The 57,671-nt window shown below is 43.5% G+C and carries 58 protein-coding genes, 1 other RNA gene and 6 pseudogenes (1 of these 65 running past the window's edge); 18 read left to right on the top strand and 47 right to left on the bottom strand.

Features of this window, described 5'->3' with window-relative positions; translation table 11 throughout:
- A protein-coding gene (locus EST42_RS09740; protein ID WP_134645235.1) for an MDR family MFS transporter crosses the window boundary here: on the bottom strand, positions 1–1,310 show its 5' portion. The gene continues 244 nt to the left of window position 1, outside the view; only the first 1,310 of its 1,554 coding nucleotides appear in the window; it begins with the start codon at positions 1,308–1,310; its stop codon lies beyond the left edge, outside the window.
- A 265-nt stretch (positions 1,311–1,575) separates the two neighbouring features.
- Between EST42_RS09740 and EST42_RS09735 the strand changes: the two genes are divergently transcribed.
- The gene (locus EST42_RS09735; protein ID WP_134643756.1) at positions 1,576–2,844 is read left to right on the top strand and encodes an ISL3 family transposase; all 1,269 of its coding nucleotides are present in this window, start codon (positions 1,576–1,578) and stop codon (positions 2,842–2,844) included.
- A 135-nt stretch (positions 2,845–2,979) separates the two neighbouring features.
- On the opposite strand, the gene EST42_RS09730 is transcribed toward EST42_RS09735, so the two are convergent.
- Positions 2,980–4,350 (bottom strand): FAD-dependent oxidoreductase, encoded by a 1,371-nt coding sequence (locus EST42_RS09730; protein ID WP_134645234.1) that lies wholly within the window; start codon positions 4,348–4,350, stop codon positions 2,980–2,982.
- 265 nt (positions 4,351–4,615) lie between these two features.
- Between EST42_RS09730 and EST42_RS09725 the strand changes: the two genes are divergently transcribed.
- Complete coding sequence (locus EST42_RS09725; RefSeq protein WP_134645233.1) at positions 4,616–4,930, top strand: CHY zinc finger protein; 315 nt, start codon at positions 4,616–4,618, stop codon at positions 4,928–4,930.
- Positions 4,931–5,627: 697 nt separating this feature from the next.
- Here EST42_RS09725 and EST42_RS10670 read toward each other — a convergent pair.
- The gene (locus EST42_RS10670; protein ID WP_167711239.1) at positions 5,628–6,065 is read right to left on the bottom strand and encodes a hypothetical protein; all 438 of its coding nucleotides are present in this window, start codon (positions 6,063–6,065) and stop codon (positions 5,628–5,630) included.
- A gap of 297 nt (positions 6,066–6,362) precedes the next feature.
- On the opposite strand from EST42_RS10670, the gene EST42_RS09720 reads away from it, so the two are divergent.
- The 3 genes from EST42_RS09720 to EST42_RS09710 all read left to right on the top strand — a co-directional run bounded on the left by EST42_RS09720 (position 6,363) and on the right by EST42_RS09710 (position 9,145).
- Positions 6,363–7,724: a gluconate:H+ symporter gene (locus EST42_RS09720; protein ID WP_134645232.1), complete on the top strand. Its 1,362-nt coding sequence runs from the start codon at positions 6,363–6,365 to the stop codon at positions 7,722–7,724.
- A 177-nt stretch (positions 7,725–7,901) separates the two neighbouring features.
- Positions 7,902–8,294, top strand: a complete 393-nt coding sequence (locus EST42_RS09715) for a helix-turn-helix domain-containing protein (protein ID WP_245150472.1) — start codon at positions 7,902–7,904, stop codon at positions 8,292–8,294.
- Complete coding sequence (locus EST42_RS09710; protein ID WP_134645231.1) at positions 8,249–9,145, top strand: IS3 family transposase; 897 nt, start codon at positions 8,249–8,251, stop codon at positions 9,143–9,145. Before EST42_RS09715 ends, EST42_RS09710 begins: the two co-directional genes overlap by 46 nt.
- Before the next feature lie 173 nt (positions 9,146–9,318).
- On the opposite strand, the gene EST42_RS09705 is transcribed toward EST42_RS09710, so the two are convergent.
- Positions 9,319–9,723, bottom strand: a complete 405-nt coding sequence (locus tag EST42_RS09705; protein WP_245150471.1) for an AEC family transporter — start codon at positions 9,721–9,723, stop codon at positions 9,319–9,321.
- 187 nt (positions 9,724–9,910) lie between these two features.
- Complete coding sequence (locus tag EST42_RS09700; protein WP_134645230.1) at positions 9,911–10,837, bottom strand: ADP-ribosylglycohydrolase family protein; 927 nt, start codon at positions 10,835–10,837, stop codon at positions 9,911–9,913.
- 112 nt (positions 10,838–10,949) lie between these two features.
- Here EST42_RS09700 and EST42_RS09695 point away from each other — a divergent pair, with 112 nt between their 5' ends.
- Complete coding sequence (locus EST42_RS09695; RefSeq protein ID WP_134645229.1) at positions 10,950–11,375, top strand: DUF2507 domain-containing protein; 426 nt, start codon at positions 10,950–10,952, stop codon at positions 11,373–11,375.
- Positions 11,376–11,417: 42 nt separating this feature from the next.
- Here the strand turns inward: EST42_RS09695 and trmB are convergent, their stop codons facing one another.
- From trmB to EST42_RS09680, 3 genes are read right to left on the bottom strand one after another with little or no spacing between them, the layout of a single operon-like run.
- Complete coding sequence (gene trmB, locus EST42_RS09690) at positions 11,418–12,080, bottom strand: tRNA (guanosine(46)-N7)-methyltransferase TrmB (protein WP_134645228.1); 663 nt, start codon at positions 12,078–12,080, stop codon at positions 11,418–11,420.
- Positions 12,064–13,173, bottom strand: a complete 1,110-nt coding sequence (locus EST42_RS09685) for an ABC transporter permease (RefSeq protein ID WP_134645227.1) — start codon at positions 13,171–13,173, stop codon at positions 12,064–12,066. Before EST42_RS09685 ends, trmB begins: the two co-directional genes overlap by 17 nt.
- Complete coding sequence (locus EST42_RS09680; protein WP_134645226.1) at positions 13,173–13,874, bottom strand: ABC transporter ATP-binding protein; 702 nt, start codon at positions 13,872–13,874, stop codon at positions 13,173–13,175. The genes EST42_RS09685 and EST42_RS09680 overlap by 1 nt, the downstream gene beginning before the upstream one ends.
- 122 nt (positions 13,875–13,996) lie before the next feature.
- On the opposite strand from EST42_RS09680, the gene EST42_RS09675 reads away from it, so the two are divergent.
- From EST42_RS09675 to EST42_RS09660, 4 genes are all read left to right on the top strand, one after another.
- A complete protein-coding gene (locus tag EST42_RS09675) occupies positions 13,997–14,419 on the top strand; it encodes an HIT family protein (RefSeq protein ID WP_134645225.1) in 423 nt (140 codons plus the stop codon).
- 3 nt (positions 14,420–14,422) lie between these two features.
- A complete protein-coding gene (locus EST42_RS09670) occupies positions 14,423–14,692 on the top strand; it encodes a hypothetical protein (RefSeq protein ID WP_134645224.1) in 270 nt (89 codons plus the stop codon).
- A gap of 396 nt (positions 14,693–15,088) precedes the next feature.
- Positions 15,089–15,256: a sugar phosphate isomerase family gene (locus EST42_RS11280; protein WP_245150470.1), complete on the top strand. Its 168-nt coding sequence runs from the start codon at positions 15,089–15,091 to the stop codon at positions 15,254–15,256.
- A 493-nt stretch (positions 15,257–15,749) separates the two neighbouring features.
- A complete protein-coding gene (locus EST42_RS09660) occupies positions 15,750–17,210 on the top strand; it encodes a peptide MFS transporter (RefSeq protein ID WP_134645223.1) in 1,461 nt (486 codons plus the stop codon).
- A 44-nt stretch (positions 17,211–17,254) separates the two neighbouring features.
- Here the strand turns inward: EST42_RS09660 and accA are convergent, their stop codons facing one another.
- The 16 genes from accA to EST42_RS09590 all read right to left on the bottom strand — a co-directional run bounded on the left by accA (position 17,255) and on the right by EST42_RS09590 (position 33,099).
- Positions 17,255–18,028, bottom strand: coding sequence for an acetyl-CoA carboxylase carboxyltransferase subunit alpha (gene accA / locus EST42_RS11460; protein ID WP_134645222.1), 774 nt, complete (start codon positions 18,026–18,028; stop codon positions 17,255–17,257).
- Positions 18,021–18,875, bottom strand: coding sequence for an acetyl-CoA carboxylase carboxyltransferase subunit beta (locus tag EST42_RS11455; RefSeq protein WP_134645221.1), 855 nt, complete (start codon positions 18,873–18,875; stop codon positions 18,021–18,023). Before EST42_RS11455 ends, accA begins: the two co-directional genes overlap by 8 nt.
- Positions 18,872–20,248, bottom strand: coding sequence for an acetyl-CoA carboxylase biotin carboxylase subunit (locus EST42_RS09645; protein ID WP_134645220.1), 1,377 nt, complete (start codon positions 20,246–20,248; stop codon positions 18,872–18,874). The genes EST42_RS11455 and EST42_RS09645 overlap by 4 nt, the downstream gene beginning before the upstream one ends.
- A gap of 64 nt (positions 20,249–20,312) precedes the next feature.
- The gene (locus EST42_RS09640; RefSeq protein WP_134645219.1) at positions 20,313–20,726 is read right to left on the bottom strand and encodes an acetyl-CoA carboxylase biotin carboxyl carrier protein; all 414 of its coding nucleotides are present in this window, start codon (positions 20,724–20,726) and stop codon (positions 20,313–20,315) included.
- 80 nt (positions 20,727–20,806) lie between these two features.
- Positions 20,807–22,819: an excinuclease ABC subunit UvrB gene (gene uvrB / locus EST42_RS09635; protein WP_134645218.1), complete on the bottom strand. Its 2,013-nt coding sequence runs from the start codon at positions 22,817–22,819 to the stop codon at positions 20,807–20,809.
- A 22-nt stretch (positions 22,820–22,841) separates the two neighbouring features.
- Positions 22,842–23,012, bottom strand: coding sequence for a hypothetical protein (locus EST42_RS11690; protein ID WP_167711237.1), 171 nt, complete (start codon positions 23,010–23,012; stop codon positions 22,842–22,844).
- Between the two features lie 14 nt (positions 23,013–23,026).
- The gene (locus EST42_RS09630; RefSeq protein ID WP_134645217.1) at positions 23,027–23,767 is read right to left on the bottom strand and encodes a hypothetical protein; all 741 of its coding nucleotides are present in this window, start codon (positions 23,765–23,767) and stop codon (positions 23,027–23,029) included.
- A gap of 9 nt (positions 23,768–23,776) precedes the next feature.
- The gene (locus tag EST42_RS10660; RefSeq protein ID WP_167711235.1) at positions 23,777–23,953 is read right to left on the bottom strand and encodes a hypothetical protein; all 177 of its coding nucleotides are present in this window, start codon (positions 23,951–23,953) and stop codon (positions 23,777–23,779) included.
- Between the two features lie 118 nt (positions 23,954–24,071).
- Entirely contained in the window at positions 24,072–24,707 is a 636-nt protein-coding gene (locus tag EST42_RS09625) for a YfbR-like 5'-deoxynucleotidase (protein ID WP_134645216.1), read from the bottom strand.
- Between the two features lie 104 nt (positions 24,708–24,811).
- On the bottom strand, positions 24,812–25,996 hold the full coding sequence (locus EST42_RS09620; RefSeq protein ID WP_134645215.1) for a CamS family sex pheromone protein: 1,185 nt from the start codon (positions 25,994–25,996) through the stop codon (positions 24,812–24,814).
- 53 nt (positions 25,997–26,049) lie between these two features.
- Positions 26,050–28,086 (bottom strand): NAD-dependent DNA ligase LigA, encoded by a 2,037-nt coding sequence (gene ligA, locus EST42_RS09615; protein WP_134645214.1) that lies wholly within the window; start codon positions 28,084–28,086, stop codon positions 26,050–26,052.
- A 23-nt stretch (positions 28,087–28,109) separates the two neighbouring features.
- Positions 28,110–30,401, bottom strand: coding sequence for a DNA helicase PcrA (gene pcrA, locus EST42_RS09610; protein WP_134645213.1), 2,292 nt, complete (start codon positions 30,399–30,401; stop codon positions 28,110–28,112).
- Positions 30,402–30,438: 37 nt separating this feature from the next.
- Positions 30,439–31,569, bottom strand: coding sequence for a THUMP domain-containing class I SAM-dependent RNA methyltransferase (locus tag EST42_RS09605; protein ID WP_134645212.1), 1,131 nt, complete (start codon positions 31,567–31,569; stop codon positions 30,439–30,441).
- A gap of 98 nt (positions 31,570–31,667) precedes the next feature.
- Positions 31,668–32,038, bottom strand: an RNA gene (rnpB, locus tag EST42_RS09600) — RNase P RNA component class B.
- A gap of 24 nt (positions 32,039–32,062) precedes the next feature.
- Positions 32,063–32,443, bottom strand: a complete 381-nt coding sequence (gene gpsB / locus EST42_RS09595; RefSeq protein ID WP_134645211.1) for a cell division regulator GpsB — start codon at positions 32,441–32,443, stop codon at positions 32,063–32,065.
- Between the two features lie 92 nt (positions 32,444–32,535).
- Complete coding sequence (locus EST42_RS09590; protein WP_134645210.1) at positions 32,536–33,099, bottom strand: SLOG family protein; 564 nt, start codon at positions 33,097–33,099, stop codon at positions 32,536–32,538.
- 100 nt (positions 33,100–33,199) lie between these two features.
- Here EST42_RS09590 and recU point away from each other — a divergent pair, with 100 nt between their 5' ends.
- Entirely contained in the window at positions 33,200–33,802 is a 603-nt protein-coding gene (recU, locus tag EST42_RS09585; RefSeq protein ID WP_134645209.1) for a Holliday junction resolvase RecU, read from the top strand.
- A gap of 18 nt (positions 33,803–33,820) precedes the next feature.
- Positions 33,821–36,166, top strand: coding sequence for a PBP1A family penicillin-binding protein (locus EST42_RS09580; protein ID WP_134645208.1), 2,346 nt, complete (start codon positions 33,821–33,823; stop codon positions 36,164–36,166).
- Positions 36,167–36,229: 63 nt separating this feature from the next.
- On the opposite strand, the gene EST42_RS11640 is transcribed toward EST42_RS09580, so the two are convergent.
- The 10 genes and pseudogenes from EST42_RS11640 to rlmD all read right to left on the bottom strand — a co-directional run bounded on the left by EST42_RS11640 (position 36,230) and on the right by rlmD (position 44,242).
- Positions 36,230–36,370, bottom strand: a complete 141-nt coding sequence (locus EST42_RS11640) for an IS3 family transposase (protein WP_134645247.1) — start codon at positions 36,368–36,370, stop codon at positions 36,230–36,232.
- Between the two features lie 6 nt (positions 36,371–36,376).
- Positions 36,377–36,961: pseudogene (locus EST42_RS09570) on the bottom strand (IS3 family transposase); the annotation flags it as partial.
- Positions 36,962–37,080: 119 nt separating this feature from the next.
- Positions 37,081–37,236, bottom strand: a complete 156-nt coding sequence (locus EST42_RS10655; protein WP_167711232.1) for a hypothetical protein — start codon at positions 37,234–37,236, stop codon at positions 37,081–37,083.
- Between the two features lie 176 nt (positions 37,237–37,412).
- Positions 37,413–37,904 (bottom strand): NUDIX domain-containing protein, encoded by a 492-nt coding sequence (locus tag EST42_RS09565; RefSeq protein ID WP_134645206.1) that lies wholly within the window; start codon positions 37,902–37,904, stop codon positions 37,413–37,415.
- A gap of 59 nt (positions 37,905–37,963) precedes the next feature.
- On the bottom strand, positions 37,964–38,584 hold the full coding sequence (locus tag EST42_RS09560; RefSeq protein WP_134645205.1) for a DedA family protein: 621 nt from the start codon (positions 38,582–38,584) through the stop codon (positions 37,964–37,966).
- Positions 38,577–39,710, bottom strand: coding sequence for a lipase family protein (locus EST42_RS09555; RefSeq protein WP_134645204.1), 1,134 nt, complete (start codon positions 39,708–39,710; stop codon positions 38,577–38,579). The genes EST42_RS09560 and EST42_RS09555 overlap by 8 nt, the downstream gene beginning before the upstream one ends.
- 151 nt (positions 39,711–39,861) lie before the next feature.
- Positions 39,862–40,254, bottom strand: a complete 393-nt coding sequence (locus tag EST42_RS09550; protein WP_134645203.1) for a BMP family ABC transporter substrate-binding protein — start codon at positions 40,252–40,254, stop codon at positions 39,862–39,864.
- Positions 40,255–40,286: 32 nt separating this feature from the next.
- Positions 40,287–40,568 carry an EamA family transporter gene (locus EST42_RS09545; RefSeq protein WP_245150469.1) on the bottom strand — a complete coding sequence of 94 codons (282 nt, stop codon included), beginning with the start codon at positions 40,566–40,568 and terminating at the stop codon, positions 40,287–40,289.
- Positions 40,569–40,676: 108 nt separating this feature from the next.
- A complete protein-coding gene (locus EST42_RS09540; RefSeq protein ID WP_134645202.1) occupies positions 40,677–42,386 on the bottom strand; it encodes a glycosyltransferase family protein in 1,710 nt (569 codons plus the stop codon).
- A 365-nt stretch (positions 42,387–42,751) separates the two neighbouring features.
- Entirely contained in the window at positions 42,752–44,242 is a 1,491-nt protein-coding gene (rlmD, locus tag EST42_RS09535; protein ID WP_134645201.1) for a 23S rRNA (uracil(1939)-C(5))-methyltransferase RlmD, read from the bottom strand.
- Between the two features lie 214 nt (positions 44,243–44,456).
- Here rlmD and EST42_RS11270 point away from each other — a divergent pair.
- Both EST42_RS11270 and EST42_RS11265 read left to right on the top strand, forming a co-directional pair.
- Positions 44,457–44,666, top strand: a pseudogene (locus EST42_RS11270) (NADPH-dependent FMN reductase); the annotation flags it as partial.
- 21 nt (positions 44,667–44,687) lie between these two features.
- A complete protein-coding gene (locus EST42_RS11265; RefSeq protein WP_245150468.1) occupies positions 44,688–44,933 on the top strand; it encodes a hypothetical protein in 246 nt (81 codons plus the stop codon).
- Between the two features lie 236 nt (positions 44,934–45,169).
- Here EST42_RS11265 and EST42_RS11260 read toward each other — a convergent pair whose 3' ends face one another.
- The 6 genes and pseudogenes from EST42_RS11260 to EST42_RS11450 form a co-directional block, all read right to left on the bottom strand.
- Positions 45,170–45,280, bottom strand: coding sequence for an SDR family NAD(P)-dependent oxidoreductase (locus EST42_RS11260; protein WP_245150467.1), 111 nt, complete (start codon positions 45,278–45,280; stop codon positions 45,170–45,172).
- On the bottom strand, positions 45,273–45,662 hold the full coding sequence (locus EST42_RS09520; RefSeq protein WP_134645200.1) for a MerR family transcriptional regulator: 390 nt from the start codon (positions 45,660–45,662) through the stop codon (positions 45,273–45,275). The genes EST42_RS11260 and EST42_RS09520 overlap by 8 nt, the downstream gene beginning before the upstream one ends.
- 476 nt (positions 45,663–46,138) lie before the next feature.
- Positions 46,139–46,303, bottom strand: coding sequence for a hypothetical protein (locus EST42_RS10650; protein WP_167711230.1), 165 nt, complete (start codon positions 46,301–46,303; stop codon positions 46,139–46,141).
- Positions 46,293–47,185: pseudogene (locus EST42_RS09515) on the bottom strand (ABC transporter ATP-binding protein). The gene EST42_RS10650 and the pseudogene EST42_RS09515 overlap by 11 nt, the downstream one beginning before the upstream one ends.
- A gap of 308 nt (positions 47,186–47,493) precedes the next feature.
- A complete protein-coding gene (locus tag EST42_RS09510; protein WP_245150466.1) occupies positions 47,494–48,342 on the bottom strand; it encodes an APC family permease in 849 nt (282 codons plus the stop codon).
- Positions 48,329–48,451 (bottom strand): hypothetical protein, encoded by a 123-nt coding sequence (locus tag EST42_RS11450; protein WP_280633887.1) that lies wholly within the window; start codon positions 48,449–48,451, stop codon positions 48,329–48,331. The genes EST42_RS09510 and EST42_RS11450 overlap by 14 nt, the downstream gene beginning before the upstream one ends.
- Positions 48,452–48,663: 212 nt before the next feature.
- Here EST42_RS11450 and EST42_RS09505 point away from each other — a divergent pair, with 212 nt between their 5' ends.
- Positions 48,664–49,047: a hypothetical protein gene (locus EST42_RS09505; RefSeq protein ID WP_134645199.1), complete on the top strand. Its 384-nt coding sequence runs from the start codon at positions 48,664–48,666 to the stop codon at positions 49,045–49,047.
- A gap of 65 nt (positions 49,048–49,112) precedes the next feature.
- A complete protein-coding gene (locus EST42_RS09500; protein WP_134645198.1) occupies positions 49,113–49,883 on the top strand; it encodes a biosynthetic peptidoglycan transglycosylase in 771 nt (256 codons plus the stop codon).
- Positions 49,884–49,987: 104 nt separating this feature from the next.
- Here the strand turns inward: EST42_RS09500 and EST42_RS11685 are convergent, their stop codons facing one another.
- The 7 genes and pseudogenes from EST42_RS11685 to EST42_RS09465 all read right to left on the bottom strand — a co-directional run bounded on the left by EST42_RS11685 (position 49,988) and on the right by EST42_RS09465 (position 55,185).
- Positions 49,988–50,191, bottom strand: coding sequence for a hypothetical protein (locus EST42_RS11685; RefSeq protein WP_134645197.1), 204 nt, complete (start codon positions 50,189–50,191; stop codon positions 49,988–49,990).
- 15 nt (positions 50,192–50,206) lie between these two features.
- Positions 50,207–50,533, bottom strand: a complete 327-nt coding sequence (locus EST42_RS11680; protein WP_134645196.1) for a bifunctional ornithine acetyltransferase/N-acetylglutamate synthase — start codon at positions 50,531–50,533, stop codon at positions 50,207–50,209.
- Between the two features lie 42 nt (positions 50,534–50,575).
- A pseudogene (locus EST42_RS11630) lies at positions 50,576–50,789 on the bottom strand (Asd/ArgC dimerization domain-containing protein).
- A 106-nt stretch (positions 50,790–50,895) separates the two neighbouring features.
- Complete coding sequence (locus EST42_RS09480; RefSeq protein ID WP_134645195.1) at positions 50,896–51,156, bottom strand: hypothetical protein; 261 nt, start codon at positions 51,154–51,156, stop codon at positions 50,896–50,898.
- 3 nt (positions 51,157–51,159) lie between these two features.
- Positions 51,160–52,527 (bottom strand): annotated as a pseudogene (gene argH / locus EST42_RS09475) (argininosuccinate lyase).
- Positions 52,520–53,744 (bottom strand): annotated as a pseudogene (locus EST42_RS09470) (argininosuccinate synthase). The pseudogenes argH and EST42_RS09470 overlap by 8 nt, the downstream one beginning before the upstream one ends.
- A 361-nt stretch (positions 53,745–54,105) precedes the next feature.
- Positions 54,106–55,185 (bottom strand): BMP family lipoprotein, encoded by a 1,080-nt coding sequence (locus EST42_RS09465; RefSeq protein WP_134645194.1) that lies wholly within the window; start codon positions 55,183–55,185, stop codon positions 54,106–54,108.
- Positions 55,186–55,546: 361 nt separating this feature from the next.
- Here EST42_RS09465 and guaA point away from each other — a divergent pair, with 361 nt between their 5' ends.
- Both guaA and EST42_RS09455 read left to right on the top strand, forming a co-directional pair.
- Complete coding sequence (guaA, locus tag EST42_RS09460) at positions 55,547–57,100, top strand: glutamine-hydrolyzing GMP synthase (protein ID WP_134645193.1); 1,554 nt, start codon at positions 55,547–55,549, stop codon at positions 57,098–57,100.
- Positions 57,101–57,390: 290 nt separating this feature from the next.
- On the top strand, positions 57,391–57,671 hold a 281-nt coding region (locus tag EST42_RS09455), incomplete at its 3' end, for a transposase (RefSeq protein ID WP_209019493.1).

Genomic DNA, 57,671 nt, shown 5'->3' with positions numbered 1-57,671 from the left:
GATGACAACAAGGCCACAACAACAGCTGATGCAACTTGGCGAGCCGTGTTGTTAGCGGCCGTTGCGTGTGGTGCCTCAGCTGGTGGCAATACTGACATGGCCATCGCCGTCAATGGCATCATGGCCATGGCGATACCAAACATACGAACCGCGTATAAAGCGGTAATGAAGTGTGCTGGTGTTGACGCCGTCAAGAATAAGAATGGCACTGTTCCAATGGCCAAGATTGAGAAGCCAGTCAAGGCTAAACGCTTAGCACCGATCTTATCGTAGGCTGAACCAGCGATTGGCGCCATGATACCCATCATCAAAGCCCCAGGCAACAACGTCAATCCTGATTCCAATGGTGACATGGTGTGAACGTTTTGCAAGTATGTTGGCAACATCATTTCGACACCCATCATCGCCATCATTGCCATCATAACTGCCACAGTCGTCAACGCGAATTGGTGGTTCTTAAAGACCTTCACGTCAACAAATGGTTCATCCAACTTCAATTGGCGTACGACGAACAAAACGATGAACAACAAACCAACAATCATTGGCAAAATAACGTTCTTGAAGTCGCCCCAACCATCAGTCGCCACATTCGTAAATGACCATAAGAAGATTCCGAACCCAAGGGTTGAAATAATCAACGATGGGACATCCAACTTCATCTTACGGTTAGGGATAACATTCTTAATAAAGAATGGTGATGCGATAATCACCAATGCCAAAACAAACATTGGTAAGTAGAAGATCGTCCGCCATGAGTCAGAAATCGTCAGACCCAAGAAGTGGTGATTCTTTTCCAAAATCCATCCAGACAACGTTGGTCCAATGGCAGGTGCCAAACCAATGACAATACCATTAATTCCCATGGCCGCCCCACGCTCTTCGGCTGGGAAAATGTTCACCATTACCACTTGCATCAACGGCATAGTCACACCCACCGCGATGGCTACCAGGATACGTCCCAGCAAGAACATCCACCACATATCGTGGTGTGCCGGCGTAAAGGCCGTTGTAGCCATTCCGGCAAACAACATCAAGTACGCAAAAATGTACAAGACCTTAGATGGAATACGCGTTGATAGGTACGCAGAAACTGGCATCATAATACCGTTAGCTAACAAGAACCATGTTGTTGCTTGTTGGGCCGTGGCTAACGTGATATCAAAATCGCGCATCAAAGTTGGGATTGCGGTTCCCAACGAGGTTTGCATTAACACACCAGCGAAAGTACCGATTAAGAGCACCGCCACCATGGCAGAACGACTAAATGGGGTTCCGTTGATGTCCATAGCAACACTTTTATTTTTTGCCATGTCATCCTCCAATTATTCTATTTATTTATAAGTGTATCAATTTGACAAGAACTAATTGTAAAGCTACTTAACAAACTTTGCAAGTGTTTTTGTCAACTTTTTTGACAAAGATTACCGATTATTTCGGTTCTATTCTTTTTGGCGTTGGTGGTTAATCGCCAACGCTTTTTTGCATTTATCAATCATTCTCAGAACAACAATAAAAACACCAATAGCTCGGTGTATCCTAAAGTCGTCTAAGACCAAAATACAAGGAGAGCTATTGATGTCTTTAAATGATTCTATCCTACGTAGCGTCGGATTAACAGACCCAAATTTCGAATTTTTAATGGATGATAACGGTGAATTCAACCACATCTCATATCGTGGAAAAGATAATCATAAAACTATCGTTTATGAAGCTGCACTACACGGTGATATGGATCGATGCACGTTGTGTGGCCAAGAGAGTATATTAACCAAAAATGGTTTCAGCAAACCCACCGAAGTAAAGCTACCCGCAACTAACGGTTTCGACAACCGCCTACGCCTGCGTAAGCAGCGCTATTACTGCCATGAGTGCAACGCTTCCGTAGTTGTGTCATCACCCGATTTAGAAGAAGCCCGAAACATCTCTAAACCCCTACGCCTTCAAGTTATTCGACTGGCTATGGAGGATATTTCAGAGAAAGTTATCGGTTTTATTTTGCGTCTTTCACACTCAACAGTTCACCGTGTTATCAACGACGAACTCCAGGATTATCGTTATGACTACAGTCATTTACCAGCAGTTCTAAGCTTCGATGAAATTCGAATTAGCAGATCATACGCTTTCGTGTATGCATCACCTGACAACTTTATGGAGATATTGCCAAGTCGTGATTTAAACACAATCCGAAGTTATTTCTATGGCTTCTCTTTGAAGCAACGCCAGGCAGTCACGCACGTCGTCATGGACATGAACGCTAGCTACGCTACCCTCGTGCCGGAACTATTTCCTAATGCCCAAATTGTCATTGATCGATTCCATATCGTTCAACTAATGACCCGTGCCATCAACACTATTCGCACAGGCATTCAGCATCTACTTGATAAGCACTCTCGTGAATACAAAATAATGAAAAACGGCTGGCGCCTTTTCCTCAAAAAATACAGCAACTTAGAAACTACCCATCGTAAATATATGCGAGGCTTGAACGAATATATCACGGAAGAAGAAGCTCTCACGCTAGTGTTCAAATCATTTCCGGTTCTCGAGGCGGCTTATTTAGTGTACCAAGAAGCTTTAGAAGCAATGGACAAGCGTAGCCCCGAGCTAATTCATGCATTGATCAGCACTTACAAACCGGTGGGTTCCGCCATGGACGTGACCATCGGTACTTTTAAGCGCAATTTAAAAGGCATCCTCGAAAGTCTTCGTTGCCCATGGTCAAACGGTAAAATCGAAGGCATCAACCGTCGCCTTAAGCAAATAGCTCGTACCGCATACGGTTATCAAAACCTCGGTAATTACATGCGACGCATCCGTATCCAAATGAAGTATGGAAAATTCTAAAAAAAGTGGTGACAACATTTCTGTCATCACCACTTTTTGCGACTCTTCAAATCGCGTTAATTTTCAATTTTATTGTCGACCAACGCTATTTGGCATAGAGCCCTTTTAACACGACTTTATTAGAATAAGCTACTTTTATTTGGTGAATTCACCATAGTGGCAAGCTTTTTGCGCGGCCAAATTTAATACTGACCACTGCCGGTCGAATCCTGGCTGGAAGAAAAAGTCGGCTTCTGCTAAATCATCCACGGTCATTTTTTGTGCAATGGCTAGGGCCAACGTATTACCAAAGCCGGTAACATCGTAATCACGTGCCATAATAGCGCCACCTAAAATGATTCGTGAATCAGGATTAAACGCTAAACGGACAATAATGTCCCCGTTCCCCTCGCTGGTGGGTACGAAGGCGGGCTGACGTGTATCGGTGTAGGTAATGGCTGAAATTTTAATTTTTGACCGATCAGCCGTGACACTGTTTAGGCCGGCTGAGGCGAATGTATAATCAAAAACTTTTAAAGCCGAGGCGCCAACAACCCCTTTGAAATCAACATCATGTTTGTTGCCCATAATTCGTTGGGCGACATATTGGGCTTCACGTCGTGCTGTGGAAGCTAAGGCTACCGGCTGTTGTTGTCCAGTTGGAATATAGTAAGGCTTCACAGCGTCACCAATGGCATAGACATCTGGTAAATTGGTTTCGAAATTACGGGTTGTCTCAATCCAGCCTCGTTTATCGAGCGCTAACGTATCTGCAAAGGGCGCTGTGTTTGCGGTTACCCCAATACCTTCAATGACTAAGTCGGTTGCATAGGTTCCCTGGTCAGTTACGACTGCTGTCACGCCCTCATTTTCCGATCCCTCGAATGCGGTGATGGCCTCACCAACTTTTACGTTGACGCCATGGGCAATTAATTCTTGCGTGATAATATCCGTCATGTCGGCGTCAAGGTAAGCGGCTAACACACGAGGTAACATGTCTAGGACGGTCACGTTTTTGCCAGCTCTCACCAGCGCTTCAACGGCCTCAATACCAATGTACCCAGCCCCAATAACGGTGACGTCTTTGATTGTTGCATCGTTGAGGTATTGTTTAATACGCTTGGCCCAATCGTAACCACGCATCGGAATAATGTTGGCTAAATTCGAACCTGGAATCGTTAAGTGCGAGGGGGTTACACCCACACTTAAGACTGCTTTGTCATAAGTGAATAAGTCCTGGTTATTAATTGTGAGTGTGTGGTTCGTCGCGTCAATACCTGTGACCCTCGCGTTATTACGTACATGACCGCCATATTTTTCTAGATCTGATGGCTTGAAATTTCGGACAAGCTCAGCATTTTGGACTGCCCCGGTTAGATAGAGTTCCATCCCACAAGACATAAATGAAATAAAGTCACCAGCCTCGAAGACCGTGACATCGTATGCATCGGACTGTGTTAACAATTCTAGTGCGACTTCGTGACCACCGTGTGATGCACCGATGACTGCAATTTTTTGTTTTGCCATGATAATCCCCCATTAATCGTATGTTGTTTTGTGCATATATTAACTATCCGATTTCATTTAATTCACACGTATCCCCCCCTTGAAAGCTACTAGGGTTTACAAAATATGATATACCTGTCGAAAGATGCTTGTCAAAGAATCCTTAAAAAACGACTTAGTTTGTTAAATCACACACTTGCTGTCCTCAAAAAAGGCTATATTTGTTTTATATCTGTGCATAAAAAGCAGGGTTGTATTGTTTGGTCAGCTATGTGACCATGATAATATGGAAAAAACAACAATATGGGGTAATGTTTTAGATACCGCAGGCCGGTGTGCTCATTGGCATAGTGAGCGTGATGTTATCGCCAATCGCTGTGCAACGTGTGGCAAATTCTATGCCTGTTATGAATGTCATCAAGCATATGAAAGCCACCCATTCGGCCGTTACGCAGCACAAACCCAACAAAAGATTTTGTTATGCGGTGTCTGTGGGTTACACATGACCTACGCACATTATGAAACAATTGATCAATGTGAAAGTTGTGGGGCTCTCTTTAATCCCGGGTGCTCCCTGCATAAGCACTTATACGTGCAATAGAAAAGAGGCTGGGACGGAAGTTCTCTGTCTCAGCTTCAAAAGCCGCCAATCTCCCAATTTAAAATCGGAGGATTGGCGGCTTTTAAACGTGTTCCGAAAGTCTGAACTCTTAATATAACGCCATTTAACCCGCTCTATTTTATGATTACCAACGTTACCGGTAAGTTAGGGACTTCAAAGAATCTCCTGCGTCATTGGTGACATTAATAACCAATTTCGAATGTTTTGCCCCGCTAGCTTGCATTGATTGAACAATTTTTCTACCAAAAGCATCAATTTTGTCACCATTTGTACGCAGGCCAAGATTAAGTATTGTCTGTGACCGTTTGTCCGTCTTAATGGTATAGGTGACTGTATCGCCGGTGACTTGTGCTGAAGTATCAGTTACCAAACCGCTGGCGCTTTGTTTAAGATTAAAAGATTCATTATTTAATCTTAGGGCGTTGTTGGGTCGATTTCAACATTTTTCAAATCAACACCGTGGTGTGTGTCCTACTAACAATAGGTAATAACGTGGTGGCCTTGTTTCCCACCAGGTGACATTCAATTTGAATACCCGCAAAAATCAACAATCCAATCACGGCCAGTACACCAATTAAGATTAACCAAAATTTTTTTCATTATAAATTCCCCTTTTCTTGTGGCATGATTAGCTGCTCTACGAATCGCCCGCTGTTAATCATGTCTGTCATCATTTTTACGACCTTGGAGATATGGTTGTCCACTTCAGATTGTTGCAATAATTGTAACGAACGCGCATCAATTTGGTCGAAATCATGGTTGTATTCGGCCATAACTGACCTAACGTATTTAAGTTCACAGTAGCGTGTGCAACAGGTGTGATATCCCAGTCGTAAGGTACCAGTGCATACTGATTAATTAAGAAACGATTCAATTGTTGAAAATCTTGATAATACAGCGACAACAATTGTTTTCGGGCTTTAACGGGACCTGCCGCAATAGGGTGGCTGAAGATTTCCTGTAGCCAAAGTTCATCGGCAACCAAATGCGTATAGTACCCCAGCATGAAATTGTCAGTTAGACCGCTAAGGTATTCCGTTAAAAATTGCCCGAGATCAATTCGTTGTGTGCCGCGATTGCTTGGTACAAGAAAATGTGTGTCACCTTTAGTCAAATCCTACGTTTTATCAGAGTCAGGTGCCTCGTCACTAAGGAAGAAAGTATCATCTAAAAAGAATGAATGGTCATTAACTTTTGCGCGATTGCTGCGTGAATTAGCTGTGATCCCATCTTAATCCCCCAAAATTAAACATCTGTAGTTATTATACCTTCTTTAGACATGACTGTTTTGTCATCAATTTAAACTCAATAAGGAAAGCGTTTACATTTAATTAAACTAACTTTATAATAGTGGTACGGCATAGCAGTCTCATTGAGATATTTATTTGGGGATATATGGAGAATTAAGATTATGAGCTCATTACTCGTATTATTGGTAGGCATTCTACTCTTATTGTTTTTAATTATTAAGGTTAAGATGAACACGTTTATCGCGTTGATCTTAACGGCTGTTGCTGTTGGGCTTGGTCTCGGCATGAATTTTGCGCAGATTCCAGTTTCGATTCAAAATGGAATTGGTAGCTCATTAGGCGAACTTGCAATTGTGTTTGGATTTGGCGCAATGCTTGGACGCTTGGTTGCAGATGCTGGTGGTGCTTACCGCATTTCACACACATTGATCAATTTGTTTGGTCGCAAGCGTGTACAGATTGCGGTAATGATTGCCGCCTTCATTATCGGGATCGCCCTATTTTTCGAAGTAGGTATGGTTTTGTTGATCCCAATCGTATTCGCCATTGCGCTTGAGTTGGGTGTACCGTTGTTGTACCTAGGTATTCCGATGGCAGCTGCCTTGTCAGTTACCCACGGGTTTTTACCCCCTCACCCGGCGCCGACTGCTATTGCGGGGGCTTTAGGTGCAAATCCGGGTAAAGTATTGGTGCTAGGGTTAGTTGTTGCCATTCCGGCCGCAATCATTGCCGGACCAGTTTTCGCTAAATTGGCGAAAACTTATGCACCAGAAGCTTTCACAGTGAAGCGCGAATTGACGGCATTTGGCGAAGTGAAGCAGTTTGATCTAAAGCAAACACCTTCATTTGGATTATCATTATTAACATCATTGTTCCCAGTTATTTTGATGGGAATTACGACCATCTACTCAATAATTGTGAATGATGGGCAACCATTTAACGCTGCAAAAGTTAAAGGATTAGATGCGTTTGTGACAATGATTGGTAATCCGGTTGGTGCGATGATCATTTCCCTGCTATTTGCATTGTGGTCAATGGGATGGCATCAACATAAGACGGTTAAAGAAATGGCGGCTACGATTGAAGAGTCAGTAAAGTCAATTGCCATGCTGTTGTTGATTATCGGTGGTGGTGCCGCTTTCAAGCAAATCTTGATTGATGGTGGTATTTCGGATCAAGTAGCGACCCTCTTCGCCCACGTTAACATCTCGCCATTGATTCTAGCATGGGTGATTACGGTTATTCTACGTGTGGCTCTTGGTTCAGCTACGGTTGCTGCCCTTACTGCAGCCGGCTTGGTACAACCATTGATGCATCAAGCTGGTGTTGATCCTGCCCTTATGGTCTTGGTTATTGGTGCCGGTTCTCTTGCAGCGTCACACGTTAACGATGCCGGCTTCTGGATGTTTAAAGAATACTTTGACCTCGACGTCAAGCAAACACTGAAAATTTGGACGGTTCTAGAATCGTTGATTGCAGTAGTTGGTTTGGTTATTGTCTTGATTTTGAATATGTTTATCTAACAGAAAACGCCCCAATTTTGAGGCGTACCCCGAAAGTTAAAGTAACTTTCGGGGTTTTTCTTTATGACTAAGATATCAAAACAAACAAAACTTGAGGCAATCCTGGAATATATTTCAGGGAACAAAAGTAAATAAGAAGTTGCTAAACGTTATGGCATACACTATACGAGTTTTAAGATGCTGTTAGCGGCGTATAAAACACACGGAGCTGACGTGTTATTTAATCCTCCAAAACCAACTGGAACATTTCGAGTTGAATTAGCTTCGTGGGCAATCAGAAATAACGCTTCAAATACTGAAGTTGCAGCTAAATTTGGCTATGTAGGCACCGCTCAAATAGTAAAGGGGAAAGAGATATATTCCAAACTTGGGCCAAATGGGTTATTGTCTATACAAAAAGGACGAAAACCTAAAATGCCTAATATGAAGCCTAAGTCAGATAAACCATTGACGGATCAAGAAAATCGACTCGCTCAACTCGAAGACGAAGTTCTTCGATTGAAGATTGAAAATAAAGCGTTAAAATTATTAGCCTCGATTCAGCGACGAACCGACAACTCTCAGCAGTAGCTTGCCGACTTGAGGCGCAATTTAAACTAGTAGATATTCTAAAGGTTCTTCCGATTGCAGAAAGTACAGTGCACTACTGGAAACGAAAGTTTAAAAAGGAAGACCCCGATGAGCCACTTCGCGTGGCTATCAGGATGATTTGGGAAGCGGATAATCACTATGGTGTGCGTCGGATTTATTTAGAGTTGCGAAAGCAACCCGAGTTCGCAAAGGTAAATCACAAGAAGGTCCAACGACTCATGCATGAGATGGGGTTAAAAGGCGTTGGGTATAACAAACAATCGCGTAAGTATGATTCATCTAAGGGTCCTGAAGGGAAACGAGTGAAGAACAAGATTCACCGTCGTTTCAAGACTGATCGACCATTACAAAAACTATCTAGTGACGTCACGGAGTTTAAAGTTCCGGTCACTGGAGAAAAAGTATATTTAGTACCAATCCTAGATATGTACAATAACGAGATTCTTACACATTCAATTAGCACCCGTCCGAATCTCGAATTTACCTTACAACCGCTTAATCAGCTCGTAGACCGAATGCCAAAACTTACTTATCGAACAACCATTTACCCTGATCAAGGTTGGAAATATCGGCACAGATCATGGCGTAAGACACTAAAGCAAAACCGCATCGTCCAAAGCATGTCGCGTCGCGCGACCGCTCTAGACAATACGGTTATGGAAAGTTTCTTTAATAAATTGAAGGTCGAAATTGGCCCATTGCACCATTATTCATCGGCAAAAGAGTTGATTGATGCAAATAACAATTGGATACTGTATTACAACAACACACGAATTCAGGCAAAATTAAACGGCCACTCACATGTAGAATACCGACAAATGGCCGCTTAATCAGCTAAAATATTTCACTTTAACTTTTTGGGTCCGCCTCATCTCGTGTTTGAGACAGGGCGTTTCTTTTGTTTAACTAACTAAAATCATTAAAATTGGAATAACAACTAACATCAATAAGGTTGGCAATTGAATTCGTGCCAGGACTAAAATCATGGCAATGATTAGAGCGATCATTGGCGGAGTAAAATCCCCTTCAGGGTTTTGTGGAGACTGAATTGGCGATCGGTTGCCGTGTCTCGTTCAATCATATATATGCCTAATGTCCAAAATACGATGGTATTGGCTATATAGTAGACCAAAACGTATGGCAAACTGGCTTTACCAAATAGTGCCATGTTAACTGGTAATCCCACAGTGGCGTTATTTGAATTGAATAATAATGATCGGAATAATCCCTTATGGTGTTGGTTTACCTTGATTAATTTTGCGATTAAAAATAACAGCCCAAATAACACTAACATGCTTGCAATCGGCAAGACTAACTTCGGCCCGACTGATAGTAGTGTTTGTGGTGTATAGTCTTCCGGAATACTAACAATCAAATAAGCGGGTATGGCAATTTTAGTGACAAACACAGATAAAAACTTACGTAAGCGCTCATCATCATCGTTGAAAACACGTATTTTTTAAGACGTATCCGGTGCCTACTAAACCAAGAATCATTAAAACGCTGGATATACTGCGTCACATTATTGACATTATAAATTGTTCCTTTCTAAATAAGAAAAACCAGAGTCCTGAATCAGGCTCTGGTTTAATCACCTATTCAACTGGGTGCGTATCTGGGCAAGCAAAGCGACCACTTTGCTCTGCTTTCTCAAGCACTCGCGTAATAATCGTTACTCCATGTGTGTTGAGCCACGTTGTGGGCAATTGCGTTTTCTGATACATCAAACCGGCAACTGCACCAACTAACGGCATAACCCGGGTCGGTTCACCCGGTAAGTCGGCAGCGAGTGTTAATGCATCTTCATAGTTTTGACTGTTTAATAACACCCATATTGTCGCAGCCAACGTGTCGACGACATAACCTGATGCGTGCAAAGATTCGATGGGCATATTTTCAAAATCAGGTGTATTTAATGCTTCAAAAGCGACCAACTCATCAGCGAAGACCGCGTGTTTTGCGTAATATTCATATGAATTACTAATTGCGAAGTCAAAGGCTGCTGGTAAACTCATACCACTCAATAGACCGTTTAGTAACATGGCGTATAGGCCAATCGCAATTAACGAACGTGGATGGTTGTGTGTCAAACCACCCACTTGGTGCAGCGTTAACATAGCGGGGTCATCTTTAATGAAATCTTCCCCGTACGTTGCTTGTAGGTATAACACGACTGGTGTAATTCGAAGTAAAGCACCGTTCGCGTTATCACTTTCATCTCGCCCACCCGACGTAAATGGATCTTGGGTTTGACGGAAATTTTCAATGGCCATGCGGGTGACATCGCCAGCATGCTGGGGTGCACCATCCGCGGTATAAGCGCCAGTTGTATACCAGTATGTAAACTGGGTCATGATGTCGGTCAAAATGTAGCCGTTAGATAAGCTATCGATAGTTGCAAACGTTAGCGATGAATCGCTACTCCATTGTGAACTGTCGCCCATGATGATTTTTTGTGCAAAAAGGTCACCATTGATTAATCCCAACGTGCTATTTATTAACGGATTATCAGGTAAAGTCATGCCACAATCCATCCTTTCAAGGATTTTATTGTAACACTAATGTAAATTATTGGCAAATATGGTTAGAATCCACTATAATTAGTTTATGAAACTGTAATAAAAGGAGTGCGTTATGTCGGAATCAGGACAAACGACGGAAATGAATTTATTCGCATTAACGCTATTGCGTGACCGATTGCTACCAGAATTGTTGCAAGATGATGAATCAGAAATTATTTATTGGGCTGGTAAGGCCCTTGCCCGTGATGTTGACTTAACAGGTGTTATGTCACTCGAAACATTTTTCATGGATGCCGGATTTGGGTTCTTAACATTGACGTCAAAGAAACCAACGGAACAAGTCTGGCGGTTAGATGGTCCTGTGGTCAGTGCCCGTTTTGATGAAAACAATCATGCAAGTTTCGCGTTGGAAGCTGGTTTTCTAGCTCAACAAACGCAGCAACAGCTTGGCACAGGTGCCGAAGCCCAATGGGAAGCAAATAAGCAGACCGTTGTCATTACGGTAATGACGGAAAATCCCGGCACATTGCAGCCCTAGCAAAAAGACGACTAATCTCGTTGATTAGTCGTCTTTTTTGTATTACTTAAAAGAACCAGTGAATTTATAAATTGGGAATCCTTGAGAAGCGAACTTATGCTCGTACTCTGTCTCAACGTTGTCCTGCATTTGTTCCTCGTCCTCGTGCAAGTTCAGTGAAATGCCGTCCTTGTAGAAGACCATGCCGTAGTTAGCGAATGAATACAATGAATACTCAAACAGGCCACGATTGTCGGTCTTAAACTCTAGTTCTCCACCTGCTGGCAATACCGCTTGGTAACCGGCCAAAAATGACTTGTACGTCAATCGACGTGTCTCATGGCGACTCTTTGGCCATGGATCAGAAAAGTTTAAGAAGAGTTTAGATACTTCACCCTTTGTAAAGTACGTCTCAACGCCAGCACCATCACCATAAATGAATTTCAAATTAGGTAAGTTGGCTGGGTCTTCATCAGCTTTGCGTGCAGCAACTGCAACCGCTCCCTCTTGAATCTCCATGCCGATAAAGTTAATTTCAGGGTATTTCTTGGCCATGCCAATAATAAATTGTCCCTTACCAGTTCCAATCTCGACGTGCAATGGTTGCACCTTTTCGAAGATGCTTTGCCAGTTGCCTTGTAGGCCTGTTGCACGGTCCTGAGGAATAACTAAGTCCGTGTGTTCTGCCAACCAAGGGCTTGTCCACTTTTTATTTCGTAAACGCACGTGAATTTCTCCTTCTAAACGTGTTTGCAATTCTGCGATCCGTATACCAGAATACCAAAATACCGCCTACTACGACAAGTCCTATGACATTTTGTAATAGAAGTGTGACAGAAGGCGTCGTTGCGAATCCCACCAGCGACCAAATCATAATGGTTAAGACCAACCAAGGTATTATGGCAAAGCGGAATGCTTGCTGACGTTGGCCAATCGTAACAGGAAATAAATGATCAAAAACAAGTTGTTGATGGCTCGCAACTAAAGGTAGAATTTGCAATACAATCAAGTACATTAAAATCGCATAGAGAGCTGTTTGTAGCCATCCTGTTGTAACCAGACCGGCTACGATACCGATAGCAGTTAAGCGCAACCAGACCCCAGCATATTGGCTCTGGCGGATGAAAGTTGTCACCATTAGTTTAACGAGTGGATTATGCTGCTGACCTGGCCAGTTGTGAATGAATCGATCCGCCCAACGATGACGCTTGATACTTGGTCGTTGACCAGGCACATCAATAAATAAGTTGAAAAAAACTAGGATGCTATTCTGCCTTTTTTCCTCATTTGCAATTAATGCGCGCCAATCAATCATGTCACCTGCATCAGCTTGTCGATACATTGCGAAATGTTTAGCTGCGGTAATCGTCAGGATGATTTTAGTTGACACCAGGACAAGTGTCACTAAAATAACCACACTCAAGTAAGGTGTGAGTAAGCGAAACATCATTGGCCATAAAATAATCGTCATGATAAATTGAATCACACCGTTAATGACTGCACTGTAAAGCGTCGCTGTTTTGAACAAACGGCGCAGCGCGGTTTCATCACCTATTAAGAACACAGGATCGGCCGGTTTTAAAAAATTAGCCGGTGTTTTGAAAATGACCAAAGTGATGACGAGGATAATTAACAGCAAGGCTTTTGTCCCCAACGTAATCGGCGCATGTTGCCAAAGGTTGCGGTATGCAAGTCCAGCTGCACCTAATAAGAAAAATAACGCTAAGACAGCATGGTCGTTAAACACGTATCGTAAGTACTTACTGAAGAGACGCCATTGTTGTGTCCATCGTTGTTGAAATAAGTGCCGCTTATCCATCAGCTTACCTCGTTGGGTTGCATATCGGGCACTAATGTTGCGAAGTCTTGCGCGGCTCCTTGCCCGGCAACCTGCCCATCACGCAAATAAATGAATTGATCAGCGTGGTTTTCAATGGTCGTTAACACGTGCGTTGTTAGCAAGAAGCTCGTACCAGTCGCTTTGCGCGCGTCAATTAGTGTTAACAAATCGTTAACGGCAATCACATCGAGCCCCAGAAATGGTTCGTCGATAATAAAAAATGGGGCATCCGTGATAAAAGCCATGACAATCATTACTTTTTGTCGCATACCCTTTGAGAAATGGGTTGGAAACCAATCCAGCTTGTTATCCAGGCGGAACGTGTGCAGGAGACTTGTTGCACGCTGCCAAGCAGTTTCTTCATTTAATCCATATACATCAATCGTTAATGCAAGGTGCTCACGAAGTGTTAATTCGTCGTACAAAACTGGTTGCTCTGGGATGTAGGCAATTTGAGATTTATATTTGACTGGATCAGTTTTGAGCGTTACCCCATTTAGGGTAATCTGCCCTTGCTTGGGCGCTAATAATCCAATAATGTGATTAATCGTCGTCGACTTTCCCGAACCGTTCAATCCAACCAACGCTAGTAATTTGCCGGCCTGAATGTCGAATGAAATATCGTGTAGTACTGCCAATTGGCCATAACCACCCGAAAGATTTTTAACTGATAATGTCATATTTTCACTTCCGTTTTTTCGTCTACTTCTATTTTACCAAATAATCTTTAATATTTACGTACGGACACACAGCACAAAGTACGTTATAATAGTATTAATATATAAAACTTGGAGGCGTTCTCATGGCAGATGTATTTGATATGATTATCGCAGGTGATATCCCCGCTTATAAGGTATATGAAGATGATGATGTGTTTGCATTTTTAGATTTGAGTCAAGTTACGCCTGGTCATACCTTGATGGTGCCAAAGACACACGTTGTAGATATTTTTGAATACGATGAAGCGTTAGCGGCACGTGTTTTGTCAAAGCTACCTAAAATTGCCCGCGCAATTAAGGCAAGTGATGACAAGATTATTGGACTGAATATTTTGTCAAATAATGGTGAAGCCGCAGGACAGTCAGTGTTCCACTCCCACTTCCACCTAATTCCACGTTACGCGGACGATACTTTTGATGTGCCAATGCCTGACCACAGTGAAACAACGTCAGAAGACGACTATCGAGCACTGGCTGACCGGATTGCGAGTCACATGGAGGACTAACTAATGGATCAAGCAAAAGCCTTTTTTGAAATGCAAAAACAACATGTCATGGCTTGGGTTGCGGCCGTTAAACGAATAGCTACCGGTACGAAGCAACTAAAGGAAGCTGTGGCAAATGTACAACAGTCTGTACCCGATGTCCAAACATTTGCAAAAGACTTACAAATTCAAGTAGAAAAAATGAATTTTAAGAACCAGCCTCGTTTGGATCGAATTGCAGAAACACAAGCTCGAATTCAAGTAGAATTAGCATCGCTTAAAAAGAAGAAATAATAATGAAAGCGCTATCGATAGTCGATAGCGCTTTTTTCTTGGACCAATACTAGACCACTCACAAATATTCTTTGCGGACCCTTCAAAAATTAGTCAAATTCTCCCACTACACTTGTAAGTGTTAAGTGAAGCAAAAGTCAGGAGAAAGAATAAATATGCGAATTGAAATTGTTGATACAAAGCAAGATGTAACAAACGAAACGTCTCACTTTCTACTACAAAAAAATTTATGATCCAAAGGTACGTAACATTGCCTTGACGGCTGGTATTCTTACGATCAATGCCGGAACGCATTCATGGTCCAAATATGCCTAAGCTGCACTTGTGGAACTTTGATGAAGTGCCACAAGAAGATTCAGAAGAGGGTATGACAACTAAAACGTTGCGTAAGTACTTTTGAATCCAGCGAAAATGCCCGCTTATTTGTACCACCGTTTGGATTTTTCAAACTGGGGTACTTTGAATGAGCGTTTGGCACAAGCAAACGGATTGGGCTTTATGCCTCTCGGTATTGGTTCAGATGGTCGTTACGCAGGTAACCTGCCTGGCGTAACCAAGTTTTAAGACGGGACACGCTATATTCCTTCTGAGGCAAATGATTAAGTTGACGCCGCGTTGGTTCTGAAGAAAAAGTTCCTGCCGGCTACGTATCAATGGGACCTAAGACAATCATGAGCACCAAGGAAATCGTGATGATTGCGTTTGGTAAGAAGAAGGCGAACATTATCAAGGAAGCTTTCTTTGGCCCAATCAGTTAATACGTCCCAGTGTCTATCTTGCAAACCCACCCTAACTTCAAGTTACTTTTGGCTCGTGAAACCGCATCAGAAATTTTGCCAACGCCAGCAGCTACGGTTACGTCAGAAAATGCAGTGATGTCATAATGAGAATATTAAAAGCGTCTTTGTCAGTTAACAAAGGCGCTTTTTCTGTTTAATGTGAGATACATTAAGAAAAATTGCATCCTATAAAAAACCGGCGTAAAATAAATGCGTTGTCAAATTTACGAATATTAATTCAGTACAATGAGTAACTGTTAAGAGTGAGGACTTTTCTGATGGAACAGAAACGTGATACCTCCTTCTTCGGACAACCTCGAGGCCTGATGACCTTGTTCTTCGCCGAAATGTGGGAGCGTTTTTCATATTATGGTATGCGTGCCATTTTGCTATTTTACATGATTTATGCGGTGGATAAAGGCGGCTTAGGTTTTGGCCAAGCAACTGGTGCCGCCATCATGTCAATCTATGGATCATTAGTTTATTTGTCAGGCATTATTGGTGGTTATTTATCTGACCGAGTACTTGGACCTTGGCGAACGGTCTTCTACGGGGGTGTCTTGATTATGTTCGGACACATTTCCTTGGCAATTCCATTAGCTAAGCTGGGATTATTCCTATCAATTGCCTTAATTATTTTAGGAACGGGTCTATTGAAGCCGAACGTGGCCACGATGGTCGGTAACTTGTATCAGCCTGGGGATGAGCGCCGTGATGCCGGCTTTTCTATCTACGTGTTTGGTATCAATCTGGGCGCGTTCGTCGCACCTCTTTTGGTTGGGTGGTTTCAAGTACATGTTAATTTTCACGTTGCATTCTCATTAGCGGCAATTGGAATGTTCTTCGGCCTTATCCAATACAGCCTTGATGGGCGCAAACATTTGAAGGATACAGCGCACCAGGCACCTTCTCCGTTGCAACCGGAAGAAATCATGCCGTTGATTTATAAAATTCTTGGGATTATCATCGTATTTGCTGTAATCATTGGCGCGATGGACATGATGCATGTATTGAACATTAACAACGTCATTAATTTGCTGACGTTTGTGGCGATTTTGGTGCCAGTCATTTACTTTGTGGTCATGTTAACTTCTGATAAGACGACCAAAGCGGAGCGCAAGCGCGTTTGGGCATACATTCCCCTCTTTATTGCAGCGATGCTCTTCTGGTCAATCGAAGAACAAGGATCCGTTGTCTTGGCGTTGTTTGCATCTGATCAGACAGCCTTGCACGGTGCACCAGCATCTTGGTTCCAGTCATTAAATCCCTTGTTCATTATGTTGTTTACGCCATTCTTTGTGTGGCTATGGTCTAAAAAGCTACGTGATAAGCAACCATCAACGGGCGTTAAATTCTCACTAGGACTTGTTTTTGCTGGGCTATCATTTGTTTGGATGGCATTTCCAGGCATGTTGTATGGTGTTAACCACCACTTCAACGCACTGTGGTTGATTGCCTCGTGGGCTTTGGTTGAAGTTGGTGAAATGCTCATCTCACCAGTTGGACTATCAGCGTCAGCAAAAATGGCGCCGGTGGCATTCCAGGCACAAATGCTAACTGTTTGGAATCTATCTGATGCAACCGCTCAGGCAGCGAACGCCCAGTTAGTTCAGTTGTACTCAAAATCAACAGAAATTAATTACTTCTTGCTTATTGGTGGTATTACGATTGTGGCTGGTTTCTTGCTTTGGATTGCTTCTAAGCGGATTAAGGCACTTCAAGTCGGGTTGTCAGATTAATAAATTATAAATAAAAAGGACCTCATTTTTGAGGTCCTTTTTATTTATGAAAATTGTGCAAAACGTTGTTGACGTTGTGTAATCAGTTCTGTAGTCGACAGCTTTTGTAGGTCGGCTATTTCATTTTTCAAATCGAATCGAAGTTGTTCGTAAAATGCAACATGATCATCAATTTCAGGAATAACACGATCCACGACGTGAGCCGCTAACAATTCCTGTGGGGTTAAGCCCAATAATGCGGCGGCTTCATCTGCTCTTTTGGCGTCCTTAAACAGGATCGATGCAAACCCTTCTGGTGACAACATGGCATAGATGGCGTGTTCGAACATCCATACTCGGTTAGATGTTGCTAGTGCTAGCGCCCCGCCTGACCCGCCTTCTCCGTATATAACAGCAATCATTGGCACCTTAAAGGACATGCTTTGCAAGATACTCTCAGCAATTGCTTGACCAATCCCGCCTTCTTCAGCAGTTTTGCCTGGAAAAGCGCCTGGTGTATTAATGAAGGTGATGATTGGCCGATTGAATCGATCGGCTTGTTGCATCAAGCGCAACGCTTTCCGATAACCGCTCGCTTCAGGTGATCCGTTACGCGTTTTTAATTTCTCAGCGATTTCAGCACCACGATTGATGGCAATAACTGTAACTGGATGTTCATCCAACAGGCCAACGCCTCCGATGATGGCGGGATCATCTCCTTGAGCGCGATCACCGTGTAATTCTTGAAAATCTGTTATCAAACCAGCAATAATATCACGAGCCAAAAAGCGGTCTTCACGGGAAGCCTGAACGATTTCAATCGGTTTTTTGTCAGACATAGGCGTCCTCCTTCGGTGCTTGGTGTACGCGCAAGAGCTGACCAAGGTAATGTTGCAACTCAGGTCGCGCGACAATCGCATCAATGAATCCGCTAGCTTGCATATGCTCAGCACGTTGGAAATCCTTGGGTAGTGTTTCATGAATTGTTTGTTCGATAACTCGGCGACCAGCAAAACCGACCAAGGCATGTGGCTCAGACAAGATAATGTCACCTTGCATAGCAAAGGAAGCTGTGACCCCACCCATGGTTGGATCGGTTAGGACAACAATGTATACCAAACCCGTCTCGCGATGCCGTGCGATTGCTGCAGAAACGTTTGCTAATTGCATCAGACTTCGAATACCTTCCTGAATTCGCGCACCGCCAGATGCAGAAAAAAGGATAACTGGTAAGCCGTTTGCCGTCGCATCATCAAATAGAGCCACCAACTTGGCGCCAGTCTTAGCACCTAATGACCCCATCATGAAACCAGCGTCCATAATGGCCAAGGCAGTCCGCTGATGTTCAATGATGGCTTCACCAGTCAAAACAGCCTCTTTTAGGCCAGTCGCAGCCTGAGCGCGCGTTAACTTTTCGGCATAGCCAGGGAAATCCCGTGTTGTCATTTCAATGTCAGCGTGCCATTCTGTAAAACTGTCTGTCATCATATTGGCACGCTGTGCCGCACCTAAGCGAAACCCAAAGCCACAAACACCACAAACTAAGAACTCGCCAAGCTCTTCTTTATACTGTTGTGCGCCACAAAAAGCACAAATTACCCAATCACCCTTTTGCCCACGAGTCCGGGCATCCGCAGGTGCTGTGTGTTTAAATTTATTCGGGTTATTTTCAAATAATTGCGTCATGGTTCTTGAATCTCCTCTACTGACCAGGCCGGCAAAAATGTCGTTTCCACAAAATCAATTGGGACGATGCCTTGCTGTACGGCCTGATTGTACACTAAGTCCCGTTGAATTGAGAGATTAGTATCAATACCGTGAATAACCACTTCATCCAGTGTACGAGATAACTTTGTGAAGACCTCGTCGCGACTATTGGCAGATACAATAACTTTGCCAATCATTGAATCATAATAGGGAGCAATTTCTTCGCCAGTATAAATCGCCGAATCAAAACGCACGCCAGGGCCACCAAACGGTAAGTAACTAAATGAAATTTGTCCAGCGCTCGGTTGAAAGTTTTTGAGTGGGTTTTCAGCATTTAAACGCACTTCTACTGCATGCTGTTTAACTTGGATATCCTGTTGGGCAACTGGCAATGGTTCACCTGCAGCCACAAGGATTTGCATCTTAACGAGGTCTAGGCCCGTCACGGCTTCGGTGACTGGATGCTCAACTTGGATCCGGGTATTCATTTCCATAAAATAAAAATGATTATCGCGGTCGGCAAGAAATTCAAAGGTGCCGGTATTAACGTAGTTTAAAGTGTTCGCAGCTTTTACCGCCAGATGGCCTAGATTTTCACGAATCTCACTTGTGATACCTACTGCAGGCGACATTTCAATCATTTTTTGGTGATTACGTTGAATAGAGCAATCACGTTCCGGAAAATAAACGGTCTGTCCTGTTGCATCACGCATGATTTGAACTTCGATGTGGCGAACGTCTGTCATTACTTTTTCGACATACATCTCACCGAATCCAAAAGCACGTACCGCTTCAGCTTGCGCGCGATCGAATTGTTCAACTAAAGTTGCGGCGTCAGGAATGAAACGCATACCTTTACCACCACCACCAGCGGCTGCTTTAAGCATGACCGGATAACCGATTTCAGCACTAATTTCAGCAGCTTCTTGACTCGTTGCTAATGTACCGATGCTTCCCGGAATGACGGGAATGCCAGCCGCTCGCATTGTCTCTCGAGCTGCCGCTTTATCCCCCATTAAATCAATGGTCTCAGCTCGAGGGCCGATAAAATCAATACCAACGTCATGTAGCATGTTCACAAACATGGCATTTTCAGATAAGAAGCCATAGCCGGGGTGGACGGCTTCAGCACCGGTCAATAAGGCAGCACTGACAATGTTTTGCCGGTTTAAGTACGAATCGTGCGGCTTAGGTCCGCCAACCCCAATTGCCTCATCGGCTAGTTGTACGTGCAAAGCTTCCTTGTCTGCAGTGCTATAAATTGCCACTGCTTTGATATTCAACTCATGCAAAGCCCGAATGATACGGACTGCAATTTCACCACGATTTGCAACTAATACTTTTTTGTACATTATTTTTAAACTCCATTAACGTAAAAGAGGCTGGAACAACGTTCCGGCCTCTCTTTCTCATGAATTAATTCGGTTGTACCGTAAACAAAACGTCGTCATACCCAACGACCGTTTCATTTTCAGCGTTAATAGCCACAATAGTCCCGGCTACCTCACTGTGTACCTCAGTCATTAACTTCATCGATTCGATAATTGCCACTGTTTCACCAATCGAAACAGGGTCGCCAACTTGCTTGAAGTTTGCAACACCCGGTTTCGAAGCTAAATACAATGTCCCAACCAATGGGGCCGTGATTGTTAGTGTTTCGTCAACAGTAACTGGTGTATCAACCGTTGTTGTTTGATACACAGGTGTCGTTTGCGCTTCATTTTTGTTCAAGTGTAAATGGGTGTCATCCATATCGAGTTTGAATTCACGTAATGAACTATTCTCGAAATCACGCATTAACGCCTGAATATCAGCTAGACTAAAATCCATGATAATCCCCTAGCAATCTATATTTTCCTGCATTTACAACAGAAATACCAATAAACATTATAACATAGTGTGCAATGTCATCAGATACCAAGTTGTAGTTTAAGCTCCATGACGGCATCACGTAAGCTAGCAGCCTCTTCAAAGTCCAATCGCTTGGCGGCTGCGCGCATTTGGTCTTCCAAGTTAGCAATCATTGCTTCCTGATCTGGGCGAGCCATGTCCTTAAAGGAAACTTCAGTAAAGCTAGTTGATTCGTTGGTCTCCGCCGTATCATGGCTAACGGAAATGAGACCACGAATTTCCTTTTTGATGGTATGAGGCGTAATATCATGTTCTTGATTGTATGACATTTGAATCGTGCGACGCCGGGCGGTTTCTTCCATCGCAGCTTGCATTGACCCAGTTATGTTGTCGGCGTACATAATAACGTGACCGTTTTCATTACGGGCCGCACGTCCAATTGTTTGAATCAGCGAGCGAGTATTACGTAAGAACCCTTCCTTGTCGGCATCTAAAATCGCGACTAGAGAAACTTCCGGTACGTCAATTCCTTCACGAAGCAAGTTAATACCTACTAAAACATCAAACTTGCCAAGTCGTAAATCACGAATAATTTCAGTACGCTCAAGTGTTTTAATATCAGAGTGCAAGTACTTAACCTTAACCCCAACATCTTCAAGGTAATCGGTTAAATCTTCCGCCATTTTTTTGGTAAGCGTCGTTACGAACACACGTTCATCTTTGGCGACACGTTCGTTAATTTCACCCAACAAGTCGTCAATCTGACCCATAACTGGCCGAACTTCGATTTCCGGATCGAGTAGTCCAGTTGGACGAATGATTTGTTGGGCGACATCATCTTGGCTAACCCGCGCTTCTTCATAATCACCAGGTGTCGCTGACATGTAGATAATTTGGTTAACGTGCTCTTCAAATTCTTCTAAACGTAGTGGTCGATTATCCAGAGCCGATGGTAGTCGGAATCCAAAGTCAATCAACGTTTCCTTACGGGCACGGTCCCCCTTATACATACCACGTACTTGGGGCATGGTTACGTGAGACTCGTCCACAACAATTAAGAAATCATCTGGGAAAAAGTCGAGTAACGTGAACGGTGGTTCGCCCGGGGCTCGTCCGTCCATGTGGCGTGAATAATTTTCGATGCCACTGGTGAAGCCCATTTCGCGAATCATCTCAATATCATATTCAGTACGTTGCTTCAGGCGTTGTGCTTCCAACAATTTGCCTTCTTCTTCAAAGACTTTTAGTTGGGCATCCAATTCAGCTTGGATGGTCTTTAGTGCTCGCTCACGAATGGCATCATTGGTCATAAAATGAGTGGCTGGGAAAATGGTGGCCAAGTCTAGGTCAGACGTTACTGCACCAGTAAGGGAATCAACTTCACGAATCCGGTCAACTTCATCACCAAAGAATTCAATGCGCAACGCCTTAGCATCAGATGATGCTGGAAAGACTTCTAAAACATCACCACGAGCGCGGAAACGACCACGTTGGAAGTCAATATCATTGCGTTGGAATTGAATATCAACTAGGCGACGCATGAGGTCGTTACGTTCAATCACGTCACCCACACGGACGTTGATAACGTGGTCATTATACTGTTCAGGACTACCTAATCCAAAAATTGACGAGACTGATGCCACGACGATGGTGTCGTTTCGAGCAAGTAAGGAAGCCGTCGCAGAATTACGCAACTTATCAATCTCATCGTTGATTGAAGAGTCTTTTTCAATATAGGTATCAGATGATGGTACGTATGCCTCGGGCTGATAGTAGTCATAGTAAGAAACGAAGTATTCAACCGCGTTATTTGGGAAAAACTCTTTAAATTCACCGTATAATTGGCCAGCCAGCGTCTTATTGTGTGATAAGACAAGAACGGGTTTGTTGGCCTGGGCAATCACATTCGAAATAGTAAATGTTTTTCCTGTTCCGGTGGCACCTAACAAAATTTGTTCTTTTTCCCCATTTTTAAGACCGGTTACTAGCTTGTCGATCGCTGTTGGCTGGTCACCGGTTGGCTCATATTTTGAAACCACCTCATATTCATGACTATCATCGCGATTTACCATATTACCCCTCGCTTCCGTATTGTTAGTTTAGATCATGCGCTGGTCGATTGAATGCCCCCGTTTCGCGGGTCGATTGGAAATAATCATTCCAAGCATCGATGCCAGTCTGATTGATATTTTTAGTTGAACCAAATTCCGTTACGATAATGAATTTACCGTCTTTTTTACTTAACGCGATCCCAATTTGATTCATGTACAGCGACAACATCAGCTTTCGGTGAGAAAAATTGGCAACGCCATTATTAGTGTACCAGTTAGCAACCGTATTTTTACCAAAATCAGTTGCTGATGTCCCAAATGTGGTCGTGTCCCCCATCTGAAGGTTTTCCCCAGATAGTGACCAAGTGTTACCACCTTTGCGATCAAAGGCCGTCTGCATGCCCATATGGTTATCGAGTATCCCCAGTTTGGCTTGCTGCTGTGCGCGATAATGAGCGATTTATTGTTAAATACTACCTTTTTTTCGCCATTTTTTGCGTAATGCGTTGATTTCAGACATATTTTTTTATCAAACGGCAAAGTGGCATTATTTGTCGACGCGCTACTTGCTTGATTGGGGTCGGTTAATTGTTTAACTGCTTTCGCACTAACATAACCATCGTCGTCAGCATCACTTTTAATATGATAGTAGAGTGTTGTTGTCCACTGTCCCTTTTTGATGGGGGCCATAATCGACACTTGCGCATCAGCGGTTACCAACGTGTTTTTTAGTGTTTTAATTGACAAATTATTCGGCAATTGTCCGTCCACAAATGACAGTAATTTTGTGTGTGACTTTAATGATGCTTGTTGTGGTGTCAGGGACGACGTATTTTGAATATATGGCAGTGCCCAATAATGCGTCCACTTTTTCAGCACACTTTTATCATTTGTAGAGGCAATTTGTTGAAATGATCCGTCGGATTTTTTTGCTAAAATACGATAGACATCAGCATTGTCTTTCGCCACAATTTGCTGTTATGCAAAAATTTTGTGTCCCAGCGAATCTTTCGTCGATCGAACAGTTTTATAGTTATTATTGATTTCTTCTGCCGTTGCTGGTGCAGCAGCAATCACAGTGGGGTGACTCGCCAGGCCAACCGCAAGTTCAGCAACAACGACTGCGTTGAACAATAAAATGCGAATTACTCTCATAGATTCTCTCTATAGTACCAATGATTACAGTTAAACATCACTGGTTGGTACAACAATCAAAAAGCCACTGAGAGTGTAGTGGCTTTTTATTTCTTACTATTATTATAACGGAAATTCTCTATTTTGAATTAAAGATTCCAATGTAGATACGCTGGAGTTGTTCTGATCCAGGAAATTGTTCTGCTAATAGTTCTGGCAAAACCTCCTTAATGAAATAAGCGACACTTGGCATATCACGGAAGGCGAAAATAGTGGCGAGACTTTCCTTGTAAATCTCCAAGAACACAGGCTCAGGGTTACCCTTCTGTAGTTCGCCGTATGCTTCATACAATAAGTCAACCTTATCGGCGACGGAAAGGATACGTCCCTCCAAAGTATCGTCCTTACCTTCGTGAAGCCGGCGCTTGTATACTGCTTGTAGCTCCGTTGGAATTTCTGTTTTGACGAAGTTATCTGATAACGAATCTTCAACATCTGCTAACATTTGACGTAAGGTAGCAGATGCGTACTTAACGGGTGTTCGGATATCCCCAATGAAGCGCTCCGTAATATCGTGATTTAAAGCCTTCTCGTACAACATTCGCCAATCAATTTCATTGCCAGACTGCTCCTCGATGTCACCCAAAAATTGCGCAGCTTCAGTTACTTTCCATGAATGGGCCGCAACAGAATGTGGTTGGTACTTGAAGTAACCCGGTGCACGCGTAATCATTTCCAATTCATTTAATCCAGACAGGTATTGATGCATTCCCATATTCTTACTCCCCCAAAATTTCATTTTTTCTATACTACGGGTATTCTTAGTAAATTGCAAGTAAAAACCGACAATCCATTTTAGGGGATTGCCGGTTAAACTTTTTAGTATGAACCAAGGATTGTGACAGTGTACTTACTATCATTAGCATCCTTGATAATGTAGGCTTGCATACCAGTTGAAGCTTCCAGACGAATTTGTACAGGGACGCCATTTGGTAGATAACTTGGTGCTGTTTCAGCAATGTAGTTAGCAAAGCTTTCAATTTCTGTTGCTGAGTAGAATTGTGTTGAAACAGTGACGTTCAATCCCTTCAAATTCGAGCCAGCATAAGACGCTTGGCCAGTGATTGAAGACAAGTTTGGGAAGAATCCTTGGAGCTTATCCGTGAAGTTCTTAAAACTCGTATTCAAAGCACTACCAACGGACTTTTCTGATGTTGTCCCATCTTGCATTGGCAAAACAACCGTCTGACGATCAAGATTGGTCCAATTAGCCAAGGTATCCCCCGAATTAGCAACACTCCAGCTATAGAAATTACCACCTGATAATGAATCCTCAGGTGCTTGGGCGTACATCGCCACATAAATTGGCACATCATTGCCAACACCGCTCATGGCGCGGTAGCGCTTGACAACTTCTGCAGCCATTTCCTTACCGTGCGCAATGCGGTCAGCCTTTGAAATGTCTTGCGTAAAGTTTGCACCCCACTGTTCCTTTTGGTAGACATCTTGCGTATTCATAGCCATACCAATAACGATTCCAGCAAGTTTCAAGTCGTTACCATCTTGCGTCATGAAGTCCTGTTCTTCAAGTGTCTGTAGGTAGAAAGGTGCTCGTGAATCGTCAGTTTTACCGTTATCCTCAGGATTTAATCCATCTGGATTATCGGCTGACTTACGGTTCAACCACTCTGTTGCCGTTGTAGCTGAGAGATATTGACCCTCTTGGAACACATACTTAGATGTATTGAAGTGCTCCTTTGAAAAGTCTAAGAGGCCGCTTTCAAAACTCACCATATTGAAGTTGTTTGATTCTTGACCAGCCGTAATACCACGGGCCTTGCTTGTTAAATACTTACCGTCTTTAATGACGATTTTGTATGATGAATCATCCGTTTTACCAGTGACTTGAATTCCTTTTTTTGATGAAGAATTCGCAGACTTCGTTGTGCTAGATTTTGTCGCGATATTTGATGAGTTCTTTGAAAAGAAATTTCCAAAGAACACGAGTGCGGCTGCTAGCACAACAACACCGAAAATACCGGCAATCCATTTTAATGCACGCATGTGTTACTCCTTTAGTTGGCGAAATATTGCCTATCGTCAACTGATATTCATTTTTAGTTGTTGTTATCCATACTATCACGCAATTGCGCTTCTGACCAAATCTCTATGCCCAATTCTTGTGCTTTGGTTAACTTTGATCCAGCATCAGCACCGGCAATTAATAAATCAGTTTTTTTAGAAACGGAACCACTAACGGTTGCCCCTTGAGATTCAAGCCAAGCGGCCGCTTCTGAACGACTAAATAGCGCTAATTTGCCAGTTAAAACGACCTTCTTATCAGAAAAGATAGTATCCGTCGCAATTTCAACGGCTTGCGTGTAACGCGTATTAACGCCGAGTTGCTCAAAATCAGCGACCAACTCTTGTGCATGCTCAGTATCAAAATACTGCGCAATACTGCGCCCGATAATCAAGCCCATGCCAGGTAATTCTGCGATATCATCTGCACTTGCGTGGGCGATGGCATCTAATGTCACAAATTTGGCAGCAATGGTCTTAGCAGCTTTTGCCCCAACGTTGCGAATACCCAAACCGAATAGCAGGCGTTCGACCGAATTTTGCTTAGAATTTTCGATAGCGCGCAATAGATTGTTAGCTGATGTCTCGCCGAACTTGTCCAAAGTGAGTAATCGTTCAAATGTCAGGCGATACAAATCAGAAACTTGGTTAATCATATGACGTGAGAGTAACTGTTCCACAATCTTTGGTCCAAGTCCGTCAATATTCATCGCATCGCGAGAAGCAAAGTGCGTCAATGACTCTTGAATTTGTGCTGGGCAGAAAGGATTAATGCAGCGCAAAGCAACCTCACCATCAATGTGTACCAATTCTTGACCACAAGCCGGGCAGCTCACAGGCATTTGATAAACTTCACTATCCGTTGGACGCTGGCTCAAAATCACCTGGCCAATTTCCGGAATAATGTCTCCTGCTTTGTGCAAGGTCACAGTATCACCAATTCGAATATCTTTACTATTCAAATAATCTGGGTTATGTAGCGAAGCGCGGGCTACGGTTGTACCTGCCAACCGGACGGGATCCATCACAGCTGTTGGTGTAACTGCCCCTGTTCGTCCAACGGTCCATTCAATGTCGCGTACAACAGTGTGAGCCTCTTCAGGCGGGAACTTGTACGCAATCGCCCAACGTGGCACTTTAATAGTGTTACCCAACTCCTCATGATAAGCTAGGGAATTAACTTTGATGACAATGCCATCAATTCCATACGCTAACTCATCACGAGTGGCTGTTTCATCATTAATGTAGGCTGCGATGTCTGCTTCGGAAGCGACAACTGCGTTCGTTGGGTTAGCTGGTAGTCCAAGTTCAGCTAACCGTTGTAATAAGCCAGCTTGTGTCGTGACACCAAGTATATTTTCGGCGTCAACTGCAGCATATAAAAAGGCATCCAGTTGGCGCTGCTTCGTCACCTTGACATCTAATTGGCGTAGCGATCCTGCCGCTGCGTTACGTGGATTGGCAAATATTGACAGGCCGTCACGTTCGCGTTGCTCATTTAATGTCACAAAAGCTGCTTTCGGCATATACACTTCGCCACGTACTTCAATTGAAATTGGTTCATTAAGTTTTTTAGGAATCCGTTTAATTTGGCGTACATTTGCCGTAACGTCTTCCCCGATGTTACCATCGCCCCGAGTTGATGCTTGAATCAGTTCACCGTTTTCGTAAATTAAACTAATCGCAAGACCATCAATTTTCAACTCAGCATTATAGCTAAGCGGTGTGTTAAATGATTTTTGTGTTGTTGTCAGCCAGTCGTACAATTCATCCAACGAAAAGACATCACCTAGCGACAGCATTGGGATGTTGTGAACTACCTTTGGCAAATCAGATTTAGTGGCTTTTCCGCCAACCTGTTGCGTGATTGAGTCTGGCGTTACTAACTCGGGAAAGGCTGCTTCTAGCGCTTCCAATCGATTGTATTTACGGTCATACACGGCATCTTCAACAGATGGCGCATCATTTTCGTAATATTCTTGCGCCCATTGCTTCAAATCTTGCTGTAGCGCATCAATTTCTGCTTTCGCTTCAATGACAGTTATTGAAGCGATATCTTGAAAGTTATCCATTGTTCTATAAGCTCCTGCAAGTGCTACTCCACCTTTTGAATTGGGGCGAACGCAGCAAGCAAACGTTTAATCCCTTGATCAGGGAAAGCAATATCTAATTCTTGGTCCTCACCAGTACCTGAAACTTTAACAACGTGGCCAACACCCCACTTTTTATGACTAACCGCATCACCAATCGTCCAGGCTTTTTTATCAGCGCCAGTGCCAAGTGTTGCTGACGTGACTGTCGAAGTAGTTCGGAATAGCGTGCCACTTTGCTCGGCTTGGCGTTGTCGACCAGCAAACGTGGTTGCCGTGGCTTGTTGCGTTCGGCGTGCGAATGGCAATGCACCATCACGATTTGCAGTAGCGGACAATTGTTGACCGGCTGGCTGCATAATCAGCTCAGGGCTAATCTCATCGATGAATCGTGATGGAACATTACTCGTCGTCCGACCATAAAGCAGTCGAGAGTACGCGTTAGTGATAAAGAGTTTCTCTTTGGCACGTGTAATACCCACATATGCCAATCGACGTTCTTCCTCTAGTTGGGCATCGTCAGCTGCTGCGCGGGAGAGTGGGAAGAGGTTTTCTTCCATTCCAACCAAGAAGACCACAGGGAATTCCAATCCTTTGGCAGCGTGCAACGTCATCAAAGTGACTTGGTTATCAGTGTCCTCATCCACGCTATCAAGGTCAGACACAAGGGCCAATTCGCCCAAGAAGTCCACGTACTTAGAGATACTTTCTTCCGTCGGTTCGTACTTCTTATCAAATTCTTCAGTTACTGACAGGAATTCTGCCAAGTTTTCCAATCGACCTTGGTTTTCGGGTGTTGGTGAGGCTTTGAATTGTTCTTCATAGCCCGTACGATCCAAAATTTGACGTGTCAAATCCGTAATACTTAGGTCGAATGTTGTCTGCTGACGGAGCGTGCTAATTAATTTAGCGAATTGAGTCAGCTGATTAGCGGCACGAGTTGTTAAACCTGGAATCATCACCGCATTCTTGGCGGCGTCTAATAATGGCCAATCATTCTGTAAGGCAAAGGCCCGTAACTTTTCGATTGAGGTGTTACCAATACCACGTTTTGGCTCATTAACCACGCGCAAAAAGCTTTCATTATCAGCTGGATTGGTCACTAAAGCCAAATAGGCAAGAACATCACGGATTTCCTTACGCTCATAGAACTTTGAACCACCCACCATTGTATAAGGCATGTTGGCCTTCACCAAAGCTTCTTCAATACCACGTGACTGGGCATTCGTACGGTATAACACAGCAAAGTCACGATAATTACGTTCCTGATTTTGTACACCATCACGAATTTGAGCGATAACATATAATGCCTCATCTTTATCAGACTGTCCGCGGTAATAAGTGATTTTGTCGCCCATGCCATTGTCAGTCCACAGATTTTTAGCAATGCGCTCATTATTATGTTCGATAACTGCATTAGCAGCATCCAAAATAGTTTGCGTTGAACGGTAGTTTTGCTCCAACATAACAGTCTTAGCATCTTTGTAATCTTTATTAAAATTCAAGATGATTTGCATATTGGCCCCACGCCAACCATAGATAGACTGATCAGAGTCTCCCACAACTGCCAAGTTGCGGTGTTTTGCTGATAATAACGTGACTAATTCATATTGGGCGTCGTTGGTGTCCTGATACTCATCGACGTGCACATATAAGAATTTTTCTTGGTAGAATTCAAGCACTTCCGGCTCTTGATGAAACAATTCAATCGTTAACATAATCAAATCATCAAAGTCGACAGATTGTGCAATCGCAAGTTGGTGCTGATATTCAGTATATGCTTTCGCCACAATTTCTTCGAAAGGCCCATTAGCTTTTTCAGTGTAGGCAGCCGGCTTCTCCATGGCATTTTTTGCGTTGGAAATAGTGCCTAGCACAGAACGGGGATCATACTTTTCAATATCCACGTTCAAATCTTTCAAAATGCGCTTTACAAGCGTTCGCTGTGCACCGGCATCAATGATTGAAAAATCTTTTTTGTAGCCTAGTTTGTCGATGTCACGACGCAAAATTCGCACAGCTAAGGCGTGGAAAGTTGATACCCAGACCGCATCTGCTTCTTCGGCGTCAACCAGTTGGCCGATACGTTCCTTCATTTCATGGGCGGCTTTGTTTGTAAATGTAATGGCCAAAATTCGCCAAGGCATCACGTTCAAGTCTTTAATTAGGTGGGCGACGCGGTGAGTCAACACGCGTGTCTTACCAGAACCGGCGCCGGCCATGATAAGCAACGGACCTTCCGTTGTCATAACCGCCTCAGCCTGTTTGTCATTCATGCCATCAAGTAGTGAACTCATGTGTTGTCTCCCCTTTCAAATTATGCATTGTGCACGATTAGCGAATCTTCTTACCCCAGTATTGATACAAATCAACCTTCAAAGCACCGTTATACAACTTACGCTTTTTAGTTGCCTTCGCACCGAACGCTTCTTCGAAACCTTCGTCTGATGTCAAAATGTACTTTGACCAGGTAGGCATGTGGTTGTAAATGTGCCCCATCTCACTGTATAACTGACGGGCGGCATCTTCGTCACCCAGACGTTCTCCATATGGTGGATTGGCCACAAGGACACCGTTAATCTTATCGGTTGACCAGTCTTTAGCGGCTAATTGCTTGAAGACAATATCTTCGCCAACTCCGGCTGCTTCGGCATTAGCCTTTGCGATTTCAACCATGTTTTCGTCAATATCATAACCAGTGATGTCTAATTCAGCATCAAAGTCAATCAACTGCCGTGCTTGTGTTTTCAAAGTTTCACCGATTTTTTTATCAAACCAGTCCCATGATGTGATATCAAACTCACGGTTTAGTCCAGGCGCGATGTTACGCCCAATCAAAGCCGCCTCGATTGCAATCGTTCCAGATCCAGTTGTTGGGTCAACGAATGGGTTATCAGTGAACCAGTGTGCCAAATTGACCAAGGCAGCAGCCATAGTTTCCTTAAGTGGCGCACCACCCTTTTCAGTACGGTAACCTCGCTTAAACAAAGAATCCCCTGTCGTATCCAAAGTGATCATGACGTGATCCTTATCAACTGCAGTTTCTAACACAAATCGGTTACCAGTTTCAGGTAAGTACCCGCGGGTGTGATAAGCGTCAGTCAAACGGTTAACAATGGCTTTCTTTGTAATCGCTTGGACCGTTGGCACTGAGTGCAAGATTGAGTTTTTCGAACGTCCATTCACTGGAAATTCTGCATCATAAGGCAACAAATCTTCCCAAGGGAAGGCCTTTGTTTTTTCAAATAATTGATCAAATGTCTTTGCATCGAATTCAGTTACGACGATCTTAATACGATCAGCGACACGTAACCAAAGATTGGTGCGATAGATGTCTTCCATTGTTCCTTGGAAGAAGATACGCCCATTTTCGGTTTGGGTCGCGTAGCCCATATCCTTCAATTCACGTGCAACAAGCGCTTCAAGTCCAGCGCCCATCGTAGCCATCAATTTAAAATTTTGCATATTTTTCACCTGCATTTTCTTGTATGTATCCCCCAAAATGAGGGTTTTAGTGCAAAAAGAAAGCCGACGCCACGAGGACGTCGGCTGCCTGATGTGTCAGCTATAAGCCATGTTTTGTACCGATTAAAGATTGGCGGTCTATAACCGGTGGCAATCATCTATCTCAGACATTTCTGTCTCCCCGACCATCGCTTCAATTCGCTAGGTCAAGCGCCCCTACCAAAGTTTGGGTTGCCCGCTCGAGGGGTTTACCGCGTTCCACCCGTCGCATTTCTTCGACGGTTCGTCACTGTGGCACTTTCACAACTACTAAACCATAGTTACCCGTAGGTCTTTCATTGGCCGTCAACCGATTAAATCGGCTGCCTAGCCTTATTTTTTCAGCTAGCACGAACACTACTGACATCACAGTCAGTGCGAGCATGGACTTTCCTCATGCAACATAAGCCGCACGCAATTACCCACTAACACATCGTATTTGCTTATTATACACCTATTCGGCTGATTGTGTAGCCTTTTCTTCAACAGAAGTTAAAAGAGGTGCAGCTGGTTCCGTTGGTGTACCAAAGACGCGACGTTCCAAATTAGACAAACGCTTCAAGATATCCATATTTGTGTTTGCCGTTGGCGCAGCTGGTGTAGCCTTAGGTGCCGTAGCTGAAGCGCTAACTTGTTTCGTTAGTTCTGCAACTTGTGCCTTTAACTTGTCGTTTTGCGTCGACAACTCATTAATGTTGTTTTGGAACGCTTGGTAATCCGTCATAATTTCGTCCAAAAAGGCATCAACATCTGTCATGTCATATCCGGCACCGATACGTGTCTTCTTAAATTCCTTATTCAGGATTTCTTCGCGGTTGTGTAGAACATTTTCCATCACTTGGACTCCTCCGTTTAGTTCATAAGTCTAGTTTACCAGTTTTTAGGCGTCATGACAAAACCAGTTTATAAAGATTTCTTAACAACTTATCAGTTATTCCATTGTAAGTCTTGATATTCAGCTGCATAGTCTTGTAGCCGATCTAGATCAATGCGGGTAACCGGATAATCAAAGTTTTCAGCGTACTCGCGCATGGCGGTGTCATCATAACGAGCTTTTGATTCAGTTGCTTCTTCGTCAAAGAAAATAATCCCTTTATCAGTGTGGGTTAGCATGAACCGCTGATAAGCCAGCATTTGTGTTCGTCCACCGAAATCACCTTGGTGAACAGTATTACTAAAATTGACGCGACTTTTTAGATGGTTCAACTTTTCTTGGTTGTTTTCGTTCCAATGTGCCCCAAATTTGGCAAACGGCGTCACTAATGCAATTTGAAACTCGGGATAATCTGTCGCTTGCAAGTCAAGTGCGACTTCAATAGCCCATTGTTCGATACCCATTTGACCGCCAGTAATCAGCCAGTCGGCTCCGTCTTCAATACTCGTCCGTAATAATCGTTCAATAGCAAATTTAATCACAGCTAGCTTAGGGTCTTTGGTCCCATTTACCCCTAGCTCATAACTGCGAAAACCAGTCATCCAAATGCGATCCATGATGTACCTCCATATATTTATGTTTCGTTTTAGTCCTATTGTTAGTATCTTGCTTGTTTTGGTATAATGCTAAGGATACCTTAAGACGCAGGAGTACGAAATGGCTTTTAATTATCCAAATGGACGCCGCTTTGACGCAAGTGCGTTTGCGAAGCCGGTGGCAAAATCAAGTTCGCAAAGTAATCGTGGTATGTCGCTTGAAGGTGATTTAAATGATGCTAATCAGTTTTATTTAGTCTCCGGTCAGGCGGTTATTCATAAGAAACCGACGCCGATTCAAATCGTAAACGTGAGCTACCCTGCTCGTTCGGCTGCCAAGATTACTGAAGCTTACTTTCGCCAGGCTTCAACAACTGATTATAATGGTGTTTATCACGGCCGTTATATTGATTTCGATGCAAAAGAAACAACGAATAAACGATCTTTTCCATTGAAAAACGTCCATGAACATCAGATTAAGCATTTAAAGCAGGTGGTCGCTTCAGAAGGCTTGGCCTTTATGATTATTCGATTTACAACATTGCGTGAGACGTACGTAATTTGGGCTCAGCTGTTATTTGACTACTGGGACGCGCAAGAGACGGCGCGCAAATCAATACCATATGATGTCATTATCGCGCAAGGTGCGCAGGTGCCGTTGGGAATTAACCCCACCACCCCTTACCTTGTCGCTGTTGATGAACTGCTTAATCAACGTAACTAAGTAAGGAGAACTTTCGTTATGACAGAAGAGATGTCCCGTGTGCAACGTAATGCTCAGACATCCCGCAAACAGCCCAAGAAAACTAGTTCAAAGGTCAAGCGGTATGCAAAATATACTATCCTAACGCTCGCAACATTGGGCGTAGTTGGTGCATTGGGTGGCGCAGGCGTATTCACTTACTACGCTTCATCTGCTCCAAAAATCACCAACTCTGCCTTAGTTGGCACATCTCAGACGCAACTACTTGATGCAGACAGTAACGTTTTCTACACAACAGGTAGCAAGCGCGAGATGGCTAAACAATCAGAGATTCCCAAAGAAATGCGCATGGCAGTAGTCTCAATTGAAGATCGACGCTTCTATAAACACCACGGTGTGGATCCCCGACGGATTTTAGGGGCAGCATTTGCCAACTTTACCGGGTCGTCACTTGGCCTACAAGGTGGTTCAACATTAACGCAACAATTGATTAAATTGACGGCTTTCTCAACGGCTGCGAGTGATCAAACAATTAAACGTAAGGCCCAAGAAGCTTGGTTAGCGTTGAAGCTAGAAAAAGAATATTCAAAAAATCAAATTTTAACGCTTTATATGAACAAAGTTTATATGGGTAACGGCGTTTATGGTATGAAAACTGCCGCTGAATATTATTTCGGTAAGGATTTAAAGAACTTATCAACGCCACAAATGGCCTTGTTGGCAGGATTACCACAATCCCCTTCTGGTTATGACCCTTACGTCAATCCAAAGGGTGCCAAGGCCCGTCGCGATGAAGTCTTGAAAGCAATGGCGCAAAACAACGTGATTACGCAAGCTCAAGCCAAGAAGTATGTGGCATTGTCTGTGACAGATGGTTTGATGACGACCCACCCATCTAGCTCAACGCAAGATGAAGAGTCAAAGGTTGATGATGCGTACATCATGTCAACGTTGGCTGAAATTAAGAAGCTCGGCTACGACGTGAACAAAGATGGTTTGACAGTTCAAACGAATTTGAACCAAAAAGTACAGGATCGTGCGTACGCCATTGGTAACACAGCCGACTATGTCAACTGGAAAGATGATGATATGCAAGTCGGTATGACAGTAACTGATCCAAATAGTGGTAAAGTTATTGCCCAACTTGGTGGTCGCAACTTAAAGACCTTACAGGGTATAAACCACGCAACAAATACAGTACGGTCATCTGGATCAAATGCTAAGCCAATTGTTGATTATGGTCCGGCTGTAGAAAATCTAGGCTGGTCAACGAATCACCTGGTTCTAGATACGCCGTACACCTACCCTGGCACAAATATTCAGCCGAATGACTGGGATCACAAGTTCATGGGATCAATGACCATGCGTTACGCCTTGGCGCAATCGCGTAACTTACCAGCTATCCGTACCTTACAAGAAGTTGGCTATACTAAGTCAAGTGAATTCTTAAAGAAGCTAGGAATTGATATTCCAGCGGATAAGTTGGTTGGTTCAAGTGCCATTGGAATCGACGTATCTTCAGAACAATTGGCTACCGCTTATGCAGCGTTTGCCAATGGTGGTACTTATTATAAGCCGCAATACATTTCGAAGGTCACTGAACAAAGTGGCGTTGTGAAAAACTACAAGGCTGAGGGATCAACAGCGATGAAGTCATCAACGGCATTCATGTTAACAAACATGATGAAGTCAGTTATTACCGACTCGTATGCCAAGATGATCAATACGAATGCCTATAGCCAAGCCGGTAAGACTGGTGTTGTTGGTTATGCAGATGGTGCTGATGTCCCTGATGGTGCAGCCCATGATACCTGGTTCACCGGCTTTACCAAGTCAGCTGCGATTTCGGTTTGGACAGGATATGATCAACCAGACGAGCCTGGCCACTACTTGGCTGAGGGTGAAGAACAATATGTTGCCCTTCACGCTTACAAAGCCTTGATGGATTACGTTATGTCGGGTGGTGATGATGGCTCTGATTGGACGATGCCAGATACTGTCCGTGAAGTAACGGTCAATGGTATCAAGGAATACCAAGTAGTTGGTGCTGATGTGGCCAACGAAAAGACAATTGGTGGTACAGGCGCTGTTTCAACAACTCGCACACCAACCGTCCAACGCGAACAACAAACTGTTCAACAATCAGTTGCACCAGTTGAAAGTTCTACTGAACAACCCGCAAGTAAGACGCCCACTTCTTCGAGCGAGTCAAGTACTGAAAGTGCTGAAGAACGAAGCACCTCATCTTCACAAGTTGAATCAAGTGCTTCTCGTAGCGAATCACAACCCGCAAGTAGCAGTTCGAATGCACCAAGTTCAAGTGCGTCATCAACACAGCCTGCTTCAAGTAGTAACGCACCTGAAACGCGAGAAAGTGCAAGATAATGAAAAAAAGCCCTTTGGAAATTGCGGTGTACCCAAAAAGTTAAAGTAAAATATTTTAGCTGATTAAGCGGCCATTTGTCGGTATTCCACCGGTGAGTGGCTGTTTAATTTTGCTTGAATTCGTGTGTTGTTGTAATACAGTATCCAACTGTTAATTACATCAATCAACTCTTTTGCTGATGAATAATTGTTCCATGGGCCGATTTCAACCTACAACTTATTAAAGAAACTTTCCATAATCGCATCATCTAGAGCGGTCGCACGACGCGATATGCTTTGGATGATGCGGTTTTGCTTTAGCTTCTTACGCCATGCTCTGTGACGATATTGCCAGCCTTGATCAGTGTGAATGGTTGTTCGATAAGTAAGTTTTCGCAGTTGCTCTACGAGCTGATTAAGCGGTTGTAAGATGAACGCAAGAATCGGACGGGTACTAATTGAATGTGTAAGAATCTCGTTATTGTACATATCAAGAATTGGTTCTAAATATACTTTTTCTCCAGTGGCTGGAATTTTGAATTCCGTAACGTCGCTGGATAGTTTTTGCAGTGGTCGATCAGTCTTGAAACGACGGTGAATCTTATTCTTCACGCGCTTTCCTTCAAGCCCCTTAGATGAATCATACTTGTGCGATTGTTTGTTATATCCAACGCCTTTTAATCCCATCTCATGCATGAGCCGTTGAACTTTCTTATGATTTACCTCTGCGAACTCAGGTTGCTTTCGTAACTCTAAATAAACTCGACGCACACCATAGTGATTATCGGCTTCCCAAATTGACCTGATGGCCACTCTAAGCGGCTCATCGGGATCGTCTTTTTAAAACTTTCGTTTCCAGTAATGCACCGTACTTTCTGCGATTGGAAGAACCTTTAGTTTATCTACCAGTTTAAATTGTGCCTCGAGTCGGCAAGCTACTTCTGCGAGTTGTCGGTTCGTTGCTGAATCGAGGCTAATAATTTTAACGCTTCATTTTCAATCTTTAGTCGAAGAACTTCATCTTCGAGTTGAGAAAGTCGATTTCCTTGCTCCGTTAATTTTTTAACTGACTTGGGCTTCTTATTTGGCATCTTAGGTTTTCGTCCTTTTTGAATAGACAATAACGTCTCGCTATCGACCTTTTGCTGTCGACTCCTAGAAAATATTCTTGGATAGCTTTAAATTTTGTTTGTTTTGAAATTCTAGTCATAAAGAAAACCCCGAAAGTTACTTTAACTTTCGGGGTACACCACACGTCGCTTTTTTTCTAATCTTCACGCAACCAAACCGCGTCTGATTGCTCATTATCATTAATCACTTGATGAACCGTTTTTTGTGCTTGGGACACAAACATCAACGGTTCTGGGTTAACCGGCACATACTGCACATGCAAGGTTTCGTCCCCGTCTTCCTGCATTTCGCCAGCCACTAAAGTCACTTCAAACCCCATCGCCAACGTTTCTTGGGCATCACCCCATCGATTTTCAGCAACAATTTCTGAAGAAACACCAATCAAGCGTTTCACTTGCACCGTTAGTCCCGTCTCTTCCTTGAATTCACGCACAATGGCCTGTTGCGGTGTCTCGCCATACTCCACGTAACCACCTGGGAAGCCCCATCCTTTTTGAATATCAGACCGTTTTTCTAATAAGATAGCGCTCCGATCTGCAGACCATAATACACCAAAAACGGTGTTGAAAATCATGCCTTCATGACCAACTTTGGCCCGCATGCGTGCAATATAATTCTGTTTTGCCATAATCAATCATCCCCCTTATTACTAGTTATTTAACCACGACCTGGCAAAATAACAAGCCCTTAACGTCGGAGATGATGAAATAAGCTATTCAAATAAGTGACGACGTAATAAATACCAGCCGGCACAACAATAATCCCAGCAATTAGGACACTAAAATGCTGCTGAAAAAATGGAATTGACCCCAGATAATACCCAATTAGCGTTGATCCAAGCACCCAAATTAAGGTGCCAATCATATTGTCACGTTGAAAAGTCGCTTGATTATATCGACTTTCACCAGCAATTAATGGAATAAAAATACCCAGGACTGGAATATATCGTCCAAATAACATGGCTAATTTGGCATGCTGATTAAAAAAATCAACTGTATCATCCATACGACGATTGCGTGTATTATGAGCTAATCCACGTCGGAATTTAAAGTGCCAGCCCAGATAGACCACTGGCAAATAGCCTAACCATAACCACCATAATTGGATTGGGATTTCTTGATGAGTCGCTAAACTCCCCGCCAAAAACATGGTCGTTTCTGCAGGAAGCCATGCAAACAGGACAAAGTAACTTTCAAAACCAACAATTGCCCATAAAACGGGGTAGACCAACCAAGGGTTCATCATAATCGGCTTTATAAAGATCACTGGATTACGAATAATTACGAGCACATCTGTTAGCTCAATCATCCGTTACAGTCCAATCATCTGGCAACACGGTCATAAAGCTAATGTATGTTGTGATGGTGTGCTCATACCCATTAGTGCCATCATTCGCCATGTGTTGGAACAACTTTGCATACACAGGATGTGTCTTAACATAGGCCATGACATTCGCCGTCCGGGCTGGGATTTCTAACCCTTGGGCGCCTAGCATCAAATCTTGCACCCATTGATAAGGTGTCATTGTACCGCCGTCCCACCATGGCGTCTCGGCGTGATAAAAATCGTGGACACTTGGCGCCAAAGCATAATACAACTGTTGGCCCCGTTCCAACTTCGCCTCATCTTCAACTAAGTCGCCACCAAATGGCCGACCATTAATGCGCTCGAATTCTGTTCGAACCGCGTCATAAGCTGACAGAGGCAAGATATGTTGTTGCCCAATATGGGTAAAGCCCCACGCTTCCAACGGAAAAGTTGGTGCGACATCAAGTGGATTAATAATGGCATGCACCTGTGGGTACGCGTCCGCATAATCCTCATTTGCGACCTGTTTGTAAGTTGTCGTTGGCGCAAACGCGTATGCATATACTGCCGTCTCGCCCGCATCAACCAACAATTTACCGACAACCTCTGTCGCACTACCGCCACGCGAATGCCCTGTGACCCAGAACACGTTTTGCTGTTCCGGATTGCCTTCTGTTAGCATAAACTCACGTAATTGGGCTGCCACTTTTTGGCCGATGAAAATCATGTTATTCATGCCTGGCGCATCATCACCAATCATGAAATCACCAGACCATTCAGCACTTTGGGGCGTCCCTCGAATAATCGCAGCGAACAGATTCATGTCGGGCAATCGCTTAACGCCTAACGTGAAGGCCACGTTATTCGGATCATCTGCAATGCCATAGTTAAAGTCGCTCGTTGTAAAGCCTAACTTTTGTAGATTTGCCGCTGCATAGCCGGTCCCTACCGGTTGGCTGTCCTTGGTATACGTTGAACCAGCTATCACGACACTAACCCGCGCTAAATCATGTTGATATTGTTTACTATCTTGTCGAAACAAGTCATCAGTATACGGAACATCTAGCTCACGTGCGCTAGGAGTCGCATTACCGTTATGACTTGTTGTAAATGTTAATGCCACCATGCCATCTCACCTCCGAATTTTTTTGTCTCTCTGTGGTCATTATACATTAAGGACGTTAAACGTCACCGCCATTAACTATGTTGTCAGTAGAAAAAAGGCTAAGACAGTAATCTCTGTCTTAGCCCCAAAACACCTTTTATATCACGCTTCTTTAATAATTACTTTGCCGGTGCCGTTGGTACCTCAACATCACAGCGACGATTTCCGCTTTAGCTGACGCAACGGCATCCTTTTCTTGCGTATTCAAGTTCTTGGTCACGATTGAAACACCATTTTGCTTCAATCCCAAGACAATATGCTTACCACCTGGGAAGTTGCCGGCCTTAGCCTTGTCTGCAATCGTTGCCAAACCAGTTCCAACACCCTTAACCGATGACGTCAAGGTGAAGTTACTCTTCTCACCATTCTTGGCCGTATAATCACCCATATCAGATTGGTCCACATCAACACCGATTACCCAAACTTTTTGCTTGGCATCAGCATCAACCGTCACATTGTTATCCTTGGCTGCCGTAAAGATAACAATAATGCCGGCGCCATACACTGCAACACGGTTGCCACCGCCGCATTACCATACTAGAGCATCCGAACAAAATTAGATTGCGCAAAATAAATACCAATTAGACTAAACGACAACAAGATACCGGCATCCTTGGGACTCCGCCAAATTTTAAAAATATTCTGACGTCGTAGCAATGAATAAATTAATAACAAGATACCTGAAATAAATAACCGTGCCGTCGTTAGCCAATCTAGTGATACGCTGATTCTTTCAAACAGGATATTTGAAAGAATTCCGTTAATCCCCCAAAATAGGTCACCGCCTGCAGCCATGCCGACATACCACTTCTTACTCACACACCCATCGCCTAACTTATTAAAATAAAGGCTAATCTTGCCAGTATAGCACTAAAAAAGACAGGTTAATTAGCACATTAAAGCTACCAATTAACCTGTCTTTCTCATCTATCGTTTAAACGACCTGCCAATAATAACAACACCGATAGTCAACCACCCATTTATGCTCAACCAAATGAGTGGCCAAACATAACCAGCCGGCCGATAACTAACCTGGATTTCATTCTGACCCATGCGTGGTACAACACGTAGTGCACCGATTCGCGATTGCGTTGGTTGCACTAATCGCTTTCCATTCAGCATAACTTGCGAATGTTTGTAAATAATCACCGGCAACGTCGCCTTATGTGTTGTTATTGCCCGCCACGTCAACGTCATCCGGCCCGACGCCTGTTTGACCTTTGCGTTAATCGGATTATTGATAATTTCCTGCATATAGCGATCATATGCATTATCACTGGCACGAAGCCCGTGATTAACAACATAGTCCGGTGTTGCTTTCTGAATATCTTGCAAGCCAGCCACCAATGGTCCATAGCGCCAATCGGACGCAATTTGCATTGGTGTTTTGTTTGGGTTGAATTGGACATGCTTCGTATTTTTAACTAGTTGCGTGGTATGCAAGCGATGTGCATTCTTAGCAAGCATGCTGCTTGAGATTGCAACGGGAACAAGGACCACAACAATCGCAATCCCGATTTTTGTGCTGCGCCGAATGCGACTCGTAATCACGACCATCGATAGTAATCGTGCTAACAAAACCACCAGCGCTAAATTACTGACCACCGCTAAGCGTGATGGAAATTGCATCGTATTTACAATGGTGGGCATTAATTGCTGAACGGCATGCCAGGGGAATTCTGCCAACGATAAGACAAAGAATAACGCCGCCAGCACTAGCATCACGCGATATTCACGTTGTAATTTTTGATAAAACAACGTGCTCCCGATAAAAATAACCACCACCCACAAAGCCAGCACACTGTAATTACGTAGACTTGGCAAGCGATCAAAGGCAACATGCATCCCCTTTTGACCAATATCAGCCGGCGTAAACGGCGTCAAAATCCGATTTGTTCCCATCACATCAAGCATGCCAACCATTACATTGGCACTCAATACTGCATATAACCCGATTGCGCATACCAGGCGAACTAGCAATTGCCGAATAACCGACCACGGTTTTTTCATGATGCTAATCACGAAAAAAATTGCCAAGACCAATGCGGCTAGTAAGGATGTAAATAAATGTGATTGGGTTATTACTGCTAACGATACAGCTAACCCAATCCATGAAAACGTTGTTGGTTGTTTCATAAAGGCGATGCCGTAATAGATAACGTAAGGTAAGAGTGCCGCCCCGATTGCTGAGAACGCTTGGCTGTTTTGCCACTCCGTTGTTAACGGTAATGCCATATAAACAATTGCACTTAGCAAGCTGGCGTAGCGGGTCGCATCCAAATACCGAACCAGCCGATAAATGCCGAACCCCGCAATGACTAACACCACCACATCCGTCACAACTTCAAACCAAAACCAATTGGGTAATAGAACCAACAATGCTCCCATGAGATAGGATAGCCACGGTCCATACAACGGTGTCACAATTCTGCCGGATTGTTGATACCCATACTCGGCCATAAAATAACTAAACTGCCCATGTTTTAATTGCTCAGCAACATCATAGAAGCGATTAAAGTGAAATAACGCATCAATGCCAACGACAGGTCGATTAGACAACAGTAATGGCAAAACCAGTCCCAACGCCGCTAAGAATATGAACAACCCCGCAAAGCATTGCGCTCGAAAACGTTGCATCATGCACCTCCAGCCAATTTTAATGTTTTACCTTACTTTATATATACCAAATTATTCCGACAAATATGCGAATATATCGTAATGTTTTTTTTTATCGCAAACAAAAAACCCGTCAGATGGGCTTCTGACGGGTTTCTCGGATCAAGTCGTTTGGGCAAACGACGATCTTATAGGAGTTAGGTTGCTCGAATTAGTTATTCGAGCGGAATATGAGTAGTTGTTTGTATGGGTGCTGTTGATTAGAAGTTATCCTCCCTTTCAACATAATTAATCATACGGCGCGAACCTTAAAGAAGTAATAACACTAACTTTACGTTAACTTAAAGAGAGACCAAGACAATGATTTCTGTCTTGGTCTCTCTAAATTACTTCGTCTTCTTTGTAAACTTCACAATACCTTCCCAACGAGCAGTTTGTGGGAACATATCAATTGATTGAATGTATTCAACGTTATAAACGCGCGTCAAGTCAACCAAATCACGGGCCAACGTTGCAGCATTACATGACACATACACAAACTTATCTGGTTGCGTGTCCAAAATCGTCAAACGCAATTCTTCATCCAAGCCGGTACGTGGTGGGTCGACGACCAATGCATCCGCGACCCAGCCTTCATTTGCCCAACGTGGAATCAATTCTTCCGCCGCACCTGTGTAGTACGCTGCATTCTTAACGCCATTATCCAAAGCATTCTCATTGGCATCATCGATGGCTTCTGGCACTGTGTCCATCCCACGAACTTCACCAGCGTGATCGGCTAGTGTGATACCAATCGTGCCGACACCTGAATAGGCGTCGATCAACTTATCGGCTTGCGTTAAGTCCAATGCTGAAATTGCTTCATTATACAAACGTTGCGTTTGGCGTGGGTTCAATTGCAAAAACGCACGAGGTGACAATTTAAACGTCTTACCGTTAATCGTCTCCGTAATGTATTCACTACCCCACAACAACTTCGTATCCTCGCCCCAAACAAGAGATGTCTTATCCGAATTGATGTTTTGGTGGACAGATACCACCTCTGGCAACTCTTGATTTATACGGGCAATCAATTCATCAGCACTTGGCAAATACTTGCCATTCGTTACGATTGTTAATTGAACATCACCAGTTGTCTCAGATACACGGGCAATCAACGTTTTAACAATACCTGAGTTCTTGCGTTCGTTGTAAATTGGCATCTCCATATCAGCCAAAATATCACGCACCTTACGTACAACCTTAAGCGTCGCTGGGTGTTGCGTTGATACCTTGGGCAAGTCCACTAAGTCGTGTGAGTTGCGCTTATACATGCCAACCACCAATTGACCATTTACTTCACGAACCGGGAACTGGGCTTTATTCCGGTACCCGTCTGGCTCATCCATCCCAATAGTTGGGCGTAAATCAAATTGCTCGTATCCTTCAGGCTTGTACTTTTCCAATGCCTGACGAATGATGTCCCGCTTAAACTCGAGTTGACCATCGTAAGCCAAGTGCTCTAATTCAAAGCCACCAACTTCTTGATTATCAACAGGTTCAACACGTTGTGGTGATCGTTGCTTAATTTTACGAATGCGCGCTTCGATGAACTTTTCCGTCACATTCGTCACAACCACATCGACCACTTCATCAGGTAAAGCCCCTGGAATAAAGGTAATCTTACGCTTATAATATCCGATTCCTTCACCATTGATTCCCAAACGCTTAATGGTAATCAATAGCTTATCACCAACATTTACTTCAACGTTTTGTTGATTGCGATTATCACGACGCGGCCCACGTGTTCCACGTGGAACAAACTTACCGCGATTTTGCTTGTTGCCACCTTTACCAGGCTTACCTTGGTAAGGACGGCGTTTCTTTTCTTCAGCCATTTCGTTCTACAAAGACTTACCGTCTACTCTTTCTAAATGATAAGTACTATTCTAACATGTCGGAAGTGAATTGACCCAGCCCCACGATCGACCAACGGTAAGCTTTAGGTCTACTGTTAATAGTTGATTTTTTAGGAGGTTTTAGATTATGCATGACGTTGCCATTGCTGGTTCAAACAGCAAGACATCATCAGTACCGTAACGTTTAGCCGCGGCCATCGCCAAGCGTTACGGTACTGATGACGTCACAATTGACGTCTTAGCACTTAACGATTTACCCATGTACAACGTAGACGATGAGCTCGCTCCAGCACAAGTGGTAATCGATTTTAAGCAAGCTATCAAAGCAGCCGATGGGGTTATTTGGGTCACACCAGAATACACCCCTTCAATTCCTGGCGTATTGAAGAATGCCATTGACTAGCTGTCACGTGTTGATAAGGTCATGATTAGCAAGCCATCAATGATCATGGGAACCATCCCTGGCTTCTTATGGACTATCCATGCCCTATTGCACCTACGTGATATCTTATTTGCGATGCAATCACCTGGCTTGATGGGGAATGACGTCATGGTTGGTGGTGGCCACGCAAGGCTTGATGTAGATAACAATATTACCGACGCCAGCACCAATGACTGGCTCGATACGGTGATGCCAAACTTCAAAGCATTCGTTGCTGCACATCAATAATGAATAAAAGAGACTGGGACAGAAGTATCTGTCTCAGCCTCAAAAGCCGCCAATCTCCCAAGCCGTTTGACCCATGTCACCAGAATACCCGCGTTGTTCACTAACAAACTAAAATCCGCTTCTTGCTTTGTAATGTCAGCAACCGCATGTTGAATACTGTTCAAATCAGAAACATCAATCAATTGTAATTGGGCATATCCATATGCGCGTAATACCTCAACCGCAGCTGAACCACGTTATTCATCTCGTGCGCCTACCAACACGCGATAGCCTTGTTGCAAAAGGGCCTTCGCAATACCAAACCCGATGCCTTTATTATCTCCGGTGACCAATGCTGCTTTAGTCATTCTCTTTTTCCCGTTGTTCATTCACACACTTTTCATAATGCGCAATCTTAAAATTAACCCCAGCTAGGCTCGCTTCTCGCATTGCAATTTGATCATAAATATCTTGACGATGCGCGACTAACATAGCTAATCTTTTGGGAATCGTTGCATCTCCTTCAACAATCCAATCGACATACTGCTTAATTTGGCCAACGGTCATGTCTGTATTTTTCAAATGTTGAATCGTTTTGAGCAATGAGATTTGCATTTCCGTAAAGACGCGGCGATCTGCCTCGTCACGTTCAATAAACGGTAAAAGCCCCCGCTTATCATAAAAGCGCAACGTCGATTCCGGCACGCCAAACATTTCAGCTGTCTCACCAATTGTGTAAGTTTTCGCCATTGATTCACCTCACTAACTTTGTGTACACTACTATATCAGTTAAACATCAGTTTAAGTCAAACGTTTCTTCTCCATTAAACAAAACGGCCGTCAGTTGGGAGCCTGACGGCCGTTTCGGATCAAGTCGCATGGACTTGCGACGATCTATATCATTTAAGGAGTATTCAGTTTGTCACCTGAAAAAAGTAGAAAGAATTATGGATAGGGGTAATTCTATGAGTTTGTTGATTAGGCAGGTTCCCTTTCAACACAATTAATCATATGACGATTAGCTTAAGGCAAAACTAACGGCAACTAAAAGCTAGCTTAACTTCACTGAATCGGCAGTAAAATAATTTTATTCCCATCTGTTTTAACTTCAAATGTTGTCTCGGCAGCATGATCGCGGCATATAAGCTTGCAACGGTATACTGCGAAAATTCTGGCATCCGCGCAAACATGGCCGTCATCATCGGTGTGCGTAACATGGTTAGCAATTAATTTAATGTTTCCGGTGAATTACACAAGTCCGCTAATTTTAGCGCACCAGATTCAATCAGGCTAAAATTCACCAATAACCAAACGATGATTAAACGATAATCACTTTTTAAATTAGCCCTTTTTAAATTAGCCCCTAACAACCACCACATATTACGATTCATGATCCGCAGCCCCCGTATCATAATATTGCATGAATAAATCTTCTAGCGTGGGTGGTGTGACCTTCAAATCCGTTACGCCGGCTGTCACTAATGCCGTCATCGTTTTAGGTAATAACGTGCAGGCTACCGTAAAGGAAATTTCACCATTTAATTCTTGATGAAAGTTGGAATAGTCCTGAAACGGTGTCCAATCCTGCACTTGCGCATTAATGCGCAGGGCCGCGTGTTCTTGTAAATCGGTCAAGGACCCAACTTCAACAATCCGGCCTTGCCGAATCACCGCTACACAGTCCACAACCTGTTCGACCTCCGATAAAATGTGTGAACTAAGTAGCACCGTCTTACCCGCCTGCTTTAGTGCTAATATCTGATCTTGAAAATTGCGCGCCTGCAGGGGATCGAGACCACTTGTTGGCTCATCAAAGATATACAAGTCAACATTCACGCTAAACGCTGTAATTAACGCGACGTTTTGTCGATTACCTTTCGAGTACGTGCGGTTCTTCTTACGCGGATCTAATTCGAATAATTTAATCAGATCATCAACTCGCTTTGTTCAGGAATGACCACCCATCTGTAACAGCAAATCAATCGTTTCGTCCCCTGTTAAATTGGGCCATAGATAACCTCCCCTGGCACATAAGCAATATGTTTGTGGGTATCCAATACATTGCCCGTTGCGTCTTCACCCATCAATTTCATCGTGCCACTGTCACGCTTCAACAAGCCTAATACTGAACGAATTGTGGTTGTCTTACCAACCTCGTTCGGCCCTAAAAAGCCAGATACTTGACCTTGGTTAACCGTAAATGAGACATCCGACAAGGCTTGGAACTTGCCGAACGTCTTATTTAGATGTGATATTTCCAATACTTTCATCATATTTCATCTTATTTCTTCTGAATATATCTACTGCATCGAAAAAATATTGTCGAACCGCAATCAAAAAGCGAGATTCGCCTGAATCTCGCCTATCATTTAATGTCGTCGTTGTTCAAAACTGTAAATTGCGGTCCCAAAGATCGCAAAGCCGATACCGACTAAAACGGTCGTAAAAGGCAAAAATTTGTAAATAAATACGCAACAACCAAGCATGTTAAGTAGGTTAACCACTTACCACCCGGTAGTTCAAAACCAGGCGGCAATGTTTTTTCGTTGCGCAACTTCAGTGAAGCAAAAATCGTGCCTAATTACTGGGCAAAATCACTCAACACAATGAACTTAACCAAAAACAGATAACTGCCACTTAAAATCAAACCACCCGCAATCAACATCGTTATTAACACCGCGCCGACGGGAGCACCATAACGATTTGTACGTGATAACTCACGCGGTAAGAGGCCCCGTTCACGAGCTATCGAAACCAATTCAATTAGTGAGTTGAAAGAGGTTGCAATCGCGACCCCAATAATTGAAAGCATCATACAAGTAATGATAACCGTACGGCCAATGCGTCCCAAAATAGTATTGAAAATATCAGCAACCGGTAGTGACGATCCAGCCAGTCCAGGACCCAAAACCGACATTGCCACCAACTGCATCAATACAAAAATAGCTGTTGTGGCAAGCATGACCGTCAAGATGGCGCGTGGCAACATTTTTCCAGGGTTCTTCATCTCTTTCGCTGCAATTGGGATTAAAGAAAACCCGATAAACTTGTAAAAGGCGTTCCCAAAAGCCCCAGAAAAATCCGCCACCGGCTTGGCTTGTGCCATTGCAAAATAATCAACATGCCCGAGAATAAACCAGACTACCATCGCGATGAAGACCGCCACAATCACCCCAATATTAATTAAACTCGCCATATCATCGATGCGACTCGAAATCCCTGTTCCAAACAGGTTCATAATAATCAGCAACGTCATGCCGGCTAAGGCCAGACCTTTATAAACCACTGGTGTAACAACGGCCGGAACCAACCCGGTCAACGTTTTTAAAAACGCTGCCGATTCGGCACTGATGGTAATTACCCCAAATAGCCAATCAAACCAGCCGACTAAGAAACCCGGGTAATGGCCAAATGCCTTATGCGCCACCATCTTCATCAATTCTCGATGACATCACCGCATAATGCATGGCGATTAATGTCGCCACAATGCCTGCTAATGCAACCGCAAGCAGAACCAGTTGCTTACCTTGCTTATACATCGATCGTACTTGGCAGCAAAAACAAGCCACCACCAATGACCCCATTTACGCCTAAGAGCGCCACACTGGGGAACCCGATGCCCGTTTTCATCTTGTTCATACGTTTGCATCCCCCTTATGCCGCCATTTTACCTTTAATTCATGCCTTTTTCATTTACAACTTGGTAAGACGGGACGATAATAATCGCAACAAAGCAAAGGAGGCCACGAACATGACCACATTAGGAACATACGAGACGTTGGCACACGCCTACAACAACACGATCACGATTACTTACCCAATCGAAGAAACGCTCTCAGTGGGCACTTATAAGGTTATCGATCAAGACGGCCTTCAAATGCACATTACGAATGCGATTGATGGTGTGACCGAAATCCGCTTTGATGCCGATGCGGATGACAAACGTTACCCTGGCACCTTCCAAGGATTTGAATTTGGGATGAACTGGACACACCCATCATTTATTGGGGCCTTTTTGAAGGCAAAGCGCACTCCCGGCCAGCACTTCCTTGGTGATAATGGCACAGCTGCGTACGATGCCGTCGTCGATGAAAACAACCACTTGACGGTAACATTGACTCCATCTGCCAACTAAAGTACATTGCAATTTTCGCCCAGTCCCCGTATGCTAACTGAAACAATACTTATCGGAGGGACGTTATGGCAAGTCGGGCACAACGTCGACAAAAACGACACCCACTACGAAAACTGGGGCAGCTACTATTAGGCGGGCTATTGCTTTTGCTATTGGCGGGCGTAGGTTATGCAACTTATGTTATCCACCAAGCACCAACTATTACGCAGGTCAAACTGCAAGCCAACCCTGGCGATGAAAACAATCGAATCTACGTGCGCTATGACAGTATTCCGGAAAACTATCGCAATGCCGTCATCGCGACCGAGGATCGCTCGTTTGAATCAAATAACGGCGTCAATATAGGTGGGCTATTTAACCTCATTACATCAAATGTGCTAGCCCAGTTTGGTGATGGGACTGCTCGCGGTGGATCATCTATTACGCAACAGTTGGTCAAATTAACCGCTTTTTCAACTTCAAAAGCGGATCAAACACCCCGTCGTAAAATTCAAGAAATTTATCTGGCCTTGCAGTTGACGAAGAACTTCAGCAAGCCACAGATTCTTGAGTATTACACTAATAAAATCTATGAAGGCCATGAATTATATGGCGCGCAAACCATTGCGTATTATTACTTTGGTAAACCATTAAGCAGTTTGACACTTTCTCAAACCGCAATAATCGCTGGCTTAGGCCAAAGTCCAACCAACTTTAATTTGTATACCAATCCAGATTTAGTGGCACGTCGCCGTAATATCGTATTAGCAGCGATGCTCGACGATAACAAAATTAATCATCATGAATACGAAGAGGCCAAAGCAACCAGCGCTACTGACGGACTTTTGCCTCGTTAACGAAAAAATCCGCGAATCACACTTCGCGGACTTTTTATTTATCAGTCATTAATTTTCGCGACTAATACATCGGATGAATCATACCCGAGCCTTTCGCCACACCACTAATTTGATAGTCCTCTTGCGTAACTTGCGCCGTTTTTGTTGTGGTATCGGTCGATTAACATAGCCTTCGCGAGATTCAAAGGCTCGCTTGCTTGGAGCTGTTCAACACCACGTCGGATTTTCTCCATCGGCAACTGCTCACCAATAGTCCCCATTGATACAACTAGTACCTCGGCCGGTGTTGTGTGTAATTTATTCGCCACTAACTTTTACGTTTCCTACGTATTTGCCAAACCGGTTGCTCCCATAAAAGCATTCGCGTTCACAGAATTAACAAAAATTGCATAGACCGGTTTATTACGTCGTAGGACTTGTTGCTTGATTTGCACCAGGGCTGCTGGAAATGTATTTCGCGTAAATACCTCTGCTACATGAGCCGGCTTTGTCGAAACTAGCCAGCCAAGGTCTGGTTTGATGGGATTACGCTGTAAATCTGGCATATCATTGGCCAAGACTTTTACAAATGGTTTGTCCATATAAGTTGCTTGCAATGCGGCCGCGATAATTTCATTTACATCCGCACTATCAGCCGAAAAACTTCGCATATATGGTTGCCATCAGTCCTCGCTTGACTGTCAAAAGCCTCGTTATAAATTGGATAGGGTCCATTGCTTAAGTTGCTGCATAATTTCCGGAATATGCTGATGTTGATTAAGCTTGTATAGCGAAAAATTATCAGCCACATCAACATAGTGGGTGGCTTGACTCAATTTTTCCCGCTCCGGTCACACCAGACTTGGCATCGACAATAACCGAATCAAAATCAATCAGGCGTTCTTGCACCAGTGGTGCTAACCCCATTAAAGTAGCCGTGGCATATCAACCAGGGTTTGCAATATAATCTGTTGTCATTGCCGTAAATTCAGTTAACCCATACGTGGCATGAGACAATGTTTCACGTAAAACTTCAGCATCTCGGTGATACCATTTTGATACGCCTGCGGGTGTCGCAAAAAAAGGCAACGTCGTTATCTATCATAATTTGCCCCACACCAAACGGTATCACCCGCACTGGCTGTTTAATTTGCCAATCAAATTGTTGCGCCACGGCTTCTAAATCCGTCTGTGCTGTATAAATATTAATTTCAGTGACATTCGGATGCTGACTAAGCAACTGCCATAAAACAGTCCCGCTGTATCCTGTCACACCTACAATAGTTACCTTCATTGCTCATTCCCCTAATTGCTCTTGATAAAATTTAATTTGGTTACTAACCTCTGTAACGGCTGTCCCACCAAACGATGTCCGGCGTTCAATGGCCGTCATCGGTTGCAAGATTTGGTACACATCATCTGTAATCAACTCACTTGCTTTTTGCAACTCACCCAATGGCATATCCTGTAAGTTAACCTGTGTTTGAATACCTTGTAGCACCAATTGGCCAACGATAGCATGCGCTTCACGAAATGCTAATCCTTTATTAGCCAGATAGTCGGCTAATTCAGTTGCATTCGAAAAATCATTATGTGTGCTCTCTGACATTACATCACGATTAACCTGAAGGGTTGCAAACATATCGTCAAAGACAAATGACGCATCCATAATCGTGGTATAGGTCTCAAATACACCCTGCTTATCTTCTTGCATATCTTTGTTATAGGCTAACGGCAAGCCCTTCATGACCGTCATCAAACCCATTAAGTCTCCATAAACACGGCCTGTTTTACCACGTGTTAATTCTGCAAAGTCAGCATTTTTCTTCTGCGGCATAATTGATGAACCAGTCGCATAGGCATCACTTAACGTAACAAATCCAAATTCGTAACTCGACCATAAAATCAATTCTTCGCTTAATCGAGATAGGTCCATCATCAAAATGGCGGCTGACTGCAAAAATTCAATTGCAAAATCACGATCACTGACCGCGTCCATTGCATTGTGGTAGACATCATCAAGCCCTAGTAGGTCAGCCGTCATCGTTCGATCGATTGCAAAGTTTTACCCGCTAAAGCAGCGGAACCTAATGGCGATACTTGAGTGTGCTTCATATTAAACTCAAACCGCTCAACATCTCGCTTTAGCATCCCAACATAAGCTACCAAACGTCACCGGCTGCGCATGTTGCAAGTGCGTGTAACCCGGCATGAGCGTCGCTTGGTTATCCGTGGCCACTTGCAATAATGTTTTTTGAAACTGCTTAATCGCTTCGATGATATGTGGTAGTCGATTGGCAACCCAGAGATGAAAATCTGTCGCTACCTGATCATTTCGTGATCTCGCCGTATGCAACTTTCCCGCAACAGACCCAATCTTTTCATTTAACAGCACTTCAACATTCATATGCACGTCTTCCTGCGCAACTTGCAATGTTGCCGCACCTGACTCAAAGTCGGCACGTACCGCTTGTAACCCGGTCACGATTTTGGCGGATTCCGCCGGTGTAAGAATTGCTTGCTGTCCCAGCATTTGTGCGTGCGTAATTGATGCTTGAATATCCTCAGCAATCATGTATTGACCTGCTGCAATTGAAGTCCTATATGCTTGTACCCGGTCAGAGCCAGTTTCCGTAAATCGACCGCCCCATAATTTATCAGTCATGCTGCCCACCCTGTTCAGAATGAACATGATTTACCTGTTCAAACACGGTATTACCAAGGGTCCACAGTCCGATAAATCCAACTGCTGCGACTTGATCGAATGATGAACTGGCCGTATAAGTCGCCAAATTTTCATCATAGAGTGAATTTTTAGCCGATTGGTGCGCCACAGCAATTGCAAAACCCTTGAACAACTTCATCTTCACGTCACCGTTTACAACTTTCTGTGTCACCTTGATAAACGCTTGCAAAGCATCAAATAAAGGCGATACCCACTTGGCATCGTAGACTAAGTTCGCTAAGTGTTCGGCCCCGATTGGCTTAAAATGTGCAACATCTCGCTCCAACATCAAGTCTTCCAAATCCTTGTGAGCCGTCATCAAAACAGTGGTGGCGGGCACCTCATAAATTTCGCGTGACTTAATGCCGACTAGTCGATTCTCAATATGATCAACACGGCCAATTCCGTGCGTGCCAGCTAACACATTTAACTTTTTCAATGATGGTTGTTAGCGACATCGCTTCCCCATCTAAGGCAACTGGCAAACCGGCTTCGAAACTAATCGTGACAAAATCAGCAGTGTCCGGTGTATCTGCAATTGCCGCAGTCAACTCATACGCCTCTTCAGTCGCTTCATGCCACGGATTTTCTAGAATCCCTGCTTCAATTGCGCGTCCCCAAATATTTTCATCAATTGAGTATGGCGACTCCTCGCCTACTGGAATGGGCACATGATGCGCATCCGCATAGGCAATCTCTTCTTCACGTGACCATTGAAAGTCTCGAATTGGTGCTTCAATTTTCAAATTAGGGTCAAAGGCATGAATTGCGGCCTCAAAACGAACTTGATCATTACCGTGACCCGTCGAACCATGCGCAATTGTTGTCGCACCTATCTTATGTGCAATTTTGACTAACTTCTTAATAATCAATGGCCGCGACAATGCCGAAACTAATGGATACTCACTCTCATACAACAAATTCCCTTGAATAACTGGCGCCACATAATCTGTCGCAAATTCTTCTTTAGCATCCAACAAGATCGACGTTTCGGCACCTACTTGTAATGCCTTAGCTTTGATGAAATACAAGTCTTTACCATGTTGACCAACATCCAACACAACTGCCGTTACGGCATATCCTTTCTCCTTAAGCCATGGAATGGCCACCGAAATATCTAGACCGCCTGAATAAGCTAAAACCAACTTTTCTTGCATATTTATTTCCCTTTTTTAATATTTGACTATTCGTCAATAGTAACTATTTATTCAAAATAGCAAGATTAATTGTATTTTTATTCTAAATAAATTCAATTAATCATGATAAAAGGCACATTTAATCGTCCCCCTTTACCGATTTAATAAATATAAAATTAATATTAATTATATTTATAAAGCATTAATATTGATTATTTTGATTCTTTTATACAATTTTTTACGTATTTTTCAAACCCACCATTCATTTTTGTATATTTCAAAAAATCAGTCCTGTGCATAAATAAATTAAATATCTGTTTTTAACAAAAAAATCCGCTGAGACAATAATCTCCGCGGATTTTGATTTTTAAATTGTTATTAATTAGTTTTCAGGCGTTGTTGGCACCTTGATATCGCCAGAAATAATCTTTTCCTTAGCAGTCTCAACAGCCTTCTTCTCGTCTGCATTCAAGTTCTTAGTGACAACACCGACTCCGCCTTCCTTCAAGCCGTAGTAAACAATCTTGCCACCAGGAAACTTATCCTTTTGCGCTGATTCCGTTATCAATTGCACACCACGACCAACACCCGTCAATGATGATGTCAACGTCAAGTTTGCTGACTTGCCATCCTTTGACTTGTAGTCACCCATGTTTGTTTGGTCCATGTCGACACCGATGACCCAAACCTTATCCTTTGAATCCGCAGCCAACGTTGCATCTTGGTCCTTCGCAGCTTGGAAGACACCATTTCCAACACCACCAGCGGCTTGGAAAATAATGTGCTCACCTTGTGCCATCTTGGCCTTAGCAATTGTTTGTCCCTTGGCTGGGTCTGAGAACGTACCTGCATACGTTGCATCGACATTAATATTAGGATCAACTGACTTCACACCGGCTTGATAACCAGCCAAGAATGATTCAATCACTTGATTCTTCATACCACCAACGAATCCAACCGTATCGTCACCGATTTCCTTGGCCTTTGTCGCAGCAGCGATACCAACCAAGTATGATGATTGCTCTGAATGGAACATGACTGATGCAACGTTCTTGTACTTCTTATCCGTAATTTCATCAACCAACACGAACTTCGTGTCAGGATACTTCTTAGAAACGGTTTGGACTGAATCCTTAAACGTGTTTCCAATGGCTGAAACGACATTGTACTTAGCAGTAGCAGCTTGCGTCAATTGCGTATCGTAATCGGCGACCGTCTTCGGTTGGAAGTAGTTGTAACCACTTTGTCCCTTAGACAAGTTGTTAGCCTTACCCCACTTTTCCAAGCCTTCCCAAGCGCTTTGATTGAAGCCCTTGTCATTTACACCGTTTGTGTCTGAAACAACCGCAGCAGTGAATTTGTCGCTTGATCCGCCCTTGCTACCTGACGTTGCGGCATACGCAATCCCTGCAACGACAACAACTGCTACACCACCAATAATCAATGTCCGACGTGAAACCATTTTTCCTAATACCTCCAAAGTATAAAATCCCTCGACCCGACCACTCTTTTTGCCTTAAAAATTACCAGCTCAGAGTCCAAATAAAAATGTAATTTTTACTACTATAAAGGTCTGCTTATGATAATGCAAGGGTCAGTTCATTACATTTTTCATGGTTTTCGAATTATTAAAAACGATTAACCTCATAACAACTGTATTTAGGTCCCAAAAATAAGCGTTTTTCGTAAATGTCTTATTTTTAGTAACTATATTTATGAGAGAAATGTAATACGTGAACAAATTACGAACGTTTTTAAAACCCACCATTGATTATTGTCGTGAAGTACGTATAATTAGAAACAACAATTTTATGGGGGATATCATGGCAAACACAGAAACGCACGATAGCATTTTGGTGTTGGACTTCGGTTCACAATATAACCAGCTCATTTCACGACGCATTCGCGAATTGGGTGTTTATTCTGAATTAAAGCCACACACAATGACAGCCACTGAAATTAAGGCACTCAATCCAAAGGGACTCATCTTTTCTGGTGGGCCTAACTCGGTCTATGAAGACGGTGCGTTCACGATTGATCCAGAAGTGTTCAATTTGGACATTCCAATCCTTGGCGTTTGCTACGGTATGCAATTGATGGCACATGTATTGCCTGGCGGAATAGTTGCGCCAGCGAATGATTCATCAGAATACGGCGAGACTGAAATGGATGTGATAGCTGACAACACCGTTTTGTTCGGTGGCACACCAGAAACGCAAACAGTTTTGATGTCACACGGTGATTACGTCGAGCAAGTTCCTGACGGCTTTAAGGCTGTTGCTACCTCTGACAGCACACCAATCGCGGCCATGGAAGATACCTACCACAACTTCTATGGGGTACAATTCCACGCCGAAGTGCAACACACTGAATACGGCATGCAAATCTTAGAGAACTTCGTTGATAAGGCGGTTCGTGCAGAACGCAACTGGTCAATGGATGATTTCATTGACGAGCAAATCACGAAAATTCGCGAAATCGTTGGTGACAAGAAGGTCTTGCTTGGCCTTTCTGGTGGGGTAGATTCATCAGTTGTCGGCGTTTTGTTGCAGCGTGCCATCGGTGATCAATTGACGTCAATTTTCGTTGATCACGGTTTGCTACGTAAAAATGAAGCGGATGAAGTGATGACTGCTTTGGGTGGTAAGTTCGGCCTGAACATCATCAAGGTCGATGCGCAAGAACGTTTCTTGACGAAGTTGGCCGGGGTTACCGATCCTGAGCAAAAGCGTAAGATTATCGGAAACGAATTCATTCGCGTCTTTGACGAAGAAGCCGCTAAGCTTCATGGTATCGATTTCTTGGCACAAGGTACGTTGTATACCGACGTGATTGAATCAGGAACTGATACCGCGCAAACAATCAAGTCACACCACAACGTCGGCGGTTTGCCAGAAGACCTGCAATTCCAATTGATTGAACCCCTTAACACACTCTTCAAGGATGAAGTGCGTGCATTGGGTGAAAAATTGGGTATGCCCCACGAACTTGTTTGGCGCCAACCGTTCCCTGGTCCCGGCTTGGGTATTCGTGTTTTGGGCGACATTACTGAAGCAAAGCTCGAAATTGTGCGCGAATCTGATGCAATCTTGCGTGAAGAAATCGCTAAGCATGGTTTGGATAGCGAAGTTTGGCAATACTTCACTGTCTTGACGGGAGTCCGTTCAGTCGGTGTCATGGGTGACGGCCGTACGTACGACTATACGATTGCCATTCGTGCCATCACGTCTGTTGATGGGATGACAGCCGACTTTGCCAAGTTGCCATGGGATATCTTGGAAGAGATTTCTCGTCGCATCGTCAATGAAGTCGACCACATTAACCGCGTCGTGTACGATATCACGGCCAAGCCACCTGCAACTGTTGAGTGGGAATAATATTTATATCTAAACGGACAAGCCGCCATGGAATAAGCAAATTCCATGGCGGTTCTTCGTGTTTCTATTCAAAAATTTATCCCCACATCAAAAATCACATCACTGAGCATTCTTACTTTTATCTCGGGTTATTCATCAAGACAAACAAAACCCACTGAAACAGCAAGTTAATACCGTTTCAGCGGGTTTTGCGCTTTCACCCGTTGGGTGAAAACCATAGGAGCTCTTTGTTATGATATTTTGTTAGTGAAAAATAAACCAAATACTCAAAAATTGGAGCGTCTAAAATTATGACTCAAAAAGTATTACCTAGCAACCCTTTAGTTGCAGTTTCAGACAATGGGGCACCAATTACCTCGGATGGTGGCAACGTGCTGCTTAGTATGTTTCTGAATTCACCTGTAGTTTCCAGGCTCTTTAATAACGTTGAATTCAACGATAATCGCAAAAATCCACGCTATGCTAAGGTAGAATTGTTATTGCAAATGCTCATTCAAGTTATCGAAGGTTATCGCAACGACGACGTTGCAGATTACTTGACCCAAGATATCGAACATCGACTTGTTTATGC

The organism is Weissella cibaria (assembly GCF_004521965.1).
GTDB lineage: Bacteria > Bacillota > Bacilli > Lactobacillales > Lactobacillaceae > Weissella > Weissella cibaria_A.
This window is presented reverse-complemented; position numbering and strand designations above follow the sequence as displayed.

What these genes read in the sequence shown, in the direction of transcription:
- EST42_RS09590 (WP_134645210.1), bottom strand. Translation starts at nt 33,099, where the DNA reads ATGGATCGCATTTGGATGACTGGTTTTCGCAGTTATGAGCTAGGGGTA.
- EST42_RS09560 (WP_134645205.1), bottom strand. Translation starts at nt 38,584, where the DNA reads ATGATTGAGCTAACAGATGTGCTCGTAATTATTCGTAATCCAGTGATC.
- EST42_RS09670 (WP_134645224.1), top strand. Translation starts at nt 14,423, where the DNA reads ATGGATCAAGCAAAAGCCTTTTTTGAAATGCAAAAACAACATGTCATG.
- EST42_RS09660 (WP_134645223.1), top strand. Translation starts at nt 15,750, where the DNA reads ATGGAACAGAAACGTGATACCTCCTTCTTCGGACAACCTCGAGGCCTG.
- gpsB (WP_134645211.1), bottom strand. Translation starts at nt 32,443, where the DNA reads ATGGAAAATGTTCTACACAACCGCGAAGAAATCCTGAATAAGGAATTT.
- EST42_RS09645 (WP_134645220.1), bottom strand. Translation starts at nt 20,248, where the DNA reads ATGTACAAAAAAGTATTAGTTGCAAATCGTGGTGAAATTGCAGTCCGT.
- EST42_RS09620 (WP_134645215.1), bottom strand. Translation starts at nt 25,996, where the DNA reads ATGCGTGCATTAAAATGGATTGCCGGTATTTTCGGTGTTGTTGTGCTA.
- EST42_RS09695 (WP_134645229.1), top strand. Translation starts at nt 10,950, where the DNA reads ATGTCGGAATCAGGACAAACGACGGAAATGAATTTATTCGCATTAACG.
- EST42_RS09675 (WP_134645225.1), top strand. Translation starts at nt 13,997, where the DNA reads ATGGCAGATGTATTTGATATGATTATCGCAGGTGATATCCCCGCTTAT.
- EST42_RS09465 (WP_134645194.1), bottom strand. Translation starts at nt 55,185, where the DNA reads ATGGTTTCACGTCGGACATTGATTATTGGTGGTGTAGCAGTTGTTGTC.
- EST42_RS09500 (WP_134645198.1), top strand. Translation starts at nt 49,113, where the DNA reads ATGGCAAGTCGGGCACAACGTCGACAAAAACGACACCCACTACGAAAA.
- EST42_RS10650 (WP_167711230.1), bottom strand. Translation starts at nt 46,303, where the DNA reads ATGAATCGTAATATGTGGTGGTTGTTAGGGGCTAATTTAAAAAGGGCT.
- EST42_RS09565 (WP_134645206.1), bottom strand. Translation starts at nt 37,904, where the DNA reads ATGGCAAAACAGAATTATATTGCACGCATGCGGGCCAAAGTTGGTCAT.
- EST42_RS09640 (WP_134645219.1), bottom strand. Translation starts at nt 20,726, where the DNA reads ATGGATTTTAGTCTAGCTGATATTCAGGCGTTAATGCGTGATTTCGAG.
- accA (WP_134645222.1), bottom strand. Translation starts at nt 18,028, where the DNA reads ATGTCTGACAAAAAACCGATTGAAATCGTTCAGGCTTCCCGTGAAGAC.
- pcrA (WP_134645213.1), bottom strand. Translation starts at nt 30,401, where the DNA reads ATGAGTTCACTACTTGATGGCATGAATGACAAACAGGCTGAGGCGGTT.
- EST42_RS09540 (WP_134645202.1), bottom strand. Translation starts at nt 42,386, where the DNA reads ATGCAACGTTTTCGAGCGCAATGCTTTGCGGGGTTGTTCATATTCTTA.
- EST42_RS09580 (WP_134645208.1), top strand. Translation starts at nt 33,821, where the DNA reads ATGACAGAAGAGATGTCCCGTGTGCAACGTAATGCTCAGACATCCCGC.
- EST42_RS11690 (WP_167711237.1), bottom strand. Translation starts at nt 23,012, where the DNA reads ATGAATCAAATTGGGATCGCGTTAAGTAAAAAAGACGGTAAATTCATT.
- EST42_RS09735 (WP_134643756.1), top strand. Translation starts at nt 1,576, where the DNA reads ATGTCTTTAAATGATTCTATCCTACGTAGCGTCGGATTAACAGACCCA.
- EST42_RS09480 (WP_134645195.1), bottom strand. Translation starts at nt 51,156, where the DNA reads ATGAAGGTAACTATTGTAGGTGTGACAGGATACAGCGGGACTGTTTTA.
- EST42_RS09720 (WP_134645232.1), top strand. Translation starts at nt 6,363, where the DNA reads ATGAGCTCATTACTCGTATTATTGGTAGGCATTCTACTCTTATTGTTT.
- EST42_RS09625 (WP_134645216.1), bottom strand. Translation starts at nt 24,707, where the DNA reads ATGGGAATGCATCAATACCTGTCTGGATTAAATGAATTGGAAATGATT.
- EST42_RS10655 (WP_167711232.1), bottom strand. Translation starts at nt 37,236, where the DNA reads ATGCCAAATAAGAAGCCCAAGTCAGTTAAAAAATTAACGGAGCAAGGA.
- EST42_RS09505 (WP_134645199.1), top strand. Translation starts at nt 48,664, where the DNA reads ATGACCACATTAGGAACATACGAGACGTTGGCACACGCCTACAACAAC.
- ligA (WP_134645214.1), bottom strand. Translation starts at nt 28,086, where the DNA reads ATGGATAACTTTCAAGATATCGCTTCAATAACTGTCATTGAAGCGAAA.
- EST42_RS11260 (WP_245150467.1), bottom strand. Translation starts at nt 45,280, where the DNA reads ATGACTAAAGCAGCATTGGTCACCGGAGATAATAAAGGCATCGGGTTT.
- EST42_RS09715 (WP_245150472.1), top strand. Translation starts at nt 7,902, where the DNA reads ATGCTGTTAGCGGCGTATAAAACACACGGAGCTGACGTGTTATTTAAT.
- EST42_RS09510 (WP_245150466.1), bottom strand. Translation starts at nt 48,342, where the DNA reads ATGGTGGCGCATAAGGCATTTGGCCATTACCCGGGTTTCTTAGTCGGC.
- guaA (WP_134645193.1), top strand. Translation starts at nt 55,547, where the DNA reads ATGGCAAACACAGAAACGCACGATAGCATTTTGGTGTTGGACTTCGGT.
- EST42_RS09680 (WP_134645226.1), bottom strand. Translation starts at nt 13,874, where the DNA reads ATGACATTATCAGTTAAAAATCTTTCGGGTGGTTATGGCCAATTGGCA.
- uvrB (WP_134645218.1), bottom strand. Translation starts at nt 22,819, where the DNA reads ATGGTAAATCGCGATGATAGTCATGAATATGAGGTGGTTTCAAAATAT.
- rlmD (WP_134645201.1), bottom strand. Translation starts at nt 44,242, where the DNA reads ATGGCTGAAGAAAAGAAACGCCGTCCTTACCAAGGTAAGCCTGGTAAA.
- EST42_RS11265 (WP_245150468.1), top strand. Translation starts at nt 44,688, where the DNA reads ATGATTAGCAAGCCATCAATGATCATGGGAACCATCCCTGGCTTCTTA.
- EST42_RS09730 (WP_134645234.1), bottom strand. Translation starts at nt 4,350, where the DNA reads ATGGCAAAACAAAAAATTGCAGTCATCGGTGCATCACACGGTGGTCAC.
- EST42_RS09520 (WP_134645200.1), bottom strand. Translation starts at nt 45,662, where the DNA reads ATGGCGAAAACTTACACAATTGGTGAGACAGCTGAAATGTTTGGCGTG.
- EST42_RS11455 (WP_134645221.1), bottom strand. Translation starts at nt 18,875, where the DNA reads ATGACGCAATTATTTGAAAATAACCCGAATAAATTTAAACACACAGCA.
- EST42_RS09685 (WP_134645227.1), bottom strand. Translation starts at nt 13,173, where the DNA reads ATGGATAAGCGGCACTTATTTCAACAACGATGGACACAACAATGGCGT.
- EST42_RS10660 (WP_167711235.1), bottom strand. Translation starts at nt 23,953, where the DNA reads ATGAGAGTAATTCGCATTTTATTGTTCAACGCAGTCGTTGTTGCTGAA.
- EST42_RS11450 (WP_280633887.1), bottom strand. Translation starts at nt 48,451, where the DNA reads ATGTATAAGCAAGGTAAGCAACTGGTTCTGCTTGCGGTTGCATTAGCA.
- EST42_RS09700 (WP_134645230.1), bottom strand. Translation starts at nt 10,837, where the DNA reads ATGACTTTACCTGATAATCCGTTAATAAATAGCACGTTGGGATTAATC.
- recU (WP_134645209.1), top strand. Translation starts at nt 33,200, where the DNA reads ATGGCTTTTAATTATCCAAATGGACGCCGCTTTGACGCAAGTGCGTTT.
- EST42_RS09725 (WP_134645233.1), top strand. Translation starts at nt 4,616, where the DNA reads ATGGAAAAAACAACAATATGGGGTAATGTTTTAGATACCGCAGGCCGG.
- EST42_RS09555 (WP_134645204.1), bottom strand. Translation starts at nt 39,710, where the DNA reads ATGGTGGCATTAACATTTACAACAAGTCATAACGGTAATGCGACTCCT.
- EST42_RS09605 (WP_134645212.1), bottom strand. Translation starts at nt 31,569, where the DNA reads ATGCAAAATTTTAAATTGATGGCTACGATGGGCGCTGGACTTGAAGCG.
- EST42_RS11680 (WP_134645196.1), bottom strand. Translation starts at nt 50,533, where the DNA reads ATGCGAAGTTTTTCGGCTGATAGTGCGGATGTAAATGAAATTATCGCG.